65 protein-coding genes are annotated in these 43,188 nt (G+C 35.4%); 8 read left to right on the forward strand and 57 right to left on the reverse strand.

The window, feature by feature from the left end:
* Positions 1 to 45: 45 nt before the first annotated feature.
* The 24 genes from AC0C45_RS28710 to AC0C45_RS28825 all read right to left on the reverse strand — a co-directional run bounded on the left by AC0C45_RS28710 (position 46) and on the right by AC0C45_RS28825 (position 9,474).
* Entirely contained in the window at positions 46 to 207 is a 162-nt protein-coding gene (locus tag AC0C45_RS28710) for a hypothetical protein (RefSeq protein WP_472929212.1), read from the reverse strand.
* A gap of 52 nt (positions 208 to 259) precedes the next feature.
* On the reverse strand, positions 260 to 745 hold the full coding sequence (locus AC0C45_RS28715; RefSeq protein WP_472929213.1) for a hypothetical protein: 486 nt from the start codon (positions 743 to 745) through the stop codon (positions 260 to 262).
* Entirely contained in the window at positions 738 to 950 is a 213-nt protein-coding gene (locus tag AC0C45_RS28720; RefSeq protein WP_472929214.1) for a hypothetical protein, read from the reverse strand. The genes AC0C45_RS28715 and AC0C45_RS28720 overlap by 8 nt, the downstream gene beginning before the upstream one ends.
* A gap of 125 nt (positions 951 to 1,075) precedes the next feature.
* Positions 1,076 to 1,300, reverse strand: a complete 225-nt coding sequence (locus AC0C45_RS28725) for a hypothetical protein (protein ID WP_472929215.1) — start codon at positions 1,298 to 1,300, stop codon at positions 1,076 to 1,078.
* 16 nt (positions 1,301 to 1,316) lie between these two features.
* Positions 1,317 to 1,595, reverse strand: a complete 279-nt coding sequence (locus tag AC0C45_RS28730) for a hypothetical protein (RefSeq protein ID WP_472929216.1) — start codon at positions 1,593 to 1,595, stop codon at positions 1,317 to 1,319.
* 993 nt (positions 1,596 to 2,588) lie between these two features.
* Complete coding sequence (locus AC0C45_RS28735) at positions 2,589 to 3,140, reverse strand: sigma factor-like helix-turn-helix DNA-binding protein (protein WP_472929217.1); 552 nt, start codon at positions 3,138 to 3,140, stop codon at positions 2,589 to 2,591.
* Positions 3,141 to 3,163: 23 nt separating this feature from the next.
* A complete protein-coding gene (locus AC0C45_RS28740; RefSeq protein ID WP_472929218.1) occupies positions 3,164 to 3,361 on the reverse strand; it encodes a hypothetical protein in 198 nt (65 codons plus the stop codon).
* Positions 3,362 to 3,364: 3 nt separating this feature from the next.
* Entirely contained in the window at positions 3,365 to 3,748 is a 384-nt protein-coding gene (locus AC0C45_RS28745; RefSeq protein ID WP_472929219.1) for a MazG-like family protein, read from the reverse strand.
* 2 nt (positions 3,749 to 3,750) lie between these two features.
* Positions 3,751 to 4,008, reverse strand: a complete 258-nt coding sequence (locus tag AC0C45_RS28750; RefSeq protein WP_472929220.1) for an IDEAL domain-containing protein — start codon at positions 4,006 to 4,008, stop codon at positions 3,751 to 3,753.
* A 13-nt stretch (positions 4,009 to 4,021) separates the two neighbouring features.
* Positions 4,022 to 4,171, reverse strand: a complete 150-nt coding sequence (locus AC0C45_RS28755) for a hypothetical protein (protein ID WP_472929221.1) — start codon at positions 4,169 to 4,171, stop codon at positions 4,022 to 4,024.
* On the reverse strand, positions 4,168 to 4,473 hold the full coding sequence (locus AC0C45_RS28760) for a hypothetical protein (RefSeq protein WP_472929222.1): 306 nt from the start codon (positions 4,471 to 4,473) through the stop codon (positions 4,168 to 4,170). Before AC0C45_RS28760 ends, AC0C45_RS28755 begins: the two co-directional genes overlap by 4 nt.
* Positions 4,474 to 4,666: 193 nt before the next feature.
* Positions 4,667 to 4,840 carry a hypothetical protein gene (locus AC0C45_RS28765; protein ID WP_472929223.1) on the reverse strand — a complete coding sequence of 58 codons (174 nt, stop codon included), beginning with the start codon at positions 4,838 to 4,840 and terminating at the stop codon, positions 4,667 to 4,669.
* Positions 4,841 to 4,851: 11 nt separating this feature from the next.
* Positions 4,852 to 5,652, reverse strand: coding sequence for a phage antirepressor N-terminal domain-containing protein (locus AC0C45_RS28770; protein WP_472929224.1), 801 nt, complete (start codon positions 5,650 to 5,652; stop codon positions 4,852 to 4,854).
* 58 nt (positions 5,653 to 5,710) lie between these two features.
* Positions 5,711 to 5,872 carry a hypothetical protein gene (locus AC0C45_RS28775; RefSeq protein ID WP_472929225.1) on the reverse strand — a complete coding sequence of 54 codons (162 nt, stop codon included), beginning with the start codon at positions 5,870 to 5,872 and terminating at the stop codon, positions 5,711 to 5,713.
* 157 nt (positions 5,873 to 6,029) lie between these two features.
* Positions 6,030 to 6,176 carry a DUF3983 domain-containing protein gene (locus AC0C45_RS28780; protein WP_472929226.1) on the reverse strand — a complete coding sequence of 49 codons (147 nt, stop codon included), beginning with the start codon at positions 6,174 to 6,176 and terminating at the stop codon, positions 6,030 to 6,032.
* Between the two features lie 5 nt (positions 6,177 to 6,181).
* The gene (locus AC0C45_RS28785; RefSeq protein WP_472929227.1) at positions 6,182 to 6,457 is read right to left on the reverse strand and encodes an AbrB/MazE/SpoVT family DNA-binding domain-containing protein; all 276 of its coding nucleotides are present in this window, start codon (positions 6,455 to 6,457) and stop codon (positions 6,182 to 6,184) included.
* A 21-nt stretch (positions 6,458 to 6,478) separates the two neighbouring features.
* On the reverse strand, positions 6,479 to 6,835 hold the full coding sequence (locus tag AC0C45_RS28790) for a replication terminator protein (protein ID WP_472929228.1): 357 nt from the start codon (positions 6,833 to 6,835) through the stop codon (positions 6,479 to 6,481).
* 263 nt (positions 6,836 to 7,098) lie between these two features.
* Positions 7,099 to 7,620 (reverse strand): Holliday junction resolvase RecU, encoded by a 522-nt coding sequence (locus AC0C45_RS28795; RefSeq protein WP_472929229.1) that lies wholly within the window; start codon positions 7,618 to 7,620, stop codon positions 7,099 to 7,101.
* A 119-nt stretch (positions 7,621 to 7,739) separates the two neighbouring features.
* Entirely contained in the window at positions 7,740 to 7,955 is a 216-nt protein-coding gene (locus tag AC0C45_RS28800; protein ID WP_472929230.1) for an FmdB family zinc ribbon protein, read from the reverse strand.
* Positions 7,952 to 8,338, reverse strand: coding sequence for a DUF6906 family protein (locus AC0C45_RS28805; protein WP_472929231.1), 387 nt, complete (start codon positions 8,336 to 8,338; stop codon positions 7,952 to 7,954). The genes AC0C45_RS28800 and AC0C45_RS28805 overlap by 4 nt, the downstream gene beginning before the upstream one ends.
* Positions 8,335 to 8,592, reverse strand: coding sequence for a helix-turn-helix domain-containing protein (locus AC0C45_RS28810; protein WP_088567947.1), 258 nt, complete (start codon positions 8,590 to 8,592; stop codon positions 8,335 to 8,337). The genes AC0C45_RS28805 and AC0C45_RS28810 overlap by 4 nt, the downstream gene beginning before the upstream one ends.
* A 23-nt stretch (positions 8,593 to 8,615) precedes the next feature.
* Positions 8,616 to 8,984: a hypothetical protein gene (locus AC0C45_RS28815; RefSeq protein ID WP_472929232.1), complete on the reverse strand. Its 369-nt coding sequence runs from the start codon at positions 8,982 to 8,984 to the stop codon at positions 8,616 to 8,618.
* A complete protein-coding gene (locus tag AC0C45_RS28820) occupies positions 8,902 to 9,192 on the reverse strand; it encodes a helix-turn-helix transcriptional regulator (RefSeq protein ID WP_472929233.1) in 291 nt (96 codons plus the stop codon). Before AC0C45_RS28820 ends, AC0C45_RS28815 begins: the two co-directional genes overlap by 83 nt.
* Positions 9,193 to 9,264: 72 nt before the next feature.
* Positions 9,265 to 9,474: a helix-turn-helix transcriptional regulator gene (locus AC0C45_RS28825; RefSeq protein WP_088567945.1), complete on the reverse strand. Its 210-nt coding sequence runs from the start codon at positions 9,472 to 9,474 to the stop codon at positions 9,265 to 9,267.
* Positions 9,475 to 9,733: 259 nt separating this feature from the next.
* Between AC0C45_RS28825 and AC0C45_RS28830 the strand changes: the two genes are divergently transcribed.
* Positions 9,734 to 10,135, forward strand: coding sequence for a helix-turn-helix domain-containing protein (locus tag AC0C45_RS28830; protein WP_472929234.1), 402 nt, complete (start codon positions 9,734 to 9,736; stop codon positions 10,133 to 10,135).
* A gap of 26 nt (positions 10,136 to 10,161) precedes the next feature.
* Here AC0C45_RS28830 and AC0C45_RS28835 read toward each other — a convergent pair whose 3' ends face one another.
* From AC0C45_RS28835 to AC0C45_RS28845, 3 genes are all read right to left on the reverse strand, one after another.
* Positions 10,162 to 10,323 carry a hypothetical protein gene (locus AC0C45_RS28835; protein WP_472929235.1) on the reverse strand — a complete coding sequence of 54 codons (162 nt, stop codon included), beginning with the start codon at positions 10,321 to 10,323 and terminating at the stop codon, positions 10,162 to 10,164.
* Positions 10,324 to 10,444: 121 nt separating this feature from the next.
* Complete coding sequence (locus AC0C45_RS28840) at positions 10,445 to 10,594, reverse strand: hypothetical protein (protein ID WP_472929236.1); 150 nt, start codon at positions 10,592 to 10,594, stop codon at positions 10,445 to 10,447.
* A 204-nt stretch (positions 10,595 to 10,798) separates the two neighbouring features.
* Positions 10,799 to 11,965 (reverse strand): AimR family lysis-lysogeny pheromone receptor, encoded by a 1,167-nt coding sequence (locus AC0C45_RS28845; RefSeq protein ID WP_472929237.1) that lies wholly within the window; start codon positions 11,963 to 11,965, stop codon positions 10,799 to 10,801.
* A gap of 248 nt (positions 11,966 to 12,213) precedes the next feature.
* Between AC0C45_RS28845 and AC0C45_RS28850 the strand changes: the two genes are divergently transcribed.
* The 4 genes from AC0C45_RS28850 (at position 12,214) to AC0C45_RS28865 (ending at position 15,859) form a co-directional block, all read left to right on the forward strand.
* The gene (locus AC0C45_RS28850) at positions 12,214 to 12,486 is read left to right on the forward strand and encodes a hypothetical protein (protein WP_472929238.1); all 273 of its coding nucleotides are present in this window, start codon (positions 12,214 to 12,216) and stop codon (positions 12,484 to 12,486) included.
* 321 nt (positions 12,487 to 12,807) lie between these two features.
* Positions 12,808 to 13,965: a hypothetical protein gene (locus AC0C45_RS28855; protein ID WP_472929239.1), complete on the forward strand. Its 1,158-nt coding sequence runs from the start codon at positions 12,808 to 12,810 to the stop codon at positions 13,963 to 13,965.
* Between the two features lie 134 nt (positions 13,966 to 14,099).
* Positions 14,100 to 15,032 carry a tyrosine-type recombinase/integrase gene (locus tag AC0C45_RS28860; protein ID WP_472929240.1) on the forward strand — a complete coding sequence of 311 codons (933 nt, stop codon included), beginning with the start codon at positions 14,100 to 14,102 and terminating at the stop codon, positions 15,030 to 15,032.
* Positions 15,033 to 15,058: 26 nt separating this feature from the next.
* Complete coding sequence (locus AC0C45_RS28865; RefSeq protein WP_472929241.1) at positions 15,059 to 15,859, forward strand: hypothetical protein; 801 nt, start codon at positions 15,059 to 15,061, stop codon at positions 15,857 to 15,859.
* Positions 15,860 to 15,878: 19 nt separating this feature from the next.
* Here AC0C45_RS28865 and AC0C45_RS28870 read toward each other — a convergent pair whose 3' ends face one another.
* Positions 15,879 to 16,451 carry a DUF3967 domain-containing protein gene (locus AC0C45_RS28870; protein ID WP_472929242.1) on the reverse strand — a complete coding sequence of 191 codons (573 nt, stop codon included), beginning with the start codon at positions 16,449 to 16,451 and terminating at the stop codon, positions 15,879 to 15,881.
* A gap of 266 nt (positions 16,452 to 16,717) precedes the next feature.
* Between AC0C45_RS28870 and AC0C45_RS28875 the strand changes: the two genes are divergently transcribed.
* Positions 16,718 to 16,927 (forward strand): hypothetical protein, encoded by a 210-nt coding sequence (locus tag AC0C45_RS28875; RefSeq protein WP_472929243.1) that lies wholly within the window; start codon positions 16,718 to 16,720, stop codon positions 16,925 to 16,927.
* 13 nt (positions 16,928 to 16,940) lie between these two features.
* On the opposite strand, the gene AC0C45_RS28880 is transcribed toward AC0C45_RS28875, so the two are convergent.
* The 3 genes from AC0C45_RS28880 to AC0C45_RS28890 are packed head-to-tail and all read right to left on the reverse strand — an operon-like array spanning position 16,941 to position 19,119.
* On the reverse strand, positions 16,941 to 17,582 hold the full coding sequence (locus tag AC0C45_RS28880; protein ID WP_472929244.1) for a replication-relaxation family protein: 642 nt from the start codon (positions 17,580 to 17,582) through the stop codon (positions 16,941 to 16,943).
* The gene (locus AC0C45_RS28885; RefSeq protein ID WP_472929245.1) at positions 17,579 to 18,808 is read right to left on the reverse strand and encodes an FtsK/SpoIIIE domain-containing protein; all 1,230 of its coding nucleotides are present in this window, start codon (positions 18,806 to 18,808) and stop codon (positions 17,579 to 17,581) included. The genes AC0C45_RS28880 and AC0C45_RS28885 overlap by 4 nt, the downstream gene beginning before the upstream one ends.
* Positions 18,805 to 19,119, reverse strand: a complete 315-nt coding sequence (locus AC0C45_RS28890) for a hypothetical protein (protein WP_472929246.1) — start codon at positions 19,117 to 19,119, stop codon at positions 18,805 to 18,807. Before AC0C45_RS28890 ends, AC0C45_RS28885 begins: the two co-directional genes overlap by 4 nt.
* Before the next feature lie 274 nt (positions 19,120 to 19,393).
* On the opposite strand from AC0C45_RS28890, the gene AC0C45_RS28895 reads away from it, so the two are divergent.
* Positions 19,394 to 19,618: a helix-turn-helix domain-containing protein gene (locus tag AC0C45_RS28895; protein ID WP_472929247.1), complete on the forward strand. Its 225-nt coding sequence runs from the start codon at positions 19,394 to 19,396 to the stop codon at positions 19,616 to 19,618.
* A gap of 3 nt (positions 19,619 to 19,621) precedes the next feature.
* Positions 19,622 to 19,786 carry a hypothetical protein gene (locus AC0C45_RS28900; RefSeq protein WP_472929248.1) on the forward strand — a complete coding sequence of 55 codons (165 nt, stop codon included), beginning with the start codon at positions 19,622 to 19,624 and terminating at the stop codon, positions 19,784 to 19,786.
* Between the two features lie 36 nt (positions 19,787 to 19,822).
* Here the strand turns inward: AC0C45_RS28900 and AC0C45_RS28905 are convergent, their stop codons facing one another.
* The 26 genes from AC0C45_RS28905 to AC0C45_RS29030 form a co-directional block, all read right to left on the reverse strand.
* Positions 19,823 to 20,836: a peptidoglycan-binding protein gene (locus AC0C45_RS28905; protein WP_472929249.1), complete on the reverse strand. Its 1,014-nt coding sequence runs from the start codon at positions 20,834 to 20,836 to the stop codon at positions 19,823 to 19,825.
* 58 nt (positions 20,837 to 20,894) lie between these two features.
* Positions 20,895 to 21,308: a phage holin family protein gene (locus tag AC0C45_RS28910; protein WP_472929250.1), complete on the reverse strand. Its 414-nt coding sequence runs from the start codon at positions 21,306 to 21,308 to the stop codon at positions 20,895 to 20,897.
* Between the two features lie 54 nt (positions 21,309 to 21,362).
* Positions 21,363 to 21,794, reverse strand: a complete 432-nt coding sequence (locus tag AC0C45_RS28915) for a VanZ family protein (RefSeq protein WP_472929251.1) — start codon at positions 21,792 to 21,794, stop codon at positions 21,363 to 21,365.
* Between the two features lie 43 nt (positions 21,795 to 21,837).
* Positions 21,838 to 23,163: a cellulase family glycosylhydrolase gene (locus AC0C45_RS28920; protein ID WP_472929252.1), complete on the reverse strand. Its 1,326-nt coding sequence runs from the start codon at positions 23,161 to 23,163 to the stop codon at positions 21,838 to 21,840.
* A 182-nt stretch (positions 23,164 to 23,345) separates the two neighbouring features.
* Positions 23,346 to 24,641 carry a hypothetical protein gene (locus tag AC0C45_RS28925; protein WP_472929253.1) on the reverse strand — a complete coding sequence of 432 codons (1,296 nt, stop codon included), beginning with the start codon at positions 24,639 to 24,641 and terminating at the stop codon, positions 23,346 to 23,348.
* Between the two features lie 106 nt (positions 24,642 to 24,747).
* Positions 24,748 to 25,044, reverse strand: coding sequence for a hypothetical protein (locus AC0C45_RS28930; RefSeq protein ID WP_472929254.1), 297 nt, complete (start codon positions 25,042 to 25,044; stop codon positions 24,748 to 24,750).
* Positions 25,045 to 25,059: 15 nt separating this feature from the next.
* Positions 25,060 to 27,216: a hypothetical protein gene (locus tag AC0C45_RS28935; protein ID WP_472929255.1), complete on the reverse strand. Its 2,157-nt coding sequence runs from the start codon at positions 27,214 to 27,216 to the stop codon at positions 25,060 to 25,062.
* A gap of 20 nt (positions 27,217 to 27,236) precedes the next feature.
* Positions 27,237 to 28,289, reverse strand: coding sequence for a phage tail spike protein (locus AC0C45_RS28940; RefSeq protein ID WP_472929256.1), 1,053 nt, complete (start codon positions 28,287 to 28,289; stop codon positions 27,237 to 27,239).
* Positions 28,286 to 29,716 carry a distal tail protein Dit gene (locus tag AC0C45_RS28945; protein ID WP_472929258.1) on the reverse strand — a complete coding sequence of 477 codons (1,431 nt, stop codon included), beginning with the start codon at positions 29,714 to 29,716 and terminating at the stop codon, positions 28,286 to 28,288. The genes AC0C45_RS28940 and AC0C45_RS28945 overlap by 4 nt, the downstream gene beginning before the upstream one ends.
* 6 nt (positions 29,717 to 29,722) lie before the next feature.
* Positions 29,723 to 34,156 (reverse strand): phage tail tape measure protein, encoded by a 4,434-nt coding sequence (locus tag AC0C45_RS28950; RefSeq protein ID WP_472929259.1) that lies wholly within the window; start codon positions 34,154 to 34,156, stop codon positions 29,723 to 29,725.
* Positions 34,157 to 34,190: 34 nt separating this feature from the next.
* Positions 34,191 to 34,340, reverse strand: a complete 150-nt coding sequence (gene gpGT, locus AC0C45_RS28955) for a phage tail assembly chaperone GT (protein WP_422121038.1) — start codon at positions 34,338 to 34,340, stop codon at positions 34,191 to 34,193.
* A 38-nt stretch (positions 34,341 to 34,378) separates the two neighbouring features.
* A complete protein-coding gene (gpG, locus tag AC0C45_RS28960) occupies positions 34,379 to 34,750 on the reverse strand; it encodes a phage tail assembly chaperone G (RefSeq protein WP_043982284.1) in 372 nt (123 codons plus the stop codon).
* Between the two features lie 56 nt (positions 34,751 to 34,806).
* Positions 34,807 to 35,049 (reverse strand): hypothetical protein, encoded by a 243-nt coding sequence (locus AC0C45_RS28965; protein WP_472929260.1) that lies wholly within the window; start codon positions 35,047 to 35,049, stop codon positions 34,807 to 34,809.
* A gap of 3 nt (positions 35,050 to 35,052) precedes the next feature.
* Positions 35,053 to 35,658: a major tail protein gene (locus AC0C45_RS28970; RefSeq protein WP_472929261.1), complete on the reverse strand. Its 606-nt coding sequence runs from the start codon at positions 35,656 to 35,658 to the stop codon at positions 35,053 to 35,055.
* A 15-nt stretch (positions 35,659 to 35,673) separates the two neighbouring features.
* Positions 35,674 to 36,042 carry a hypothetical protein gene (locus AC0C45_RS28975; RefSeq protein ID WP_472929262.1) on the reverse strand — a complete coding sequence of 123 codons (369 nt, stop codon included), beginning with the start codon at positions 36,040 to 36,042 and terminating at the stop codon, positions 35,674 to 35,676.
* Positions 36,042 to 36,434, reverse strand: a complete 393-nt coding sequence (locus tag AC0C45_RS28980) for an HK97-gp10 family putative phage morphogenesis protein (protein ID WP_472929263.1) — start codon at positions 36,432 to 36,434, stop codon at positions 36,042 to 36,044. The genes AC0C45_RS28975 and AC0C45_RS28980 overlap by 1 nt, the downstream gene beginning before the upstream one ends.
* Positions 36,431 to 36,799 (reverse strand): phage head completion protein, encoded by a 369-nt coding sequence (locus AC0C45_RS28985; RefSeq protein WP_472929264.1) that lies wholly within the window; start codon positions 36,797 to 36,799, stop codon positions 36,431 to 36,433. The genes AC0C45_RS28980 and AC0C45_RS28985 overlap by 4 nt, the downstream gene beginning before the upstream one ends.
* Entirely contained in the window at positions 36,786 to 37,049 is a 264-nt protein-coding gene (locus AC0C45_RS28990) for a hypothetical protein (RefSeq protein WP_472929272.1), read from the reverse strand. The genes AC0C45_RS28985 and AC0C45_RS28990 overlap by 14 nt, the downstream gene beginning before the upstream one ends.
* A gap of 55 nt (positions 37,050 to 37,104) precedes the next feature.
* On the reverse strand, positions 37,105 to 38,256 hold the full coding sequence (locus AC0C45_RS28995) for a phage major capsid protein (RefSeq protein ID WP_394512618.1): 1,152 nt from the start codon (positions 38,254 to 38,256) through the stop codon (positions 37,105 to 37,107).
* Between the two features lie 26 nt (positions 38,257 to 38,282).
* Complete coding sequence (locus AC0C45_RS29000) at positions 38,283 to 39,008, reverse strand: head maturation protease, ClpP-related (RefSeq protein WP_472929265.1); 726 nt, start codon at positions 39,006 to 39,008, stop codon at positions 38,283 to 38,285.
* Positions 39,005 to 40,144: a phage portal protein gene (locus AC0C45_RS29005; protein WP_472929266.1), complete on the reverse strand. Its 1,140-nt coding sequence runs from the start codon at positions 40,142 to 40,144 to the stop codon at positions 39,005 to 39,007. The genes AC0C45_RS29000 and AC0C45_RS29005 overlap by 4 nt, the downstream gene beginning before the upstream one ends.
* A 17-nt stretch (positions 40,145 to 40,161) precedes the next feature.
* A complete protein-coding gene (locus AC0C45_RS29010) occupies positions 40,162 to 41,847 on the reverse strand; it encodes a terminase TerL endonuclease subunit (RefSeq protein ID WP_472929267.1) in 1,686 nt (561 codons plus the stop codon).
* The gene (locus AC0C45_RS29015) at positions 41,844 to 42,164 is read right to left on the reverse strand and encodes a P27 family phage terminase small subunit (RefSeq protein WP_472929268.1); all 321 of its coding nucleotides are present in this window, start codon (positions 42,162 to 42,164) and stop codon (positions 41,844 to 41,846) included. The genes AC0C45_RS29010 and AC0C45_RS29015 overlap by 4 nt, the downstream gene beginning before the upstream one ends.
* Before the next feature lie 118 nt (positions 42,165 to 42,282).
* A complete protein-coding gene (locus AC0C45_RS29020; RefSeq protein ID WP_472929269.1) occupies positions 42,283 to 42,471 on the reverse strand; it encodes a hypothetical protein in 189 nt (62 codons plus the stop codon).
* A 6-nt stretch (positions 42,472 to 42,477) separates the two neighbouring features.
* Complete coding sequence (locus AC0C45_RS29025; RefSeq protein ID WP_472929270.1) at positions 42,478 to 42,822, reverse strand: HNH endonuclease; 345 nt, start codon at positions 42,820 to 42,822, stop codon at positions 42,478 to 42,480.
* 3 nt (positions 42,823 to 42,825) lie between these two features.
* The gene (locus AC0C45_RS29030) at positions 42,826 to 43,107 is read right to left on the reverse strand and encodes a hypothetical protein (protein WP_472929271.1); all 282 of its coding nucleotides are present in this window, start codon (positions 43,105 to 43,107) and stop codon (positions 42,826 to 42,828) included.
* Between the last annotated feature and the right edge of the window lie 81 nt (positions 43,108 to 43,188).

The raw sequence follows: 43,188 nt of genomic DNA on the forward strand, positions 1-43,188 counted from the left end.
TAGCTTTGTCTGTATCATATAGTTTGTTATCAATGATTGCTTTCATCACTTATCACCCCTACTTTTACCTAATGCCTCTATGTCTAATGCATCTATTTCATTGGCTGTATCTATAAAACGCTTGACGACTTTTTTCCAAGCTTTATCTGCTTCGTCTTCATCTAATGACAATGTAACCGTTAATACAGGTTTACGTTCCTTACTCATTGGTGTCCGCTCCCTTACACCAGTCTTAGCAGGACGAATAGTTAATGATGGTTTATTCATTACTTAACATATCGCCTACTTCAATCTTTCTCTGATTAACAGACTGATCTCTTAGCTGATATATTTTATGTTCAGCAATTACTCTATTTAAGTCTATAAACATAGATGCTGCCATGAAATTATACTCATGAAGAATCTTGATAATCTGTTTCAGCTCATTGTAATCAATGCCATTGACTGTATCTTTAGATGAGTTACTATTTCTCCATACTGTAATCTGTTCAACAATATCATTGATGATAGCATCAACACTCTCTTTGCTGATAGATACTTTGCTCACAATACCTTCTCCATAACTAATTGCCTTATCCTCTTCATCATTAAGACCATACAATACATCTAACTCTTCTACAGATTCATCAATTAAAATAAAAGGCTGATCATCTGGCAATTGTGCTTTAAACAATTCCTGTAATGCTTCTAATCGTTGGGCTGTTAATATTCCGCTAACACGTATAATTAAAGTATCTTTACTCATTAGGTACACGCCATCCTTTCTCTAATACAAACCGCTCACTGAATACATGACACTGATCTTTATCTAAGACATTGTAATACTTGTACAGTGTTAAAGAGTTATCTATATAATCTTTGTACTGGTCCTTATCCATATAGCTTTCCATTACTTCTCTTGTTAATAGACCTAGCTTTACTTCTTGGCCCATGTTATCCCGCTGTATCATTCATGTTCATCCCCTTTACTTCAATAAGCATTTACCGCATACACAATAAACAGGATTAGACTTTGTTGGCTTCTTAGGTACATCTACGCTCTTTACCTTACCGCAACTACAAGTTAGTGTTACTTTCATTTCTCATCACCAATCATTGTAACTTCACCTGAAGGACTAACATGTTTAACTACACTGTTTATTACTTCACCTTTGAAATGGATGGTTATTTTATCTCCTTTTTCTGGCCTTTTATAACCCTCTGAAGCTGCAAGTTCATTAATTGTAAAGCTATACTCTTTAGCAACTGCAGCTACCTTTGCAAGTGCTTTTGCTAATTCCTCTGTTCTAACAGAATCCATTTCTTCTCCATCTCCCTTAATAAAGAATTCTTGGCATATGAACTGGTTTATTATTTATGACTTGGCTTAATCTACGCGTATCTTGTTTAACGTTCCATGATTGACGTAACGCTTGACGTAACGATCTAGCCTTTCTTTTAGCTGCTTTATGATCAATATATATTTCATCAATAATTGCTATTACTGCAGCCTTAACCTGTTCTATAAGGTTCATCAGTGCTTCTTTAATATATGCCCATGCTGTTGCTACTGCTTTTGCTACAGCCTTTAATTGTTCATATTGCTTTTCATCCATCACTGTCATCCCCTTTTAAGTAATTGATAGATAGCTTGCATATACGCATAATTCAAATGAGTTAATCGTTCAATGTATTCAACCATTGTTAATCACTCCTTTTAGACAAAGAAAAAGGACACTAATTAAACATTAGCGTCCTCTTGGTCAGTTACTTATAACTAACTTCGATATTATAAAGTTATAGCATTTACTCTAATTGACGACAAATAGGATATTTTTCTACAAGGTGTGTAAATGCTATAACTTGTTTTACTAAAGTAAGACGGTTAAAGGAGTAGAACCTTTAGGTGTTTCCACCAGGAACTTGTTCTCACATTCTATTTGTGTTTCCACCCGGGATTTGTTAGCACCTTGGCAACCGGCCACCGTCATGATTAAATTTTATATTCTTACAGCTGCGAAGCTCTGGCATTTCCCACGGCAAGTGGACAAAACAGAAACAGGCAAAACATACACAATATGAAAGGAGATAAAACGTACACTATATTTTCGAGCTTCGCATGTGTAAGAATATAAAAAGAAACTGCCTTAACCTCAGTCCCAAGCGGATTAAAGCAGTTTTTACCTTTATCAACCAAGATAAGGCATTCAAAGATTAAATCGTCATATTCAAGGGCGACCAGAGCAAGCGTAGAAGTTTCTTGCTCTATTGAGATAAGGACACGAATTTAAATATTATCGTGAGTAATATTTAATTGACGAATAAGAAGAAATCCATAATGCACTTAATTCACTCCATTAGTCCAATTGTATATAACGTATATAAACGTTCATTCCTTGGAGTGATTCAGAATCGCTTTTGAGAGAGATAGCGAAAGTTTAGATGTCATTCTTCTTACCTCCTTTCCGTCCTTATCTCAATACAACAAAAAGGAAGTACCCCATGCCAACTATGAGGTACCAAACGTTAAGGGCTGATAGATTCAGTATGAAGGTGCCTTACACTTATAGGTGGTTTTTTAGTGGCAAAATGTAAAGGAATTTAAACATTTAGGAGAAAAAAGCTTCAACTTCAATGTTTTTTGCAACTTTTTTCTTTGCACGGTCTAATACTTTAGATACTGTTCCCTCTGTCAATTCAGTAAGATCCGCTATCTCATGTACTGAAAAATTATAAGCTGCATACAACATATATAAATCCTTTTCTCTTTTACTTAAAAACCAAAGTAACTCTTCAACAGCGCTTTCTAATAACTTCACATCTTCTTCGCTTTTCTCTTCCTCTTTTACATCTTCTATATATAAAAAGCGGGCTGGATCAATAGAGATTTCTTTTTGATATGCCGCTAAGTTTTCTGCACCACGTTTATTACCAGGACGTCTACCAGTCTTCATATGTTGGATATCGTCCTCCATACTGCCAATCATTTTACTAATTATGCTTCTATCCGACTTAATAACTAATTCTCTTTCTAAATCTTCAACTGTATGAATCTTTTTAACTTGTTTATCTTTAATAAGGTCTTGCTCTTGCTTTAATAACTTGTCTTGTCTTCTTAATGAAGCTACACCGTACTCATATTGAATGATTAAATCCTTCATACTGTTTCCCTCACCTTAACTATTTATCTTTGTCTAAGAGCTCCGCGTCTACGAGAAAAAGTAGGATTACGTACACCCATCATTTCCTCAAGCTCTCTTTGGCTAAATGTTTCTTTTTTTATTGGAGCCTTCTCTGGAGAACTTTTTGTTTTCTTGGCCTTGTCCTCTTTGTAACCATTAGCTTTTTTCCACTTGGCTAATTCTCCCTTTATCGTTCCCATTGATTAAGCCCCTTCCGCTTCCTCTTTTACTTGTTCAGCAATAGCAGAGGCAACTGCCGCTACTTGAATCAATTCCTTATATAAATCATCAGCATCTGAATCTTTCATGCTTGTTAAGCCTAATCGTCCTTGCATTGCCTGAGAAACTTCTCCGAACTCCTCAGCTAGGATTGCTAACCAAGCACCCATGTGATGACGTTGATAACCCCACTTTTCATTTTGTCTAACACGCTCTCTTAACACATCTCCATTTACAGCAGTCATTAAATCGGTAACAGCATTAGGTAAAGGTGTTTCAAATACTGCACAATTACAAGGATATTGAAAGTAACCATTATGTCTATGACCTGTACCACCGCATTTTTTACATTCAGTATTTAATTTCATTATTATTCTCCTTTTTTAGTTAACTGGTAAAACCATTCTTCATCTTTCATATCAAGAGCCATATCAATTAATGTTTCAATATCTACAACTACAGGAGCTTTCTTTAAAGTATCTAGGTCTACAAATTGTGTACGAATAGATGGCTTTTCATTTACGATAAAAAATTGATGTATTTTCACACTGTCATGCTCAAAGAATCCAGCAACTGTACCTAACTTATATCCAGCATCAAATATCCAATCACCAACTTTTAAGTCCATCCCATTCAACCCCTTATTTTTGGGCGTTTTTACTTTCCTGAAGAGCAATAAGTTCTGCAGTCTTTCTTGCGCTAAATACATCGCCTTTAGCCTCATATTGTTCCTTCATTTCTTTTAAGTTCTTAATATACAAATCTGTGTAGCTAAATTTCTTTTTTCTCATCGTTTTTTCTCCAATTCTTTTGCTAATTCACTAAAGCCTAACGCTTTAGCTATTTGAATACGTCTTTTAGGACCAATACCTTCAATCCGGAAAACATCATTAATTAACCGCTCCTTATATACATCAGATGCTTCACTTAGTCCTTTTAAATGACCTATAGCCTCTCCTTGCTCAATAAGTGATTTTTCAATCCTTTCAGCAAATTGTCTTTGTGAAGGGGAAAGCTTCTGACCTAGCGGCTTATCCATTTGTTTAAGCTGTTCATTTTTCATGCGTCTTTTCATTGCTCTATTCATACTCATAACAATCACCATCCTAAAACATCTGATATATAGACTAAACAGAGAGAACAGAACGTCATGGCTACCACTATTAATAAGGCGCAAAAATGATGTCCTTCTCTCCTTAGTTGATAAAAAGCATCTACGAAAACCAACAGGAACAAAAATGTACATACACCCTGAAATATTAGTAAGATTGATAATTTCATGGTAATTACCAAGCACTTACAAAAGAGCGGTTTTTAGGTCTTTTACCAATCGTTCTAATTTGCTGTTCAATGCTCAACCGCTTCATATATGCTTCCATATCGTTCGGATCATTAGGCAGTTCTTTTAATTGACGATGTAATTCACTTAGAACCTGACCATTCTTATTTTTCTTAGCCATGATATAGCCTCCTATGCAATTTCCTTATTAAGCATCTGATCAATGACACGAATAGCATCTTCTAATGTATCTGTAAGGGAAAAGTATTGTGGCCTACTTAATTTCTCTAAATTGTGCTTTTGCTTATAGTTGTTGATTTTTGCTGTTAGGTTCGTACTGTAAGCCTTGTTATAAGCGATAGTGAAAACTCTCCAGGCACTTTGAAAGCCTAAGCCCTCTTTACGAGCGTATTTTCTAACCATTTCATTAAATCGTTGCTGCAGGTTGCCAATGCTATCTAAATTATCGATAGTATCTAACCGGTGCTTTAAAGCTTCATTTTCTTGCTGCATAAGTGTTTGTTGCTTTTTAATCTCCTTAACCTCCTGCTCTTGAGCTACCATTTGATTAATAACACCTTGTAAGATTTCTAATTGAGAGGTTGGTTGTTTTGGAAAGAAAGCGGCTGCTAATGCATCTTTTGCTTTCAGCTGGTACTCTTCCAACATACGAGCTACCCACGGTGTTTCTTGTTTCATCTTTGGAGTAATCGATATTTTAGCTAACCATAAAGGCAAGTAGTCTATTTCAAGACATAACGTTTCTTGATTTCCGCTATTTGTATGGAGGATGATATTTCGTCCTCCTTTTTGAAGAACAGCATCTTCTTGAATTCTTTTACGTTCATTCTTCATTTGGCCTTCACTTAGTCCTAAACCCTTGCAGATCCATTTAACAGCTGCATATACTTTTCCGTCATTTGCTTTAATACCGACTAATTGAGCACCATGAAATTCAACTACTTTATTTTCAATAGGAGTAACCATATTCATAAGCACACCTCATTTTGTGATAAAAATAGCCCCTGCTATTTGCAGAGGCATGAATTAACTATCTTTTAGCTTTTCTTTTCCGGTTTGCACTTTCATATCCAGAGGAATAAATATCAACGAAACTGTCACCTTTTTTGCGTTTTGTTGGAACAATAGGATTCTTTTTAATGTAAGCTAACCGCTCTTCTTCAGTCATATACCACACTTTTACTTCACTCATTTTGTCCCCTCATTTACTATTACTTTATAGTTGTACTCTTCCGCTAACTTGAACAAATTTTGAATACTTAATAAATCCAATGTTTCTTTTTGAAAACCAGCTTGTATAAGTAATTGATATACTCTCTGTATAAGTAAGACCATGCTTAACAGCTCCTTTAAGGTTTTAGATAACCGGACTTAACAAAGATGTTTCTCCATGCCTTTTCTAAACGAATTTGCTTTTCTTCTTTATTTGTAGGTAAACCCGCTACTTTTCGCGCCCTTGCACGTTTTAAACATTTCTGATGATGAGTAACAGCCACCTTTATTACCCCCTATATTTAACTCTGTCTAAGTGATAAAGAACATTTTGCATAAGTCTTTTAGTAGCTTCATTTTGAGTAGAAGCCATTACCGCTTCAACATCATTAATTAGTTGTTGTTTTTCTTCTGATACAGCATATTTCTTAACAAAAAAGCCATCATCTGTTGGGAAAATTTCCACTGAAGTTCCTGTATCTAGCCCTTGAATATCTCGAACTTCTTTTGGTAATACAATACGACCTAAACCATCAATTTTTCTTACGATACCTGTAGTTTCCATAACTTAACCGCTCCTTTTGTTTTAATCGATATGTTTACCTGTATCAGTAACGATTTCTCCACCTTCAGCAATGAAGGTTTGTCCAGGAATGCCGGATAACAATTCAGCTGCAGTAACATCTTCACTATCGTAGTTGAGCACCAATTGAGCTTCAATTTCACGAGCTGGAGCTAAAGTACTCTTCGTTTGTACCGTAACATCTGAAACTTGTCTGTTATCATCACTTTTTACCGTCATAGTGACAGTTATTTTTCTAGCCTTCTTTGGATCAGTAGAAGTATCCGCTACGTTTTGAAGTACTTTCTGTAATTCTGTATTAAATTGCTTTGCTAACTCACCTTTTGCAAAGCTATCAAAGTTGATAATTTGTTTTTTCATTAAAGATCTTCCTCCTCATGTTCTACAAGGCAACCACATTTGCACTTTAAGTTAGGTTCCACCTTACAACTCCATAATTCAAAACTACATATATCACAAAAGAATCTAATCATTTATTTATCCTCCAACAACAAGAGGTACCTGAGCTTGATTAAATCTAAATTTATTGGTACAATCTTGTTAACCTATTTCATCTATATACAGATGATGAGCGTTTTTGCTAAAGCGGCTTATGTTGTCCTACCCGACAATGTAAGCCGCTTTTATATTTGTAAAGAAGCTAGAAAATCCAGCGGGACATTTCTTCCTGGTCCACACTTGATGCATTTTATTTTAAAAAACTCATACGGAATGCTTTTTGCTCCTTCTTCCCACCAAATAGCCAAATCATAGTATTTAAGTATGTATGTTTCATGACGCTGTTTGAAATGGACTAATAAGAAAGTAACTCCACCTTGTTCGGTGTATTCTTTAAGCCTTTCATATTGGTGTTTATGAAGGTTTTTAAGAGGAAACTTGTTTTTATCTGCCGTTTCTTTTGCATCAAAAGCAATGAATGTTCCTCTTGTGAGCCCTGAATAATCGACTGTTGCCTTTTCTTTAAAGAAAGCATCTGTAATTTTCTTTGTTTTAGGATCAACTGAATTAATACCTATTGGTGTTTCATTACGATCTATAGCAGCTAACTTCAAAAGACGATATCGTTCAATAGCTTGATCTACATACATTTCTAAATCTTTTCCACGATTCGAGAAGCTGTTTCGCTTTTTGTAGATCCTAGCCATTGTTAACCCTTCTCTCTAACTCAGACTCTGCAAAACACTTAAAAACTAGCGGGCAATCTTCAAAGCGGATAATCTGTATTAACTGTTGCAATGTTGCTGTTTGCCAATTCATGTTGCTATCAATCCTTTATCATCATTGTTCCAGAAGCTTTATCAATTACATGTGAATCATCTAAACAAGCTGGACATACAATTTCGCTATGGTCTTCAAATGCTTGTGATACAGCAAAAGTACAATCACAATTTGTACATTCATACACATGAAAATCATTAGTGGTTAAAGCTTTCTCTTGGTCCTCTAAATGGTTTGTGAAATCCGCTGTTTCATACTTCATACAGCCAGTTCCTTCAATTCACCATCTTTATTAACGATGTGCAGCTTTGACGGTAAATTCTTTACTACATACCATTCTTTAGGGTCAAGACTTGCAGCTGCTATGATTTCCTTTTGTGCTCTATTTGGTCTTTTTCCGTTTTTCATGTCCTCTTCTTCCTCTCCCACAGGCATTTTAGTGTTTTCTAATATATGAAACAGATTGTTTAGACGTTGTTCGCTAATCAGTGTTCCTTCAATAAAAAAAGTAGCAATGTTATCTTTTCGAATATTGTAGCGGTTAAAGATTTCTTTAAGGTGCTGCATATTTATATAAGCACCGCTATATCCCATTACATTTCCGTTATCGTCCTGATAATGCAGACGAATAACTGTATGTTTCATACTGAAATCCTCATAACTTCTCTTGTTGCTGCTCTATAAATTTTGTTTCGAAGGTTATTTGCATTTGGATCTACACAACCACGTTCAATGCGGTCAACCGTTTCAAGGGAAACATTCATGTTGTCAGCAAGCTCTTGGCGGGACATATTGTATTGCTGGCGCAATTCCCTTACTGATCTACCAAAACGTCTACGCTCTAAGCGTGTATCTGAATTTGTTGCCGTATACCAATTTGCCAAATTTCGAACTGCCATGTTTACTCACCTCTTACAAATTTTTAAATTATTAATTTGGAAAACGGATCATACTGACCGCTTGAATTTATTGAATACATATCAAACTCTCGTTGTGTAACTCGTTGTAATTTAGAAGACGTTACCGACTTAACAGCATTTCCTTGCCAATCCTTACTGTTTAAATTAAACGTTTTAAAGAAAACAATGATACGTTGACCTTTATGAAACGCAGCGGCTTTTTCGGCTGTTTGTTTCCAGGTAACAATTTTAATTCGTGATGCACTTTCAAAGGCTTTGCAATTGGTTTTAACTAGTTCAGCAAGTACTTCACACCGTTGCCCGTATTTGGTTGGCTTGGGCTTTCCGATTGAAATAATCTTGCATAAATGAAAATGCTCTGTCTCCGCCACTTGCTCTCACCTCATTGTCGAAAAGATATTCGATGGTTTCTCCTAAGAACTTAGAAATGTCTTGAGCGATAGATACCTTCGGATCATTCTCGCCACTTTCAATTTGAATATAAGTAACTCTTGATATTCCTAATTTCTTAGCTAATTCTTGTTGCGTAAGACCCTTTTTCTTTCTTGCTTTGAGTAGGTTGAGACGCTTATTACTCACTGAAAAATCAACTCCTAACGCTTTTCTCTTATAATTGAACTCAATTTGAGGTCAATTATAGTTAAAAAAATATCAGCGTAAATCTTTTGGATTCATTCCAAAAAATTCAGCTAATGCTAATGCGAATTCAAGACCTGGTCTTCTTTCGCCTCTTTCAATTTGAGAAACGTATTGCCTACTCGTTTCAAAAATCTTAGCTGTTTGTTGCTGGGTTAACTTCTTTTTCTTGCGAGCTTGGATTAACTTCTCATTTCGTTTGTAACGCTTTTTAGTATTCTCCATAACGTTAAAACCTCACTTATCAAACAATTGCTTTCATATTTTGTAGAGCAATTGCTTTCATCTTGTTAATTCTATTTTAACCTCAATTTGAGTTCATTTCAACTATTTTCTATATATTTTCTATATAATTTATATATATATTTTCGAATAACACTCAATTTGCATTCATAAACTAGTTGCAAAGTGCGTTCATTTTTATGATAATAAGAATATGGTGATTATCCAATCAAAAGCCAATCAAAATTCGGGGGTGAACGTTTTGAATTCAGATAATAAGTCTGCTACAGAAAAAGAAATTAAATTAGAGATAGGCAGAAGAATTAGGGAACAAAGAAAAGCGAATGGATTTAAAACTAGTCAAACATATAGAGATCTACAAATACCAAGGACGACATACACAGGTTACGAAATGGGCGCACGCACTCCAGATCCAGGTACTATGAATAGAATTGCTAATTACTTAAATACAACCGTCTCATACTTGATGTGTGAAACAGATGATCCAGAAATAAAGCAATCAACGTCTAGTTTTGAAGAGATATTAGAGGAAAAGTCATTAACTATTGGTGGAAAGCCTTTGACAGACGAACAATGGGAAGCTTTGTATAATACTTTAAAAAATATAAATGAACAAAATAACGAAAAGAACACCGTAAACTAAAGCTGGTGTTCTTTTTTTATTTTGTTTTATAAGTTTACGTTATGATCTTGAAGTAAAGCTTTTAAATCAATTGAGCCATCTGCACATCTGTATGTACTCATATCAATGTTGTTACTTTGAATAAATTTTTTAAGCTCATTTAATGCTGCTACCTTTACATCTTTATTTACCGTTGTTTGTGTTTGCATTCTCCCGTACTCCTTTATTTTTAAATTTAAGTAAAATCAACTTTTTCACTTTTACTTAATAAGCCCTTTACATGATAAAAGACACCATCCGTTTTGGATGATGCCTTTTTTTAAATTAGTCTTACCAACGTCCTGCTGTATATGTTGTATATTTCCCTGAATCAGTAGTAGTGTTAGTGTCTGAAGTTGCTGCGCTTGCCGAAACAGAAAACCCTGAAACTAAAGCTGCTGCACATAGTAGTGATGCAACCATTTTCTTTGTATTTCTCATATTTCCACCCCATAAAGGAATTTTTAACCTCAATTTGAAGTCTTTTTTTATATTGTATATCAATCTAGAAAAATATTCAATATCTTTGGAAAATTAATATATATTATGTAAAAACTTTTAAAAATAAGGTTCGAAATACCTTTTTTGGTACCTAAAACAAAGGAAAAGAGGTCTAAAAAATGAGCCTCAAATATTTCTTTAGGCTCATTTTTTACCGTTCCATTCTTTTATAAACTTTCTGGCTAATTTCACGTAATAAAAATCTTTCTTCACCATGAACATTTCCTCTGAACGAAACATTAAATCAATGTCTTTGTTTAAAATAGCTTGGTAACAAGTGTGAAATTCGTCTAACTCTTCTCCTCTATTTAATATATCTTGAATAATTTTATTTGCTTCTTCTTTGCTTTTATCGTCACCTAACATAGCCAAATAATGAAGACGTTCCTTCTCATCCTCTAAGTATAATCCTTCATAGTCTCCATTAATGATTTTAGTAAAGTCACGTTGAGCCTTAAAGCCTTCGTATTTCCTTTTGTAATGCGAAAACCTCATTCTCTCCATTTCTTCTATAGTTCTCTCGATATAATATAGACTGGTCTTATAGTCAGTGAAAACATGAATCTGTGATATCACATTTAAACCATATAAATAAGTAAGGGGAAAAAGAGCTTTTACATCATTTTGTATTAAAAAGTCGGCTGCTTCTCTACAAGGCCCCATCTTGTTACAGTGAATGTAATAGATAGTGAGCATTTCATTAACGCATATCGTATACGAATAACGTAAGAATTCACTCTTTATTTTAGCTATTTTCTTAAATGTGAATTTAGAAAGATAATATATACCTTCGTAATCTTTTCTATAATGATGATAGTACATGTTGCATAGATCGATGAGTACTTGAATTACTGGATCTTTCTGATTAGCAATGGTTTTTAAGTTATAAGGTAAGTAATGTACTTGTTCAAAAAACTCATCAGCTGTGAGTTTTCCCTCTCGACTTAAAAAAAGAAGGTTGTAAATCTCGTGCGTTTTTGTGTTATATTCTTTTTCGAGGTCTAGCAAGTATTGAGTAAGTTCACTATTCCAGCGGCCCATTGACCAATCTAATGCTTCTCTAACAGCCTGGGCTTTTTTCACCTTAGGAAAGTCGCTGCAATACTCACAGTATTCTATAATCAAATCATCATAATCTGATTTATATATATAATGAACCATTCGAATGAATTTACTGAAATTCATGTGGTTTGTTCCGTCGAAGTAATAAGTTATCGAAGTGGGTGTAGTACCAATATGTGCAGCAATATTCACGTTATCTATTCCTAGTGTTTTTGCATACTCACGGATTTTCTTCATTAATTCGCTCATTTGAAACCCCCTCATCTTCGGCGAAAAACGCCAAATACTATGTACCTAAAGTTTAGCTTTTCATTCCAAAAAAAGCAATCGTTTTTAGAATTTTTTAACTAATATTATGGGGAATTCTTACTGGAATGAGCATTCCAGTGGTATATAAGTAATTTAGTATTTAAGTAAATTAGTGGTTAACCAAAACGCTTAATCATGGTATATTAAGGTAAACTTGCAAAAATATAAAAAAGATGAGGTTTGCGTATATGAGAGAAAAGTTAAAATGCTCACTGAAAGAGATACTAGACTTTCTAGGACTAAATCCAAACCAATTATTTGAGATGACGCAAAGAAAAGTTAGACAGAAAACAATCTATGCTATGTTTCATGATGATGCAAAATCAATTAAACTGGATAATACAGAGAAGATCTTAAACGTGCTAAACGATTATGCAGAAGAAAATAATATTGAAAAGCGGTTTGATACTCAGGATTTATTCCCATACATACATAAAGACGAAATAAAAAAAGGGCTGTGAAATTTCACAGCCCTTTAAATATTGATTGCATTATGCGTGCAAATTCGGTATTATTATAAATATAAACCAAAAACTACTAAGTTTTTATTAAAAATAAACAGGAAAAAACCCCGCAATCTCCGATAACTTTGGTCGGTTCGAAGAGATTACGAGGTTCAGGAAGCTTACAAACACACAATAAGTATATTAGTAAACGTATAAGCATATTCAATGTTGCTTATGTTTATTGTACTTGAAAATGTGAGAAAAGACAATATTTTTCCCATATTTTATACATACGTGTGAGTGTTAAGCGTCCTTAATAATAGGAGGCTTTTTATTATGTCCAAAAATACCGATCAGCAGGTACAGCAATTACAAAGATTAGTTATTAAAGAAGAGTTTTTTGTTTTAACTGGTGAACACTTCTCCGCAGCTCTTTTAAATAACATGATTTTCTGGCAAGGTATCACAGATAAAAGTGATCAAAGTATTCTTAATCGTATTTCTCAATTAGAAAAACAAAGCGGTTTAAATAATGAAAAGAAAATCCAATCTCTTAAAAAGAAGTTTCGTGATGGTTGGTTTTACAAAACTGGTGAAGAGTGGTTAATGGAAGTTATGAACTGGAGTTCTTTAGCTACTATTACACGTAAAATTAAAGTATTTGAAGAAAAGGGATGGGTTCAAACAGGCAACAATCCAGACCCTAAAAAGAAATGGGATAGAACAAAATGGTACAAGGTTAATTTAAACAAAATAGCGGCTGATCTATACGAGCTAGGATACGCTTTAGAAGGTTACACTTTATACAAAGAAACTGAAGAAAAACAGCCTGAAAGTGCGTCCTCATCCATTTTTCATGGTGAAAAATCCATTTTGCACAGTGAAGAATCTAACATTTTTCATGGTGAAAAATCCATTTTGCACAGTGAAGAAACAATACCAGAAAGTATTAATCATAAAGATATCTCAAAAAGCTCTAACATAACGAATCTATCTAAAGAGATAGCGGCTTTAGACATTCCTGTAACTATTCAAAAAGTGTTAACTGAACATGTAGAAGAGATTGATAGATTGATACGTAAAAATAAAATGAGTTTATTAGATGTTCAAGTGAAATTTAACACCAGCGGTTTAAATGCTAATGATTTTGCTCTTAAAGTACATGACGTGTTAACTAATGGAATTAAATCTAACTTCAAGAATTGTTTACATACTGCTATTGAAAATATGATTAAAGACACTAACAACAAAAAAGCTGTACAAGCTAAACAGCCTGTTCGTAAAGAAATAGTTCCTGATTTCCTTAAAGCTCAACAAGAAGCGGCTGCTACTACTGAAGAACAACCTGGGGCGGATCAACAAGAACTTTCGCATGCAGAAATGAAAGTATACGCTGAACTTTATAAAGAAGGAAATAGAAGTATGGGACAAGCGGCTATTAACCAAATGCTACAAGCAGGTTATTTGTCTGAATCTGAAATAAATCAAGTATAAACATCGGTAAATTTAATGTATAATCATATGGGATTCATCACTTTCAACAGAGTAAGAATCCATTTATAAGCGGTTTTGAAAAAACAAAACATAGTTTTCTACATTAAATTTACCAATAGAAAGGTGTTTTGATCTTGGATATTCCCATTCAAATAGCTGATTTTATTATTTATTTGACTAATTCTAATAAACAGCAATCCACTATAAAAATATGTGCTCATGATCTTTCTTCATTTTTTAACTGGCTTGAAAAGAATAAACCGGATTTCAACAATGATTTATGGGTTAATTTGAAGAGAAGTGACTATGATGAATACTTTGCCTATCTAAAAGACAAAAACTCTTCAGACGCAAATCTAAGACGTATTACATCACATTTAAATAGCATGCTGCACTTTTATGGGTTAACAAACCAAATCGGCATATTAAAAGCTACCGAACAAAAACAACGTGCTCTAACGACTTATGACTTTGCAACGGATAAAGACATCAAACTATTATTAAAATCCGTTATTAGTGAAAAAGGACTTTCTGAAAGTCAAAGGGATATGTATAAGTATCTGGCTTATCGTAACTTATCTATCCTGGTGCTCATGATTAATTATGGTCTGACAATTAATGAAGTACGAGCTATAAATATGAAAGACATAAACTTTGCTCAAAATACGTTGGACGTTGGAAAAGGAATCAAAAAGCGTCAAATAGAGGTCTCTGTTGAAGATAAAAAAATAATGTACCGTTACTTTACAGATATTCCTTTACTGTTCCGCCCAAAAGATTATACAGAAGATCCATTCTTTATTGCTTTTCATCCTAAAAAAATGACTTTCTGGTATGACTATAACAAACTTAGTCCCAGGAGAATTAGCGATAGTGGTATGAAACGAATAATCGAAAATGAAGTAGAACGCTCTGGAATTAAGCAAGGTATTAGATCCACTCACTTTAGAAATAGCTGCATCTTAAAAAAGCTAAAAGAAGAATGGCCAAATGAACAAATGATTAAATATTTTGGCTTGAGTAGTCGTCATGCCTTGTATCGTTATAAAAGGTACTTAAAAATATAGATATATTAATACTTGGGGGAACAATTATGTTTAATTTCTTACTGGGAATAGCTGATCAACAGTCTAATTCTCAAGCTGTTACTGAACAGAAATTTACTGAGCTTGAAAACAGTATTTATGAGCGCTTGAAAGATGTCCAAGATATGGCCCATACTATTCAAAGTGATCAAATCACATTTTTAAATGATCAGATTTCTAATTTCTACACAATAATTGGTATTGCTATCGCTATATTAACCGCTTTGGGTGGTTGGGCTATTACTTCTATAAAAAGGGCCAATGAAAAAGCTGAAGCACATATGCAACTAGCTAGTACAATGATGGGAAATGCCCAAACTCTAAGCGAGGCAGCAGAGGAAAATATTAAACTTCTTCAAGAAGAACAAGCGAATTTAAGAGTGTTACTAGATTCTAAGGATTTAGATGCTAAACTTAACATTTTAGAAAGAACGGCTGAAGTGACTTCCAGGTTAGAGGTGCAAATGAAGGCAAGCACTCATTTGCATCAAGCTAAGACTCTTCTTAATAAGGCAGAAGATACATATAGAGAACCTACTTTTGAAGAGCTTTGGTTAAAAAATACCGACGTTCTTGAAAAAAGAACGCAGGGTTTAGCAGATATTGAAAGTGTATCTTTTTTAGTTAACCAAATGCAAAATGAACTTAACATCTTTGGGAATAACCCTGACTTCTTTAATAAGAGACAAATAGAAAGAGAAGCACAAGGATTAGTGCAAAAGGCAGCAGAAATTCAGAAAGATGCTTCAAATTACTACTTTAATTATGTTTTACCTAAAGTAGAACGTAAACAAGAAAAAGGAGATTGAGTTAATCAATCTCCTTTTTCTATTTGCCGAAAAGGCGTTGCCAGAAGCTTTTATTTTCTTCTTTTTGAGCTTCTTGACTAGCTGCTATTAACTTTTTGGTTTCTATAGATTCTCGTAACGCTGTCATGATGTGTTCGTCACGCTTATGTAATTGTTCTTCGATGTACTTATTTTGCCGTTCTATTTGACTTACAAGCGTTCTATTGAACTCTTCCATCTTATCAAGTTTTTCAAGAACTTGATTCAAAAGAACGCGTTCTTCATTGCTCGCAATATCAGCAGGAACATCTGAATGAACAGCGTTCTCTTCGTGAACGGCCTCTGTTCTTCTATCGTCCTCAACGCCTGATAGAACAAACTTGACAGCGATATCAAGCGCCATTTTGTTCTCTTGCATGAGCACTTTTAGCCGTCTCAACAGCAAAATATCCTTATCGTAAAAAACGCGACTGTTATTCGCTCCACGAAGAAATGTATATCCTTGTTCTTCAAGCGCTAAACACCATTTACGCATTGTAGATCCAGCCACACCCAAAAGGTCTGATATCTCCTTGCTCCAATAAGCTTTTTCGGTTGTTCCTCCTTCGTTCATGCCTGTTCGCCTCCTTGCCATTAACCACTTCATTCTACATTAAAAATAGAATACCTGCACGCAAATTTATAGTTGAACTCACGTTTGACTAGTTCACTTAATTCATAGAATCAGATGTATACTGAACTTTTAAAAAAACAATATAGTTCAACTAAAGTTGAACCTTATTTTCCAGTTATGGAAAAAATATTAACTGTTCTACTAGAAAAAGAATGTATGTTCGTATATAATTGGATTAACATTATATGAACAGGTGGGTATTAAAAATGGACAAAAACGGACAAAAACAAACACTAATTGAATTAAGTAATTTTTTAGTTTCAACTGGCACACCATTAGAATGGTTTACAAATGTTGAACAAGTAGATTTAAATGAATTATTTCTGAGGTTGAAAGAGAGTGGGCGAATTAGTCATGACGTATGTGAACAACTTAATACAGTACTTAAAACAAAAAAGCCTTCTCCTAAAGAGTAAGGCTTTTAGTTTGTTAACCTATTTTTATAGAAATACCATTGTTCGATGTCTGCTTTGGTTTGCTCATAGCAACCAATCCCGCTACGTCTTTTGTTTGTAGAATCCTTACCTCATTACTAACTACATTATATTTTTGATCAGCCACAATCCAAACCGATGGAAAGCCCTTAACTGGAAACGGTAAACAATCTCTCCATAACTCTGAATGAGCAAAGGCTTCATAACGAGCAATCTTTTGTTGCATGACTTGTGTTGAGTACTGTCTATTTTGTATTTCAACAAAAAAAGCAGATCCTTTCCAATACATAAGTACATCTGGCCTTACATCTATTCCAGGGAACTGCGACTCAACTGCAAAATGTTTTAAGTTCTTTTCACCATAAGTGCGTAACTGAAGATAAAAATCCGTGATTTTAAGAAAGTGCTCAACCTTTTGGCCATTTGTTTTTAAACGAGTGGATTTAGGGAAATAAGTGTAAGGTTGGTGATTAACATTAGCTTCGATATATCCGCGATCACGTAACCTTTTTAATACTTCATTTGCATGTCTTACAGGGTTTTTAGTTTGAGAGAAAAAGAGTGTCGCTAATTGATCACGTGTCATTGCTCGGAATTGATGGAGTGAATCAATAATTTCAAGGTCACGTTTCCTCATTCTGAATCATCCTCCCAATTTTCATCATCTTGGCCAAAGATATCTTCTACCGTTTTTAAATCACTAAATATCTCATCTGAAATTTGAGGTGCAGAAGTAGGTTGACTATTTGCATAAGGATTATTAAATTTAGGCGTCATAAATGGAGAAAGTAATTCATCCGCTATTTTTTCATCAAGATAAGGCGCTTGTAATTCAGTAAGGCCATTAATACCCCTCATGATAAAACGACCTTTCGTAGTTAATTTATCTGCTCCAGTAGTCTCAATAATGTTCGCTTCTCTTGCTGATCCAACACAAAATCCCATCTTTGTAGTTAACTGACTACGTACTGTTGTATCTAAGCAATCGCTCGTAGGGCGCTGTAGACTTGCAATTAAAAAAATGCCATTAGAACGCCCCATAAAGCCTAAATCCTTCATTAGCTCATCCGCTACCTTTTCACCTCTAAGCATAGCTATCTCATCAATACACACAACAATATAAGGCTGCTTATGTTCTGGAGGCAATTTATCAATATGATTAACCCCAAATGTTTCCGTTAAGTCACCACGCTTTTTCATTTCTTTCTGTACAAACTGCAACATTTTAATAATGTGCTCTTTTTGACTAACCACGCATTTTACATGAGCTGCATTTTTAAACATGTGAAATTCAGCTTGTTTACAATCAGCAAGGTACAGGTGCAATTCTTCAGGGCTTTTCATCAACATGAATGTACTAAGGATAGAGCGAAGTTGTGTAGATTTACCGCTGCCCGTTTGTCCGGCCACCAAGAGGTGTGGATGTTCCGCTAAATCGTAGTGAACCCATTGACCAAACTTATCTTGACCGCAAATGACAGGTAAACGATGTACTTTCAACATTTTACGAATAACAGTAAAGTCATACTTAATCTCTTTAGGTAGGCTCTTATTGAACAATGTAAGTGTAAAAACTTTATCTTCACCTTTAAGTTCTATGTTGGTCCCAAATATTTGCCGGAATACATAGGAGCGTTTACGCAGCTCTCCTGGATCAAAACCGACTGGAAGAGAAAATACATACGTGAAGGTTTCAGATTTCATGTTTGTACGCATATCAACTATGTTTGGATAATGACGTATTTGCTTACCACCACTATTTTTATAAGAGTTATAAATACCTCCTGCTGAAAATGCTCTCTTCAACGCTCTACGTGCCATTCTAAGTGTTTTTTTATTCTTCAAGAACTTTACTATTCTCATGATGCTAACCTCCATAAAAACAAAAGAATAAAGGTGAAAAAAGTAGTCGGTAACAGAATGCTTGCAGCCTTTGAGATAATGTCCGCTATATGAGCTGCACCTTGGCTTGCAAAATGATTTTCAAATACATTGGCCAAGATAGCAGTAAGACCTACGGCACTTACAAGTAAATAAGCTCCAGCCATTTCTGGTGTCATGTGAAAGAAACTGGCCCAGGTAAAACCAAAAGAGTAAACAGACATTGGATAAGCAGCAGGTTTTCTCCATTTGTTATCCATAAAATCACGGAAATTAATTGTTTGTACTTTCATGATGATAAGCCTCCTTAGATGATAAAACCTACACGTTTTCCTACACGGATTGTTACACGGTTACTTGCTACACGTGTTTCCAAGCTTTGAAGCGAGGGGAGAGAAAGCTACACGTTTTCTGTTAATAGAAAAAGAAGGAACGAAGTGAAGGATTGAGTGGATTTAATAAAGTATATGGGCACAAGATTGTCTATGTTTCCTGATTTTTATATAAAAAACAGTTTATTTTTCTATAAACGTGGACAGCATGTTTTTTATAAGGAGATGATTGTACATGTTCGGTACAGGAAAACCTCGCACAAAGCTTGGGCGATGGCTGGATAAGCGAGGAATTACACAGTCTTGGCTCATGAAAAAGACAGGGCTCAATAAAAATACAGTCAGTGACTTAACAAGTGACAAAGATAGATCGCCTACATTAAAAACCATGCAAAAAGTAATTAAGGCATTAAAAGAGATTGATCCAAAAGTAAAGAGTAATGATTTCTGGGATGTGTAAAACATGAGAAGTCTTTTAAAGAAAGGTGATAAACTCATACGAATTAGTGATGGAAAGGTATTTACCTATTGGGAGAAAGATGATTCAGACGATGAAAATTATGGACATGTAAAAGAAATGAGTGTCCCTGTATATCTACCTGATTTCGAGAAGAAGGAAGAAACGTAAAAAGCCCCACTCGCATGAGCAGGGCTTTTTTATTTATTAATATCCTTTAGATTTTAAAACAGCTTGCAATTTGTCTCTTGTATTTGGACCATATGTGCCATCAACTTCATATGGTAAGTAAACCTTTTGAAAACGTGTTACAGCATCTTTTGTTTTTGCTCCATAAATGCCATCAGCTGAACCACATTTAAAGTTAACAGCATTCAAGGCTTCTTGAAGCTGCTTAATTGCTACTTTATCTTTTGAACTTGATTTAAGCACTCCAGAAGGTAAAGGATACTTGTATTTTGATTGCTCCTTTTTAGGTGTTTCAGGCGTTGGTGTATACGTATTCTTTGCGGTACCGAATCTAATTGTTTGACCAACTTTTAATTGAGACGGTTTTACGTCTGGGTTGGCAGCAATTAGATCCTCTACAGTAATACCTTCTTTTCCATCTTTCAAAGCAATAGACCAGAATGTATCACCTTCTTGAATTGTATAAAGTCCTGGTACCTCTGTTGGCTCTTGACCCTTAACAGGAAGGTTAACGATAGCTGATTCTTTAAATAGCTTTTGATAGTCATATACACAGCAAGCTTTCCAGCTGTAGCCCGGCATTTGATTGTGCCCTTTATCATACTTGCCGATGTTATCAAAAACTAGAGCTTTGTGTAAGTCATTAGCAGAGGCAACAGTACCTGTATCAATTTTATCTGTACGATAATCGCCAATTATACAAATACCTAAACCAATCGTATTGCTATTGCCTACATGATAACTTTTCTTTGAAATATCTACACAATAATAAATAGCTGCTTTTCCATTGATTTTATGATTTGGATCAATAATTAGGTGATATGCAACTTCTGGCCAACCGTTTGTACCAACGTGAAAATTTGCAAAAGCAACAATGTTAGATCCTCCTGCTGATAACTTAGTTAAGGAATGATGCCATACACGAGTTGTGATAGAAGCTACACCATTTTTTCGTTTTCCGTAAGAACCCTTATGAGGCAACTTTCCTCGCTTATCAACTAACTGCGGTAACTTTTCAAATGCATATGTCATTTAAATCTTCCTCTCAGTTTTAATTTGTATATAAAAAAGCCGCTGCATAAACAGCGACTTACTTAATTTCTTCTTTTTTTGTTTCTGTTGGTTCTTCTTCATTTTGAATAACATGAAGCTTATCTGTAATAATTGCGGGTACCTTAACACCTATTTGAGCAAGGTTTTCTACAATGGATAGCAACTCATTCCCAATATAAAAAAGAACCGTGGCTGTGGCAACCGCACCATTAAAACCAAATACTTGATCAATAATGTTTGCTACGATAATCGCAACGTATACACCGATTTTTCTAGCATATCCATATAAAGCATTTCGACTTCGTAATCGTTTATTCTTAATAGCCTTCATAAGACCTGTAATTATATCTAGTAACATGAGCAGAGCTAAAAAATCCATGAATTTCACTGTACCAAACAAGTATATTTGCACTTTCTCCCACTCCCCACTTTGAATGATTAAATCAGTCATCTTGACCCCCACCTTTTACAAAATAAAAAGAGGACTATATAAGTCCTCTTAAATTTAAATCTTATATCTTTTTTGAATGTTAGTTAACCATGTGAATAAGGTGTATCCTATTCCAGCGCCCAATGTATTCAATATCACATCGTCAATGTCTGTCCATCGATTAGGCATTGTTAATTGAACAAGCTCAATCACAATAGAAAAAAGCATCCCTATGAGCAAGCTCTTTGAAAGTCGATTAACTTTCTTGAATCTTAGATTTAGCATAAAGCCAAAAGGAATAAATAAGATTACATTACCGATGTTATTCACTATAAAATCACGCAATGATTGATGAGAAATCCACCCACCTATAGAGTAAAACGGTATAAGATTCACTCCTCCTGATCCTATCCCAATATCTAAAGAAGGATCAGGCAGCATAGTTAAATTAACAATAAATAAGATGGAACCTAAAAACATAGCATTGATTAATATTTTTTTAAACATATAGCACTTCTCCTATATAGCATTACCCTTCCAGTGAATAACCTTACTCTATAACAAGATAGGTAGGGCTAGTAAGGAGGTTCAAACCTTTTTTATTTCCCCACTCAACCTGACGCTCCGCTCCTAGCATGGAAATTTGCTTACCTTTACCACTACCTAGGGGGAATTTAATAAAATGGCTGCTTCCAGTCGTCCAATACACAATGATTTTATGCTTATCATCCTTTAAAAACTCCAGAATATAGTCATTTGGATTTTCTGTTTTAATTCGTTTAGAGAAACGATATTCATCTAAGGTTTTCGTCAATGTTTGAATAGATAAATAAGATAATTTAGGTGTTCCATAATAAGAATTAATACCAAAATGGTGTTCACGATTATTTGCATCCTGCCCATCATTTTTCCAGTCATACCATACGCTGAGCGGTATCTTTTCTGAACTGTTTATTAGCATCATTCTAGCTATATATTCAGCTTGTTTCATTTCATTAATAGGTTTTTGCTTATGGCTGCCGCTCACTAAAGAATATCCCCACTCACCAGATATGATAGGAATATCTTTGTTGCTATATTTCTTTAATAAGCTCCTTAAATCTTCATACCTTTTAGTAACTGTCTCAGGATTATCATATTGATAAGGATGTACAGATACAGCATCTATATAAGATAATATGTGTTCATCTAAAACGTTCTTTAACCATGTCAAAGCTTCTTCACTAACACCGGCAAGCGCTGGTGCTACAATTATAGAATTCGGATCACTCTCGCGAATAATTGGAGCTACTTTTTTAACTAAAAGAGCATACTCATGATGGCTAGGTTGGTTATTCCAGAAGGTTTCTGTATTGGGTTCATTCCATATCTCCCAAACACCGTTTTGATCACTGTATCTCTTTACAGTAGCTTCAACAAATTTCGTAAAAGCTACTCTTCCCGTATTAGTGCTAATAGATCTATTCTTTTCATAAATAGCATTCTCGTAAGCCAAAATGTAATAAGGTTTAAGGCCTTTCTCTTTTAACATTTCATTTAATTGATCATAACCAGAGCTTTTGAAGTTATAATGTCCTTTTTTTCTTTCAACATCTGACCAAAATATATCTATACGAACCCACTTAAATCCGGCATCCGCTATAGCTTGTAAATCTGATTCTGTTACGCCTTTATGAATACTTACACCAAGTCCTTGAGGTATTTCACTGTATCCATCTTCAAGTTGGTTTTGTATATCATCAGACATGTTAATCTTAATAAGAACAGACAATAATACAACGAATAACAAGATTATGATTAAAAAATACTTCCCCTTTAAAAAGGGGAAGGTACGATTCGTTTTGTTCTTGTATTCTATTCTAGTCTTCACGGCCATCTCCATATCTCATTTTATAGTATATCTCGTCTTTTATATAACCTTTCCCATCACAAATCAGGCAATCAATAAATATATCATATTCTCCTGTCCCATCACATTCAAAACATTTTTTATGTTTAGGTGGTATTATGGGCTCCTTCTTTTCGAAGAGCCTTTTTAGAAGTGAAAGGAATTTCATCTTACGAGACCTTGCCTTTGTTGATATAGAAATCAAACATCCGTTTTTCACGTTCTTTTTCTTCTTCACGTTGTTTCTTCTTTACCTTATCTACATAGTAATACGAAATCCCTAAGAATAACCATATAGATAAGTAACTGAATTCAGGTACAGAAATCATCATTGCTACATAAAGGACAATTAGCGAACACTTCAGCCCAATTTCTTTATCACTATACCCTAGTTTAAATACTGGATAAAAGAATAGCAAAGTAAATAGCAGTGTTCCAACAATCCCTGTATTTACAAGTATTGTACTGAAGAAATCTGTAGAACGAGCATAACCAAACCCTAAACCAAATAATTTACTCATAAACGGCATATCCATGAAATATTCAAGGTGTTGTTGCATATACATGGTACGCTCCGCACCTGACACATTCTGAGCTGATAGTTTTGCACCGAAGTTTGTTTGGAAGAAAAGAATAATCTTGTTAAACCCGATAAACAGACAACCAATAAATCCAAATAAAACGACGAAATACATTTTAAAAACTGACTGAAAGTTGTATCGAATGTACAAAAGAATATACATTCCTATTCCTAAGAAAGCTGTTGTTGAATTGGACAACGCCAGTACAGCGAAAAAGAAAATAGACAAAAATTTACGCTTAAGGTGCATCGAGTAAATCCAAAATGGTAATATCGTTAAAGCAAACATTGAAGGCTCACCAGTTAAACTCTTTATACGTTGCAGGGCCATACCAGCAACTGTATAAGTTTGGAACAAGCTCCCTTCGTGTGATCCATCTCCAAATGTACGGTTACTAATAAAATCACCGTTATCTTTAAAAATAAAGAAATACAGGAATTCATAAATACCGTAAATAGAAATAAGAATCGCGCCTCTAAACACATATTTGTCCCACTTCTCATTGTAAAAGTTCTTTACAAATGCCATTAGAAGAAAACATGGGATAAGGTAAATGGATTGTGTAATCATAGAGGAGCGCATCATTATTGGATTAAGGCTTTCGTCTACAAGTCTTAACCCTTCCAAGCTTACATAGCTTCTAGCACCTAGAATCCATTGAGCTGCTACTGTGACAAGAGCAAATATCCATACCAACTTAATGAAATCTATATAAAAATTACTCCTTACTCCTTTAAACATTGCAACAAAAACAAATAAAAAAAACGCTAAAAAATAGCCTATAGTGGTTCCTTGTACAGAAGGAATAAGTAGGAACGATGAAATAGGCAAAAACAAAGCTAGCCATTTAAAGTAACGGTCCGCTGCTGGTAAATTATAATCCATTTGAACTACCTCTCTATCATTATGATAGTTAATTTTACCACCTTTGGCATGACTAGCATATAAAACTTTTCATTTTTTTTACATAATTACCTATACTCGTAATCTGTTAGATAGCTGTTTGCCCTTCTTCTAATATATCAATTGCTTCTAAAAATTCAGGTAATGTTTTTAAATATCCATAGCCTTGTTTAAAGAAGTTAGATGAACCATCTATTACACTTGGAACGAATTGGTATTCTTGTGATTGCACAGCTTCTTTACCTTCATCTGATGCTGCTTTATTCATATAGATAACTATTGATAGGACAATATTTTGTTTATCACCGTATAAACTCTTAATCCGAATATATGCCTCTTCGAGAACTATACCACTAACTAATTCAATGGTTTTTTGTAAAGCCATATCTTCACTCCTTCTTTAGTTGCCTGTTAACATCCTTACAGCAAACCAATCTGTATTAATTACGTTCCCTGTACCTGGTCTGATTCGCTTCCAAGCCCATATGATGTATTTACTACCTGCTGTCCCTTGCTCTGTTGGTGTAATATTATAAACAATATCACCTGTATTCCATGATCCTGTAACACCTGAAATATCATTAGAATAAGCTACCCTTCTCCACGCGCCATTTGAATAAGTACGTACAGCATTCGGTACAACAGAAGTATCTACATATTGGCTCCCTTCTTGTCCGTATGGTGCTGTTTGTAATTGTGAAGGATGCATAGCATAATTGTTAAAAAATACGTTCGTTTTGAATTTCCAATCATTGCTGTTTAAGATTTCATAAATAAGAGTTTCAGTTGCTCCATCACCATGGAACTGTTGATACTTTGTCCCTGCTCCGTCATCAACAAGTCTTCCAAAATCCCAATTATCCGGTCTTCCTTCCTTCTTGAATTGCCCAAAAGGATTAGTGTTTCTTACAGTGAAACTTCGAATTTTTTGTGTTTTATTGCAAATTTTCTTTGTGAAATTACTGTTTTTAATACTTCCTGTGATGTCGATGTTTCTATCATTACTTGTATCATCAACCATGACAATAGATGATTGTTCAATATTATTACCATTCTGATAAACATGAACATGTAGCTTTATATCACTTGATCCTTTAATATCAACAAATTTGTCGATCTTAGCCGCGTTCGTACTACCTGTACCAATAGTGCCCGTATGCTCTAAAAGCAACGTTCCATATATACCGGCACAACCATCAATTTCTACTTGGCTTGATAAAGTAATACCGCTACTCCCTACCCCTTTTGAACAGATATTCAACGTGCCTAAATCAACAACATTTGCTCCTTTTAATCTCAAATGGGGCACATTAGACTGAAGGGATTCCAGTTTACAACCAGGCCCAAAAGTTATTTCATTTGTATTTGATCCCGATGTAGCAATAGCTGTACCTCTGTAAGATTCACAACGGACCCTTTCTAGATAAATTTGGTTAGTATACTCATATCCATCACCTGACCTAAACTCAATCATAGGGATTAAACCATCTGGTGTTCCACCCCATTCGAAGTCAGTAAATATAATATTCGAATCCATGACCTCATGACAAAAGAGTGCACGACCACCACAACCAGTAACCATGACTTTACACATTACAACTAACGATGTAGCAATTAATTGTATAAAATCACTTGCAAAGTCTCCACCTTGCCCACGTATAAAAAACATAGAGATAGAACGGTTGGTGCTTAGTCCTTGAGCAACAGATCCGCCAATCGATTGAAAGGCAACAACATCAGCTGTCCTCTTCCATCTCGTTCCACTGTTATCTGCGCTTCTAGCTCCATACCACACACCAACTAAAGAAAGACCACTAAAGCCAACTAAAGTTGTTTTTATTTCATACTCAATAGCTTCAAACGAAACTACATTTACTTTTGTTTCTTTCGCTTCATCAATAGCTCTTTGTATTCTAGGAGAATCATGTACTTCTACTGCCAAACGTGGGCCAATTGTAACATAGCGTTTAGCATCTTTATTTTGGACAGCATCAATTCTCTCTTTTAATGTTTGGAAAATGAGACCTTTAGCATCTACCCTGGCCTGTACAGTTTCAGCTGGTGATGTATTTGAACCTAATACAAGGGTATCAACTTGTGCCTGAATTTTATTTACATTTTCCTCTACATCATCTTTGAAACCATCAAACTGATTTTGAAATTCTCCTGTTAATTTTTCAAACGTAATATAGCCAACACCATAATTTTCTACATCTTCTAGTGTTGGTGTGATTTTTATACGTTGCCAATCATCAGCAGGGAATTTTTCTTGAACACCATCAGAATAAGTGACGATAAATTCAATCATCATATTTCCGGCACCAGTAATATCCTCTTCATCCAACGAGAATATAACAGTATAGTTATCAGATAAAGTAGCTTTTTTCTCGACTACAACACCTTTATTGCTTGCTAATTTCATTTGTATAGTGGCACCTGAAAGATTAACTAGTGCTCCATTTTCATCACGAAAATTAAACCCTAAAGGTGTTTGATCTCCTTGTTTTATAACCGTGCCTCCAAATACCTGTTCCACTGAGTTTCCAACTTTGTACATTCTTATCACCTCTGGACGTTTTAATATGTCTCCACCGTTTCTTCTTGCGTGAATTGATACTCGACAAAATCACTTAATTTATAATCTTTTTGAGACAAATCTAATAAAGACCTCTCGACCTCCGTAATACGTGCTTCAAGGTAAAGAGGTGGTGAATGTCGTAAGTCTTTGATTCGTAAGGTATCTGCAAAATAAGCTTTTTCGTGTTCATAACCCAAAATGTAATCTAAAACAGCTTTAGTTACCTCATACTCAATCGCACTATTAATTCTTTTTTTAAGCTCGTTTTTTCCTAATAACGTTAACCGTTCAATTGTCATTTCCTGATCACTAGACTCCGGTTCATAAATATCCCATAAGTGCTGACCATTACGCCCCCATCGCTTCGCTGCTTCACCATTGAGAACATGAACCCTTGGTCTAGTTCCGTCTTCTGCTTGAGGCCCTAGGCAAACTAGGGCTGTTACAAGATTAGAATAGTTTACTTTTTTTCTAATTTCCTCTAGATCTTTACCGAATCTAATCTCTTTCCCATTAAATTGGCCAAGTTTTGTTACGATATCTACATAGCGTCCTGTTATTCTATTACCATCGATTTCTACACGAAAAGAAATCTCACATTCGAACGTATCTCTTACATGTAAAATAGCATCATAGGCATTCATAAAGTCAAAAGAAATTCCTCGTATTCCGCTATAGTCTGTGATACCTAAAGACCATTCCGTACCACTTAATACCCAGTTAGCTGCTGTATTAACTGTTTGACCAGTAAGGGTAGCTGGTTTAATGATTTTTTGCTTTTTTAAATCTAAAAAAGAAGCTGAACAATATGCAATGATACTGTCGGCAGCTTCTTCTAATTCATCTATAATAAATTCACGATATCCGCTTTTTTCATCAGGAATTACCGCTCTGTTACGCCCTGTAATATATTTTGTTTTTTCATTTTTTAAAGGCCATTCAAAACGAAAAGTCTCTTCTAACCCCATGTTTCTTAGATGAACAGCTTCTTTTAATTCACCTTTTAGGAAGGCAACAATGTTATCTGTTTGATAATCCAATAAATGAATCATTTATAACGTTCCCTCCATCTTGCTTTTACAGGCAATGGCGGATTTGTATAGATAGTATTAACGCCTGATTTTAACCCAAAAAATTCACCGCTGAACGCTTTCAAATCCATCCGTGGTTCTCCATTAATTAAGATTACCTCAGTCTCATGATCAAACGTTACGATGTCACCAGGCTTAACTATATAAGGGATTTGATTTGCTGTTAATAAATTAAGCTTCCACACTTTCACATCATATGCACGTAGAGACGCTACTTTACGTGTTCCGTATTGAGCCATATAGATACCGACTTGTGTTGGTTTTCGTGTGAATTGTTGCTCAGTGTCATAATACTCAACAAAGGAACGTGCTACGTGTTTTCCAGTATCTCTGTTAATGACCGTCACATAGGCAGTCCAACGATTTCCAGTTCGCTCAATTCTCAACATACCGTAAAAATTCCAAAATGTATTTTCTTGGTCTCCGTGAGTGCTAATCAAATCCTTAAATCCTTGATCACCACCACCAGTACGTAATGTTGCATAAATACGTTTTCCAGAAGAATCAACATCTTTAATGGTTAACATACAAACAGGAAGACTGCTTTCATCTAGTAAATAAAGCTCAACCTTCCCAAATTTATCTTCTCCTGTATTCACAAGTTCTACAATTGTTTCAATACGAAAATCTGTTAATGTTTGACCAAGAGATTTTTTATAAAAAGGACCATGCCATGTATCATTCATAGTTCCAAAATCCACGGGTAGAAAACGTGAACCATCTGTTTTCATGTTTCCTGTAGCTAGACCATCGATGTGAACAGAACCTTCAGTCTTAGCCCATCCATTTGTAGTAGAAAGGGAGTCACTAAGAGCAATTTCTTCACGGTTTGCTGCATAATCTTCAATGTTTACTACACGTCCAATGCGGTTCATCACTTCACCATTTGAAATATCAACATTTGTATAATCAGCATCAACTTCTATTTCAAAAACAGGAAGAGCATCTACACTGCCTTCATTACGTGCTGTAAGTGTGCCAGTGTCAGACTGTTGAATTTTTGTTTTTCCGTATTTATAAGGATCAAGAGCAAGAAACTTTAAATCTCCGATACCCATAGTAACGATTTCTTCTATATCTAAGGTATCATCTACTACAACAAAATAGGAACGATCTGGCTCATCATCAAATACTAATTCTGCTGCTGTATCTGTTACAAGCCAATCAGCTAAATCTTCCTTTAACTTTTGTATGTCGCTTATATTTTTCCCTTTAATCACAATCGGAACAGTAAGTTCACGTACTCCAACTTGTGTGTTTTTTAAATAACCACCTGGATGATTAGGAACCGTTAATATATTTCTAGTAAGAGGCGCCCAAGCAGGACGCTTCCTACCTTTTAAAACTTTCAGGTAGCTTCTTCGTTGATTATTAAATGTAAACCCCACTTGAAATCACCCCTTTTGGAATTTTGTTTTATCCTTTGTTTTACGATCTTGAAATTCAGTGACATCTTTATAAATCCCTTTTGCTACTTCTTTACCGTTCAAGAGTAAAGAAATCTCAGGATCTTTCATAACAAGTGCTTGTAAAAGCTCAACTTGTTTTTGCAAAAGCTCTATTGTTTTCTGTGTTACTGAATCCATACTTGAGGTGCTACTAACAGCTGTTTGACTAGATGATGCATTTTGACTTGAACTTGCCTGAAGTCTTTTTCCTGCTAAAGCTACTAGCTTCATAGCATCTGTTGTATTGCTATTTGACCCTGCATACTCTTTGATGAAATCTTGAACACTTGACCAGACCTTTGTTCCTTTAGGTAGGTTATTGAACAATGTAGGTTTATTTGGACTAAACCCTAATTGTCTATTTGGTAACAAGAAAGGTTCTACCTCGTACCCATCTCCTAGGAGTGCGTCCCCACCAACATGATACTTAGTACCGTTCTTGTACTTTCTTTTTCCAGTCGGTCCCCAGCCTCGTTTGCCCGCGGGGTTGTTTTGTCTCCATTTGGTGTTATTAAACCATGCTAGTAATTGATCATAACCTGAGTAAATATTGTTATGTCCTTTTACTGCATAGGCACGGAAAGTTTGTGGAATGTACTGGAGCAACCCACGTGCTGGATTTCCCGCTGCTGTATTAACATCCCATACAGCGCTTGATTGAGTAATCTTTTCATTACCGCCACTTTCGCGTTGAATCTGAGCAAGAATAGCATTTACATCTCCATCAGAAACAGGCTCTTTCATTGCAGCAGCCGCTTTAAGAATAATAGGTCTCCATCTTGCAACACCTTTACCTTTTGGAGCAGCTACACTTGCGCCGAAATCGCCAAACATTTTCTTGATAAAATTTACTGCCCCGTCCTTAATCTTGGTCACACCAGATTTAGCAAGTGTTCCCATGAGCCCACCAACATTAGGCATTTTTATATTTAGAGAACTAAAAACCTTATCAAGTAGTTTCTTAGGGTTATCAATATAAGAATAGATATCTCCTAGTGCATCGGATGCCGTTTCTTTAGCTGCACTAGCTACTTTCTTACCTTTGTTAACAGCCTTTCCAGCATTATCTTTTGTCCAATCCCAAGCTTTTTTAGCACCATCAGCAAATGGATTAGTTCCTTTCTTATACATAGGTGCAGCTGAAAAGAACTGTCTCGTTTGCTTGCCATTTAAAACTTGCGTATCTTTTGGCATATTAGGAACAAGAGTTGTTCTGTTTGGACTTAGAAACATTCTTCCATTAGGCAAAAGAAGCAATTCTTTTTCTCCACCGTCACCTACAAAAGCTGGCCCATCCTCTGGGTGTCCATCTGTACCATTCTTATAGCCTGGGATATTTAAGGCAGGGATTTTATTCTTTTTGTCAACACCGATCTTATCAAGAACGACATTGATTCCCTTTTGAGTAATTGTATTAATGACTGTTTCAAGACCACCAGCTAGTTTTTTACCAATAGCCTTAACTCCATCTTGCACTTTTCCAGCCATTGACTTAATACCAGAACCAATTTTTCCAGGTAAAGCCTTTGCTCCGTCTACAATATCCTTGAAAATTTTTGAAGTCTTATCCTTAATACTTGTAAACATTTCAGTCGTTTTGTTACGTAAAGTAGTCCAAGAATTTACTACTCCATCTTTGGTTTTAGATGCTGCGTTTGTTACCAAAGTTTTCGTCCCTGACCACATTCCTGATAAGAAATTTTTCACTCCGTTAAAAATACCCGTAGTGGTACTTTTCAAAGTGTTCCATGATCCTTTGACAGCATTGACTATAGTAGATGCCGTTCTAGTGAACATACCCTTCAAGAAATTCCATATGCCTATTAAGAAGGACTTATAGGCGTTAAAAATTGTTGTTGTTACAGATTTCAATAAATTCCATGATCCACGGATAGCAGTAACTATTCCTGATGCAATTTTAGATAGACCTGTTTTTATTAAATTAAAAACTGTAGTCAGAAAAGATTTATAAGCATTAAAAATTGTTGTTGTTGTTTTAGATAGCAAATTCCAAGCACCGACTACTGCATTTTTCGCTGCTCCTGCCCCTGATGTAAACAAAGATTTCAATCCGTTCCACAATCCAACAAAGATACCACGGAACCCACCAATAAAGACTCTTCCTAATGAGAGCAATTTTCCGAACATCTGAAGTTGAACAAAATTCCAAATCACCTGGATAGACCCGAAAAATATATCTTTCAATCCAGACCACATTTTAGAAAAATCTCCTGTGAACAAACCTGAGAAGACTTTTACCAAGCCAAGGATAACCTTGAGTCCACCATCTATAACTCCCTTAATATTTCCCCATACTGACTTGACTAAAGCTAGCACAAATGGGAACACAAAATTAAATACCCCTATCAGTATAGTTAAGCCTGTCTTAACTATCGGAACAATAACAGATATGACAGATTGAAAAACGGCAGATATACCAGACCAAATGTTTTTCAATGCTTGCATAATCTGAGTGCCGTTATCAGTCCAAAATTGCTTTATCATTGATAGTTTTTGCTGTATGAATGAGGTCACGGCTGTTAGTGCTGATGAAATATATGGTTTTAAAAATGAAAAAACTTGCATAGTCTTGTTTCTTATTGAGTCGAAGGCGTTATTTATAAAATTACGGAAGGTATCTGATTTTTTATATAATGTTACAAACCCTATCCCTAGCAAGGTTAATGATCCTAAAATTAAACCAACAGGGCCAGTTAACGCTGCAAGACCAATTCGTAATACGTTAAAAAAGCCTCCTGCTCTTGCAATAATCGGGAGCAACGTTGAAAATCCCGACACTATGTTGCCGATAAAGCCAAGCAGCACACCACCTACAACTAATAAAGGTCCTATTGCAGCAGCAATTCCAGCAAAGACTACTATTGTTGTTTGTACTGACTTTGGTAAATCGATAAACTTCTGAACTATACTTTGTACCATCCCTGCTAGTTTTGTGAGAGCAGGTGTCATTATTTCACCAATTTTTATTCCAGCTGTTTCAAAAGCCCCACTCATTTCATCAAGGGCACCTTTTAAGTTGTCTTTCATTTTCTTTGCTGATTCTGCTGACGACCCACCACTCTGTTCAAGAGATTTGGTCATTTTGTCAATATCTTTAGGCCCTGCTTTCATAAGAGAGAGCATACCAGAAACTGCTTCTGTTCCAACTAATGATGATAGTGTAGCAGCCTTTTGTGTTTCTGTTTGCCCTTCCATCGAAGTAGATAGGTTGTCGATTAATTTTGAGATACCTACAAAGTTGCCTTTAGCATCTGTAATTTCAATACCCATTTTATTCATTAGTTTGCTGTTTTCTTCAGATGGATCTAACAATCCAAGTAACGCAGCACGTAAAGTTGTACCCGCTTGCTCACCTTGCATACCCGCATTGGTCATAATTCCAATTGCTGCTGATGTTTCTTCTAAGCTAACTCCTAAAGCTGCTGCTGGAGGCCCTGCATATTTTAAAGCGTATTGCATGTCTGTAATATCTGCTGCGGATTGGTTAGCTGTTTGAGCTAGTATATCTGCAACCTTCGTTGCGTCTGAGGCTTTTAATCCGAAAATGTTTAATGAGGAAGCCATAACATCTGCGGTTTGAGCCATATCTGCGCCTGAGGCCTCTGCTGCTGAAATAACCCCTGGCATAGCGCCTAAAATTTCATTTACACTAAAACCCATTGCTGCTAAGTTTTCTTGACCTTTTGCAACTTCACTAGCTGACTTACTTGTAGATGCACCTAAGTCTAATGCAGATTCTTTCAGTTGTTTCATTTCATCTGATGTCGCCTGTGAAATAGCACCTACTTTTGACATTTGAGCTTCAAATTCTATAGATGTTTTAGCAGCTGCAGCACCTATCCCTACAATTGGTGCTGTTACGGATAGTGAAAGAGTTTGTCCCATAGACTTCATTTTCTGACCAACATTTGTTAACTTGGAGCCCATTTCGTTTAATTTAGTAGTCATTTGACCAAGAACTGATTGACTATTTCGTTGTTCTTCGTTGAAATCATGTAACTCTTGTGCAGCCTTATTTGCATCACGGGTTAGGTTTTGGAGTTTAGCAGATTCATTATTAAAGTCCCTAGCTGCATTTTGAGCCTTAATAGAACCTTCTCCGTGAACTTCGACCATTTTTTGATATGTCTGTCTAGCTTTTTCAGTCATTATTCGTTGGATTTGTAATTTGTTATTTAATCCATCTACTTTTGCTTGGTATGCGCCAAGTGATTTTTCACCACGTTCAAAAGCTGATAAATTAGCTTTCATTTCACTGTTTACTAGACGCATTTTCGAACGTAACTGAGTCATGCCTGTATCGACTCCGAGTGTGTTTAAATCTAAGCCAATAGATAAACCTTGAATCCTTTCTGCCATTATTCACACTCCTTTGATGAAAAAACAAAAAACCTTAACCGCCACCAAATGCAGCAATTAAGGACTGAGTTTTCTTAGGTTTATTTTGTTCATGCAATAGATCGATCATATAGGCATAAGGAAAGTTCAGAACTTCGTTAACATCTTTACCTTCCTTTATTGCAGATAAAATAAAACTGTCCATATACTCAGCTTGTTTTTCCGGTGTATAATCCTCGTCAGTTAGTTCTTCTGCGCCAAAAACTTTTTTGTTTCATCACTCTGATGACCTTGAGCTACGAAATCAATTTGACTTTGAATTTCCTGCATTGCATCTGGAGCGTGTAAACGATCAAGTAAATCATCTTTTGTAAACTGTTTACCATAGATGTCTTGTGCTACAAAATTGATTAATTCTTCTGCCATATCAACTTCAGTCTCTGCTGTAGCTTTTTGCATACGAGCGCTTAATTTTGTTGCTTCAAGCACCACTCGAAACGGAATAAAAGGTGATGAAAAGAATTTTTCTACTACAACTTCGCCATTTTCTATTACTGCTTTCTTTTCCTCATCCACTTTAACTAGTTCAATAATGTTACGTTTTAAATTTGCCATGATTATTAATTCCCTTCTGATTTTTAATTTAATTAAATAAAGGAGCAGGCTTTTGCCTACTCCTGATCTTCTAATTCTTGTTCTTCTTCTAATTCCTCAATTTCATCTTCTGTTAATGGCACTTCTTTGATTACTGGCCTACCTTGTTTGTTTGCGTTACCTAATAACTCATTTAATCTTTTTTTGGTAGGCTTTTTACTTTCAGGACGAGGATAAATATCTCCCTCAGTGTAAATTTTGTCACTATCCTTTAAATCTTTAAAATCTTTAATAACTACATATTTTACGTGTTTAGTCATTCATTACACTCCTTCAGGTTCTGCCGTACCGGTAGGGAATGCTTTACCGAAAACCTTCATAAAGATAGCATCTCGATTTGTTGTTTCTCCTTTTTTGTCCACACCAAAGATAGCTGACTTTTCTTCAGTGAACCCAGTCACCTTGCGATCCATGAATTGACCTTCAATTTCATCAGAAGAGAACTCTACTTTACCTTCTTCTTTTGATTTACCTTCAATTTTAGGACGAGTGAAAATACCTTTTGGTAGACCAACATATTCACGAGAACCATCTTCATACGTCTTAGCAAATACAGCAGCTAAGTACGGTGGCGTATCCGAACTACCCATTGCCGTAATTCCATCTACAACTTCCAAGCCAAGAATTTTTTGTTTGTCTTCTGTAGGGAGTTTGTGAAACTTACCTGTAACAGTAATATCACCCGCTGATACTGCCATTTCTGCTGTTCTGTTATCACCAGAAGCCTTTGTGATTTCCTGAGGCATTTCTACACCAATCTCTTGTAAAAACATTACGTGTTCAACACTTAATGCAATATCATCAGCTCCAAGAATACCGTAATAAAATGAATCTACACCTGTTGATGATTTATAGCTTTTAGTTTCCATTATTATTTACCTCCATTACATCAAATAATTTTTTCCTCGATAACGTCTAGCGTCTCGATATATACCTGTCTCTTTATCCCACTCATCAAGTCCCGTGCCATATTGGCCAAAACTTAATTCTTCATATAAGACTTTGCGTACTTCTCTTGCAATGATTTCTGTAAGAGCCATATCTAATGACCATACTTCAATTTGATAAAAATACTCTTCTGCAAGCCATTTATTATCTGCAAAATCAGTAGGTAAAGGTGTGTCGATTGCATCAATGACAATATAAATACCCTCAAATTCATCTAAGTCTGGATACTCATAAAACTTAATATCACATGACTTTTCTTGAATAAGAGGGTTATTATTTAAAGCGTTATAGATTTCCCATTTCATTATATACTTCTCCTTACAGCCTCTTTTACAGCTGCGTGAAAGGCGTTCTCTGCATTTCGCAAAGCCCTAGCAATAGCTCCCTTACCTTTAGGGTTAGGGTTTTGAACAGTACCCCATTCATTAAGGTGTATAATCCGGTAACGTTCTTTAGGCCCTCGCCAATGTATTTTAATTGTACGTACACCTTTAATGTACACTGGTCTTGAAATTTTAATTTCAGCAATAGAGGCTCCGGTATCTTTAAAAGATTCAAACTGGTTTTTTAATTCGTTAACGAAAACCTTTGCTCCATCTTTTAATGCTTGGTCACTAATTTTACGCACCTTTTCTTCTCCAAAACGCTTTTCTAAATCAGCCAACAGTTTTTCCATACCTTTAATATGAACGCTCATGCTGACACCTCAGCTATAATCTTAATAAAATCACGATTCTGTATATCAGGAATGGTTTGTTTAATATTAAATCTTAATTTTTCATGCTCAGGTGTATGTACCTGTACATAATGTTTATTTGTAGGAGAAAAAGCGCCTCTTGGATCTCTAATAGAAATAGTTAAATCTGAAAGTGTTCCATTAGCTTTGGCCATTTCAATATCCTTTGACCACACCTGATCAATTTTCGCCCATGTTTCATATAAGATGGACTTAGGCTTTTCTCCTGGTAGTGGCCCCTCATTTTTCGCATACACATAAAAAGTAACTCTTGTTCTTAGTTCACCAGTATGAATCCTTGGTGGTTTATATTTAAATGGATGCATCTGAACCATCCTCTTCTAGCTCTATTTCTTCTAACGCTTTAGCAATCTTTAGGCTATTAATTTCAGTCAAGAAATTATCATTAAAATACTCCAATGCGTCATTGTATACGTAACGAGCACGCTCAAAAACGAGTTCTTTAAATTCATCATCTTGATTAATATCATAGTCCCCACATGATCTAACTAAAGCCTTCACAGAAGTAGAGAGAATACGTTCTAGGTTACCATCTTCATAATCCCCAAAGTGCATTCTCTCTTTAAATTGTGTTAATACTTCCGCTGTGATTTCCAATCACATCACCTCATTATGCTCCAGCAGGTTCTGTTACAGCTAATGTGTAGATAGCTGCCGCTTTGTTATCATCCGCTTTACCAAATGCAAATTGCTTAGCTGTATACAGATTGCAATCATCTAGAGCTAATGTTTGATCATACTTTTTAACTTCTACACCACCACCTGTATATGCATCGTAACGGTCATTAACAAAGGCTAATAGTTCACCTTGTGTTTGGAACACTGATTCTGCAATGCGTAAATTAAATGGCAATGCAGTCACATAAACTCCATTTGCATTAAGGAATGTATAAAGTGCTTTTACATCCCAAGAATCTACTGGATTGACAACTAGTACTACCTTTCCAGAAACATTAACCGCTTTTCCATTTGATTTTGTTGAGAGATACTTCATGACACCTGATAACTCTTTAACTGTTGTTTTTGAATCAGCAAAAGTTAATGTGCCTTCAACAGACTTCTTAGCGTGACCATTTGTTTGATCAACAGGTGCTTCTAAATCACGAATTAAACCAATAGGCTCATCCTTAACTGGACCAGCACCATTAATAAATGCTTTTTCTAATGCAACTGCAAATGTTTCTACGATTTGAGCACGAACATAAGCCTCAACCCATGCCGGACCAAATTTTTCAAGGTCTTTTGGAAGTACAACAAATGCTGTTAGTTTTGATTGAGTAATATTTTCTTCTTTAAATGCTGCATCTAACTGACCTTTAATTTCACCGAAAACTTTACCCCATACAGCAGCGCCTTCTGCTTCTGACTTGATAATACGAGTTAGTAAGCCTGCATTTCTTAAATTAATTTCAGAAAGTAAAGGATGATCTGTTGTTAAATCTTCAAAGATACGGTCAACGGTTGTTTCAGGTAAAATCACCTCAGACGTAAACCCATCAGACTGTACAACTTCATTGAAAAATTTCATTTCTTTTGATGTTAGTACATTAGCCCCGCGAGCAACTAATACACTGCGATCAGCATTATCAATATTGATTTGTTCAGTGATTTGAGACTTTAAAGAGTTGACTAACTCTCCTTGCATCTCGTTCCAAGCAGTTTCAATTTGCTCTGGTGTGGAATTTTCATTTTTCACTACTTCCGCATAGTTCTTTCTCGCATTTTCGTAAGCTTCTGTATGATTGTTTAATTTAATAGTCATTCTCTCATTCCTCCGATTTTTAACAATTAAAAAATGAACCCTTTACGCTTTACCTGTGTATGTACAGGTTGCTTAGGTTCATTTGATGGATTGTTATTTGATTGTTTTAACTGATTAGTGACAGAAGTAGTAACAGTATTTATAATCTGTTGCAGCTGCTCATCAGTAATGCCTTCTTGAGAATCCTCTTGTTTTTTAGATTCAAGCTTATCAGCAAATCCTTTTTCAACTGCTTCTTCGGCTGTCATCCAAGTTTCATTTTCAACTAATTCAGCAATTTCATCGCGTGTCTTACCTGTTTTCTCCTGGTAAATAGAAACGATGGATTCGTCATAAGTTTCGAGAGCATTAAGTGTTTTCTTAATATCTTGCTTAGTTCCATAAGCAAATGTAGCTGCTTCATGAATCATCATTCTAGAACCAGTACGCATAATAACCTCATCTGCTCCCATAGCTATAACCGATGCAGCAGATGCAGCTAATGAAGTTACTTCCACAATTACATGCTTATCTAAATCTTTTAGATAGTTGTAAATTTCAATACCATGATCAGCATCACCACCGCCACTATTTAATTTAATTCGTACCGTGGATGCAGTAACATCTTGCAAAGCATTTCGGACGTCTTCAGCACTTGTAGCTGTAAAAAACCAACCACTTTGACCAATCGCCCCCGCAATAACCATTTCATGCTCTTCTCCATTAGTCTGATTAACAAACTTATGGGGAATAGATTTTATTTTATTCTTCACTTTTTCTCACCTCCTTCAACTAAACCAGCAGATTGATAGTTTTTAGTAATAACATACTTATCTAATTCAGGATTATCTGAACGCTCAGAACCAACCATTTCACGCACCTCATTTCGATTCCAACCACCACTGGCAATTAATTTATCTATAGCCTCAGCAACCTCTAAAGGACTCTTTTCTGTAATCCCTCTTACTTCAATCCTTGAACCTGCTAAGTAATCTTTTTTCTCAAGTATTTTTGCATTTAGCTCATCTTTAATTTTCTTTACCAATGGGCCAATGCAAAACTTAACATAAGCTTTAATACTTGTTTCATAGTCCGCTAGATCACCATGAACAAGAGCATTTGGAATACCTAAAATGTTTGCTACATCATCAATCAAGGATTTTTTTAACTTTGTAAGCTCATCTATGGATTGCCCGCTACCTTCACCTTTAGCAACTTCGTCATATTCAAACCCTTTTAATTTAGGTACAAGTGCAACTGAATTGTTTCTAAAGGAATTAAATAGCTTATCAATAAATTTCTGCAATTTAGTTTGAGTCTTTTCATCTAATGTTTGTGACGAATCAATGCCAACAGTTCCGCGAATTTGATTATTTCTAAGACTGATTTCCACCATTCGACTAAATAAATTTGCATAATCATTAAACATTCCGTCCATAAATGAAGTTAGCTTTTCATTGTTATACGTAATATAGATAACCTTATCCATTGGAAATGGACTCTGGAATGTATAATCTTTTACTGTTACATCTCTAAACACATCAGGGTATACGGCATATTCATCCCGTGTGAAAGAATCTGCAATCAGTAGATCATTGTTTTTTGTTAAGATGACCAAAACTTCATTTTCATCAATTAATGTATAAATGAATTTATGCCAAAAATCCGCTGCGCTCTGATCCGTATTTGGTCTTACATTCAATAAATAATCCCAATCGTTTGATTGTCTTTTATTATCTTTCATCAATCTGAATTCAGATTGACTAATTGTACGGCCAATAAAATTTATACAGGTTTCCAAGGCGAGTTTCTTTAAATAAGCTCGCTGGCTCACCTCATCGCCTAGCTCTAAATCAAATAACCATTCCAGCTCACTATTACGTTTTAATACAGTACTTATAATTCCCACTTTTTATCTCACCCCCTTTAGAAATTTAGTGCATCTAATGCATCTAGTGAATCTTGGATATTCCCTTCACTCAATTCATCTATACGGTACAGAGAATAAACAAAAGCCTGGAATCCATCTGTTTTACGACGTACAGGCTCCTTCTTTTGATACTCTTTATTTCCATCTTTTCTAATGACCACAAGAACGTTGTTCGTATACCAGCGCATTAATGGATTGTTACCGAAAATGAATTGCTGATGAGCAAATCCTATTTCTACTCGCGGGGCTAATAAACTGTGAATAGCTCGCGGATTACGAATAACCTCAACTTCAAAACCCGCTGCTTCAAATAAAGGTTTTAATACTTCCATGCGGAAATTATCACCAATAATCTTTTTGATATGATAATATTTTCGTTTTTCGATAAACCAATCTACTATAATTTCAGGCTTAATCGTTTCTTCATCAAGTACCGTAAGAAGGTCATTTTGTTCCCATTCACGAATAGGCGCGAATTTTTGTTTGGTAGTCGCTTCAGGATCAGGTTTTTTTGAATATCCATAATACTTATCAACGAATTCTTTACGCGCAAAAGAATGAGTAATAAACGGGTATTTACCCTCATGCTTAAAAACAAGACCACATGCTGCAAAGTCACGAATAGAAGCAAAGTCAATACTACCTATACATTCTTGATCTAAGACGTTCGGCATAGGCTGATTAGTCGCTTCGATTTCTTCCCATTTAGCAACAGAACGCTCTAAATTAGTAACCGGTAAATTCATACGCTTAGTCATGAATTCCTCACGGTTAGACGGATCATCTTCTAAATCTTCATATTCTTCTTTGATTGTTTCAAATAGGCCTTCAGCATATTCCCCTCTAGGCTCACTTAACATAGGGTTAGCTTTTTCCCAATTGAATGGATCATCTACTTCATTTTCATCATCTAGCTTACAGATAAAAGGGAATAAAGCGTTGGGACGTGATTCACCTTGTAAAACCTTCAAAGCTTTTTCTTTTAATTTATCTAAGAACCCATCACGTACATATCCATCAGTGCCAATGTAAAACTCACGGGGGTTTTTCTTTTTACCAAGACCAGATATATGAACACGTACATCCTTATTACTTTCATATTGGTGTATTTCATCAAAAACAACTGCACCGTCACGCAAACCGTCTTTTGTTTCACCGTTACTAGTACGAAACTTTAAAATACTGCCTGTCCGTTTAGATACAGTTTGCGTGAGTGTGGTCTTAAATGCTTTTTGCAATGTAGGATTACGTTTAATTGTCTTATGTACTTCATCTGGAGAGGTTTTAGCTTGCTCCTCACTATTAGCAACGATTGAAATATTATAATCATCAATTCCATGAAGCTCACTAATTAAAAAGTTTGTCACAACAGATATTAAACCGTTTTTTCCCCCACCACGACCAAACATCCATAAATGCTTTCGATAAAATACACGATTGTTCTTTTTGAAAAATAAAAAGACGAAAGCAATTAAGAACCGCTGAAATGGCCCTAATGGAAAGTACCATTTCTCACCGAAGTTAATACAGTTCTCAATCATTTCGTCATCAAAATAAATGTCATCCCTATTTAGGACATATTTTTCAAGGTAAGTAATTAACAGTTCTCTTTCTTTGTTGAATTTAATTTTGCCAGATCTATGGAGTGCAATGTATTGGTCTACATACTTCTGTTTAATCATACTAAATCACTTTTACTGTATTCATCGCTGCCTAAATCACCAGGTTTAGTACTTCGAGTTGATTCTATATCTCTACCTAGTGCAATTAAAGAACTGTTAATTTTATTCCTCTCACCGATGAGGGGATGGGCCTTAGTAAACTTTTGTGCACCGTTTTGTGTTGTAACAGATTCCCCTTCTTTTTCGATTGTTTTACTGATTTTTCTAAAAGATTTCACCAAATCAATATAACGTTCAACCTTCTCAACTTGGACTAAATCTGCTGTATCAATCTCTGACATTAACTGACTTTTCAACTTCGTAATACTAACTGCCACTATTCACACCCCCCCTAACGTGAGAATTCTTCAAAAAAACCTGACAGTACACTTCCCCTTATACCGGTGTCCCCTTATCCATTTTTCGGAAACTTTTTGACCGGGGGGGTATCTACATTCATTCTGATTTTAATTTTGTGAGAACAACATCGATTTCCATAATCTTTTCATGGTTTTGCTTCTCTTCCTCACGGCTTTTATTTAATCTCTCAGAAAGAAGTTCTTGATTTTCTAATATCATTTTATTACTTGCAACTAAAAACTCCCTAGCGTCCTCTAACGCTTTAATAGCAGCATTTGTTTTCATCGTTCGTTACCACCTTTCATCATGAGCCCATTTGTTCTCTTTCCATTCAAAGCGTCTAAAGTATCTACCATGCTTCTTGTTATGACAGTTGACACAAAGAGTCTCAAGGTTATCATCATCTAGAGCTAAGTCTGGATGATCCTCAAGTTCTTTGATATGATCCACTACTAACTTAATCTTCTTCCGCTTTGCTCTTTGACTATACTCATAAGTATCAAGGAACACTTTACCTTGCCGCTTGCATTCCTGGCATTCATAGTTGTCCCGCTTCTTTATGTCTTCTCTCTTACGCTTCCATGCTGAACCATTATAGAACTTCTGTTTCTGTTCTCTTGTCTTATACTCAGTCATAGCTTATGCTTCTTCCAGTACACCGAACAGCTCTTGGTATTTATCAGGATTAATAAGGAGAAGCTTCTTTACATCTTCAAGAGTAAGAGCATTCAACTCAGAAGGTTTAGCTTCCCATTTAATTACTTCAAACCAATTACCTTTACCTGTCTTGTATAACTGACCGCTACCTTTCTCATTGAAGTATGCACCTAATATACTCTTGACCTTATATGTCCGAACGAATTCAAATACTAATGTAGCTTTGTCTGTATCATATAGTTTGTTATCAATGATTGCTTTCATCACTTATCACCCCTACTTTTACCTAATGCCTCTATGTCTAATGCATCTATTTCATTGGCTGTATCTATAAAACGCTTGACG

It is taken from the genome of Priestia sp. VA7 (assembly GCF_055710015.1).

Excerpts from the sequence above, each read along its gene's own strand:
- AC0C45_RS28925 (WP_472929253.1), bottom strand. The coding sequence starts at position 24,641 with ATGGATTATAATTTACCAGCAGCGGACCGTTACTTTAAATGGCTAGCT.
- AC0C45_RS28910 (WP_472929250.1), bottom strand. The coding sequence starts at position 21,308 with ATGACTGATTTAATCATTCAAAGTGGGGAGTGGGAGAAAGTGCAAATA.
- AC0C45_RS28755 (WP_472929221.1), bottom strand. The coding sequence starts at position 4,171 with ATGAGAAAAAAGAAATTTAGCTACACAGATTTGTATATTAAGAACTTA.
- AC0C45_RS28890 (WP_472929246.1), bottom strand. The coding sequence starts at position 19,119 with ATGAAAGTACAAACAATTAATTTCCGTGATTTTATGGATAACAAATGG.
- AC0C45_RS28940 (WP_472929256.1), bottom strand. The coding sequence starts at position 28,289 with ATGATTCATTTATTGGATTATCAAACAGATAACATTGTTGCCTTCCTA.
- AC0C45_RS28875 (WP_472929243.1), top strand. The coding sequence starts at position 16,718 with ATGGACAAAAACGGACAAAAACAAACACTAATTGAATTAAGTAATTTT.
- AC0C45_RS28740 (WP_472929218.1), bottom strand. The coding sequence starts at position 3,361 with ATGGGAACGATAAAGGGAGAATTAGCCAAGTGGAAAAAAGCTAATGGT.
- AC0C45_RS28855 (WP_472929239.1), top strand. The coding sequence starts at position 12,808 with ATGTCCAAAAATACCGATCAGCAGGTACAGCAATTACAAAGATTAGTT.
- AC0C45_RS28710 (WP_472929212.1), bottom strand. The coding sequence starts at position 207 with ATGAGTAAGGAACGTAAACCTGTATTAACGGTTACATTGTCATTAGAT.
- AC0C45_RS28765 (WP_472929223.1), bottom strand. The coding sequence starts at position 4,840 with ATGGCTAAGAAAAATAAGAATGGTCAGGTTCTAAGTGAATTACATCGT.
- AC0C45_RS28775 (WP_472929225.1), bottom strand. The coding sequence starts at position 5,872 with ATGAGTGAAGTAAAAGTGTGGTATATGACTGAAGAAGAGCGGTTAGCT.
- AC0C45_RS28835 (WP_472929235.1), bottom strand. The coding sequence starts at position 10,323 with ATGCAAACACAAACAACGGTAAATAAAGATGTAAAGGTAGCAGCATTA.
- AC0C45_RS28725 (WP_472929215.1), bottom strand. The coding sequence starts at position 1,300 with ATGGATTCTGTTAGAACAGAGGAATTAGCAAAAGCACTTGCAAAGGTA.
- AC0C45_RS28865 (WP_472929241.1), top strand. The coding sequence starts at position 15,059 with ATGTTTAATTTCTTACTGGGAATAGCTGATCAACAGTCTAATTCTCAA.
- AC0C45_RS28885 (WP_472929245.1), bottom strand. The coding sequence starts at position 18,808 with ATGAGAATAGTAAAGTTCTTGAAGAATAAAAAAACACTTAGAATGGCA.
- AC0C45_RS28920 (WP_472929252.1), bottom strand. The coding sequence starts at position 23,163 with ATGGCCGTGAAGACTAGAATAGAATACAAGAACAAAACGAATCGTACC.
- AC0C45_RS28870 (WP_472929242.1), bottom strand. The coding sequence starts at position 16,451 with ATGAACGAAGGAGGAACAACCGAAAAAGCTTATTGGAGCAAGGAGATA.
- AC0C45_RS28975 (WP_472929262.1), bottom strand. The coding sequence starts at position 36,042 with ATGAAATGGGAAATCTATAACGCTTTAAATAATAACCCTCTTATTCAA.
- AC0C45_RS28785 (WP_472929227.1), bottom strand. The coding sequence starts at position 6,457 with ATGGAAACTACAGGTATCGTAAGAAAAATTGATGGTTTAGGTCGTATT.
- AC0C45_RS28930 (WP_472929254.1), bottom strand. The coding sequence starts at position 25,044 with ATGGCTTTACAAAAAACCATTGAATTAGTTAGTGGTATAGTTCTCGAA.
- AC0C45_RS28790 (WP_472929228.1), bottom strand. The coding sequence starts at position 6,835 with ATGAAAAAACAAATTATCAACTTTGATAGCTTTGCAAAAGGTGAGTTA.
- AC0C45_RS28845 (WP_472929237.1), bottom strand. The coding sequence starts at position 11,965 with ATGAGCGAATTAATGAAGAAAATCCGTGAGTATGCAAAAACACTAGGA.
- AC0C45_RS28990 (WP_472929272.1), bottom strand. The coding sequence starts at position 37,049 with ATGCACTTTGGGGATTATGAAGATGGTAACCTAGAACGTATTCTCTCT.
- AC0C45_RS28800 (WP_472929230.1), bottom strand. The coding sequence starts at position 7,955 with ATGAAGTATGAAACAGCGGATTTCACAAACCATTTAGAGGACCAAGAG.
- AC0C45_RS28995 (WP_394512618.1), bottom strand. The coding sequence starts at position 38,256 with ATGACTATTAAATTAAACAATCATACAGAAGCTTACGAAAATGCGAGA.
- AC0C45_RS29020 (WP_472929269.1), bottom strand. The coding sequence starts at position 42,471 with ATGAAAACAAATGCTGCTATTAAAGCGTTAGAGGACGCTAGGGAGTTT.
- AC0C45_RS28825 (WP_088567945.1), bottom strand. The coding sequence starts at position 9,474 with ATGGAGAATACTAAAAAGCGTTACAAACGAAATGAGAAGTTAATCCAA.
- AC0C45_RS28900 (WP_472929248.1), top strand. The coding sequence starts at position 19,622 with ATGAGAAGTCTTTTAAAGAAAGGTGATAAACTCATACGAATTAGTGAT.
- AC0C45_RS28720 (WP_472929214.1), bottom strand. The coding sequence starts at position 950 with ATGATACAGCGGGATAACATGGGCCAAGAAGTAAAGCTAGGTCTATTA.
- AC0C45_RS29025 (WP_472929270.1), bottom strand. The coding sequence starts at position 42,822 with ATGACTGAGTATAAGACAAGAGAACAGAAACAGAAGTTCTATAATGGT.
- gpGT (WP_422121038.1), bottom strand. The coding sequence starts at position 34,340 with ATGGACAGTTTTATTTTATCTGCAATAAAGGAAGGTAAAGATGTTAAC.
- AC0C45_RS28735 (WP_472929217.1), bottom strand. The coding sequence starts at position 3,140 with ATGAAGGATTTAATCATTCAATATGAGTACGGTGTAGCTTCATTAAGA.
- AC0C45_RS28980 (WP_472929263.1), bottom strand. The coding sequence starts at position 36,434 with ATGAGCGTTCATATTAAAGGTATGGAAAAACTGTTGGCTGATTTAGAA.
- AC0C45_RS29010 (WP_472929267.1), bottom strand. The coding sequence starts at position 41,847 with ATGATTAAACAGAAGTATGTAGACCAATACATTGCACTCCATAGATCT.
- AC0C45_RS28895 (WP_472929247.1), top strand. The coding sequence starts at position 19,394 with ATGTTCGGTACAGGAAAACCTCGCACAAAGCTTGGGCGATGGCTGGAT.
- AC0C45_RS28935 (WP_472929255.1), bottom strand. The coding sequence starts at position 27,216 with ATGTACAAAGTTGGAAACTCAGTGGAACAGGTATTTGGAGGCACGGTT.
- AC0C45_RS28970 (WP_472929261.1), bottom strand. The coding sequence starts at position 35,658 with ATGGAAACTAAAAGCTATAAATCATCAACAGGTGTAGATTCATTTTAT.
- gpG (WP_043982284.1), bottom strand. The coding sequence starts at position 34,750 with ATGGCAAATTTAAAACGTAACATTATTGAACTAGTTAAAGTGGATGAG.
- AC0C45_RS29030 (WP_472929271.1), bottom strand. The coding sequence starts at position 43,107 with ATGAAAGCAATCATTGATAACAAACTATATGATACAGACAAAGCTACA.
- AC0C45_RS28760 (WP_472929222.1), bottom strand. The coding sequence starts at position 4,473 with ATGAGTATGAATAGAGCAATGAAAAGACGCATGAAAAATGAACAGCTT.
- AC0C45_RS28950 (WP_472929259.1), bottom strand. The coding sequence starts at position 34,156 with ATGGCAGAAAGGATTCAAGGTTTATCTATTGGCTTAGATTTAAACACA.
- AC0C45_RS28850 (WP_472929238.1), top strand. The coding sequence starts at position 12,214 with ATGAGAGAAAAGTTAAAATGCTCACTGAAAGAGATACTAGACTTTCTA.
- AC0C45_RS28795 (WP_472929229.1), bottom strand. The coding sequence starts at position 7,620 with ATGGCTAGGATCTACAAAAAGCGAAACAGCTTCTCGAATCGTGGAAAA.
- AC0C45_RS28810 (WP_088567947.1), bottom strand. The coding sequence starts at position 8,592 with ATGGCAGTTCGAAATTTGGCAAATTGGTATACGGCAACAAATTCAGAT.
- AC0C45_RS28730 (WP_472929216.1), bottom strand. The coding sequence starts at position 1,595 with ATGGATGAAAAGCAATATGAACAATTAAAGGCTGTAGCAAAAGCAGTA.
- AC0C45_RS28750 (WP_472929220.1), bottom strand. The coding sequence starts at position 4,008 with ATGGACTTAAAAGTTGGTGATTGGATATTTGATGCTGGATATAAGTTA.
- AC0C45_RS28805 (WP_472929231.1), bottom strand. The coding sequence starts at position 8,338 with ATGAAACATACAGTTATTCGTCTGCATTATCAGGACGATAACGGAAAT.
- AC0C45_RS28745 (WP_472929219.1), bottom strand. The coding sequence starts at position 3,748 with ATGAAATTAAATACTGAATGTAAAAAATGCGGTGGTACAGGTCATAGA.
- AC0C45_RS28965 (WP_472929260.1), bottom strand. The coding sequence starts at position 35,049 with ATGACTAAACACGTAAAATATGTAGTTATTAAAGATTTTAAAGATTTA.
- AC0C45_RS28770 (WP_472929224.1), bottom strand. The coding sequence starts at position 5,652 with ATGAATATGGTTACTCCTATTGAAAATAAAGTAGTTGAATTTCATGGT.
- AC0C45_RS28905 (WP_472929249.1), bottom strand. The coding sequence starts at position 20,836 with ATGACATATGCATTTGAAAAGTTACCGCAGTTAGTTGATAAGCGAGGA.
- AC0C45_RS28985 (WP_472929264.1), bottom strand. The coding sequence starts at position 36,799 with ATGCATCCATTTAAATATAAACCACCAAGGATTCATACTGGTGAACTA.
- AC0C45_RS28880 (WP_472929244.1), bottom strand. The coding sequence starts at position 17,582 with ATGAGGAAACGTGACCTTGAAATTATTGATTCACTCCATCAATTCCGA.
- AC0C45_RS28715 (WP_472929213.1), bottom strand. The coding sequence starts at position 745 with ATGAGTAAAGATACTTTAATTATACGTGTTAGCGGAATATTAACAGCC.
- AC0C45_RS28915 (WP_472929251.1), bottom strand. The coding sequence starts at position 21,794 with ATGTTTAAAAAAATATTAATCAATGCTATGTTTTTAGGTTCCATCTTA.
- AC0C45_RS28840 (WP_472929236.1), bottom strand. The coding sequence starts at position 10,594 with ATGAGAAATACAAAGAAAATGGTTGCATCACTACTATGTGCAGCAGCT.